47 protein-coding genes and 4 pseudogenes (2 of these 51 running past the window's edge) are annotated in these 57,316 nt (G+C 67.1%); 19 read left to right on the top strand and 32 right to left on the bottom strand.

Annotated elements, in window-relative coordinates:
* The 4 genes from F7Q96_RS02770 to F7Q96_RS02755 all read right to left on the bottom strand — a co-directional run.
* Positions 1-2,223: the 5' portion of an efflux RND transporter permease subunit gene (locus F7Q96_RS02770; RefSeq protein WP_151022017.1), read on the bottom strand. The gene continues 957 nt to the left of window position 1, outside the view; 2,223 of the gene's 3,180 nt are visible here — the first part of the coding sequence; its start codon is at positions 2,221-2,223; the stop codon falls past the left edge of the window.
* 19 nt (positions 2,224-2,242) lie between these two features.
* Entirely contained in the window at positions 2,243-3,733 is a 1,491-nt protein-coding gene (locus F7Q96_RS02765) for an efflux RND transporter periplasmic adaptor subunit (protein WP_151022015.1), read from the bottom strand.
* Positions 3,730-4,914, bottom strand: a complete 1,185-nt coding sequence (locus tag F7Q96_RS02760) for a TolC family protein (protein ID WP_249041642.1) — start codon at positions 4,912-4,914, stop codon at positions 3,730-3,732. Before F7Q96_RS02760 ends, F7Q96_RS02765 begins: the two co-directional genes overlap by 4 nt.
* Positions 4,915-5,160: 246 nt before the next feature.
* A complete protein-coding gene (locus F7Q96_RS02755) occupies positions 5,161-5,544 on the bottom strand; it encodes a hypothetical protein (protein ID WP_151022012.1) in 384 nt (127 codons plus the stop codon).
* A gap of 113 nt (positions 5,545-5,657) precedes the next feature.
* Between F7Q96_RS02755 and F7Q96_RS02750 the strand changes: the two genes are divergently transcribed.
* The 3 genes and pseudogenes from F7Q96_RS02750 to F7Q96_RS02735 form a co-directional block, all read left to right on the top strand.
* Positions 5,658-6,716, top strand: a complete 1,059-nt coding sequence (locus F7Q96_RS02750) for a DMT family transporter (protein WP_151022010.1) — start codon at positions 5,658-5,660, stop codon at positions 6,714-6,716.
* Between the two features lie 358 nt (positions 6,717-7,074).
* Positions 7,075-7,503, top strand: coding sequence for an arsenate reductase (glutaredoxin) (gene arsC / locus F7Q96_RS02740; protein ID WP_282960275.1), 429 nt, complete (start codon positions 7,075-7,077; stop codon positions 7,501-7,503).
* Positions 7,500-7,619 (top strand): annotated as a pseudogene (locus F7Q96_RS02735) (arsenical resistance protein ArsH); the annotation flags it as partial. The gene arsC and the pseudogene F7Q96_RS02735, both read left to right, overlap by 4 nt.
* A gap of 154 nt (positions 7,620-7,773) precedes the next feature.
* Here the strand turns inward: F7Q96_RS02735 and merA are convergent.
* The 5 genes and pseudogenes from merA to merT form a co-directional block, all read right to left on the bottom strand.
* Positions 7,774-9,462: a mercury(II) reductase gene (gene merA / locus F7Q96_RS02730; protein WP_151022006.1), complete on the bottom strand. Its 1,689-nt coding sequence runs from the start codon at positions 9,460-9,462 to the stop codon at positions 7,774-7,776.
* A gap of 40 nt (positions 9,463-9,502) precedes the next feature.
* Positions 9,503-9,790, bottom strand: coding sequence for a MerC family mercury resistance protein (locus F7Q96_RS02725; RefSeq protein WP_425544987.1), 288 nt, complete (start codon positions 9,788-9,790; stop codon positions 9,503-9,505).
* Positions 9,791-9,809: 19 nt separating this feature from the next.
* Positions 9,810-9,863, bottom strand: a pseudogene (locus F7Q96_RS27555) (organomercurial transporter MerC); the annotation flags it as partial.
* An 84-nt stretch (positions 9,864-9,947) separates the two neighbouring features.
* Positions 9,948-10,229 (bottom strand): mercury resistance system periplasmic binding protein MerP, encoded by a 282-nt coding sequence (gene merP, locus F7Q96_RS02720; protein ID WP_151022004.1) that lies wholly within the window; start codon positions 10,227-10,229, stop codon positions 9,948-9,950.
* Between the two features lie 13 nt (positions 10,230-10,242).
* Entirely contained in the window at positions 10,243-10,593 is a 351-nt protein-coding gene (merT, locus tag F7Q96_RS02715) for a mercuric ion transporter MerT (protein ID WP_151022002.1), read from the bottom strand.
* Between the two features lie 71 nt (positions 10,594-10,664).
* Here merT and merR point away from each other — a divergent pair, with 71 nt between their 5' ends.
* The gene (merR, locus tag F7Q96_RS02710; RefSeq protein ID WP_151022000.1) at positions 10,665-11,090 is read left to right on the top strand and encodes an Hg(II)-responsive transcriptional regulator; all 426 of its coding nucleotides are present in this window, start codon (positions 10,665-10,667) and stop codon (positions 11,088-11,090) included.
* A 103-nt stretch (positions 11,091-11,193) separates the two neighbouring features.
* On the opposite strand, the gene tnpC is transcribed toward merR, so the two are convergent.
* The 6 genes from tnpC to F7Q96_RS02680 all read right to left on the bottom strand — a co-directional run bounded on the left by tnpC (position 11,194) and on the right by F7Q96_RS02680 (position 21,417).
* The gene (gene tnpC, locus F7Q96_RS02705) at positions 11,194-11,538 is read right to left on the bottom strand and encodes a Tn3 family transposase post-transcriptional regulator TnpC (RefSeq protein WP_151021999.1); all 345 of its coding nucleotides are present in this window, start codon (positions 11,536-11,538) and stop codon (positions 11,194-11,196) included.
* Complete coding sequence (locus tag F7Q96_RS02700) at positions 11,531-14,530, bottom strand: Tn3 family transposase (protein ID WP_151021997.1); 3,000 nt, start codon at positions 14,528-14,530, stop codon at positions 11,531-11,533. The genes tnpC and F7Q96_RS02700 overlap by 8 nt, the downstream gene beginning before the upstream one ends.
* A gap of 116 nt (positions 14,531-14,646) precedes the next feature.
* On the bottom strand, positions 14,647-15,372 hold the full coding sequence (locus F7Q96_RS02695; protein ID WP_249041641.1) for a Bug family tripartite tricarboxylate transporter substrate binding protein: 726 nt from the start codon (positions 15,370-15,372) through the stop codon (positions 14,647-14,649).
* A gap of 152 nt (positions 15,373-15,524) precedes the next feature.
* Positions 15,525-17,024: an efflux transporter outer membrane subunit gene (locus tag F7Q96_RS02690; RefSeq protein WP_151021996.1), complete on the bottom strand. Its 1,500-nt coding sequence runs from the start codon at positions 17,022-17,024 to the stop codon at positions 15,525-15,527.
* A complete protein-coding gene (locus F7Q96_RS02685; RefSeq protein ID WP_053824620.1) occupies positions 17,021-20,188 on the bottom strand; it encodes an efflux RND transporter permease subunit in 3,168 nt (1,055 codons plus the stop codon). The genes F7Q96_RS02690 and F7Q96_RS02685 overlap by 4 nt, the downstream gene beginning before the upstream one ends.
* Positions 20,189-20,223: 35 nt before the next feature.
* The gene (locus tag F7Q96_RS02680) at positions 20,224-21,417 is read right to left on the bottom strand and encodes an efflux RND transporter periplasmic adaptor subunit (RefSeq protein WP_211923493.1); all 1,194 of its coding nucleotides are present in this window, start codon (positions 21,415-21,417) and stop codon (positions 20,224-20,226) included.
* Between the two features lie 189 nt (positions 21,418-21,606).
* Between F7Q96_RS02680 and F7Q96_RS02675 the strand changes: the two genes are divergently transcribed.
* The gene (locus tag F7Q96_RS02675) at positions 21,607-22,173 is read left to right on the top strand and encodes a TetR/AcrR family transcriptional regulator (protein WP_053823911.1); all 567 of its coding nucleotides are present in this window, start codon (positions 21,607-21,609) and stop codon (positions 22,171-22,173) included.
* Between the two features lie 27 nt (positions 22,174-22,200).
* On the opposite strand, the gene F7Q96_RS02670 is transcribed toward F7Q96_RS02675, so the two are convergent.
* Together F7Q96_RS02670 and F7Q96_RS02665 are read right to left on the bottom strand one after the other, a co-directional pair.
* On the bottom strand, positions 22,201-22,719 hold the full coding sequence (locus F7Q96_RS02670; RefSeq protein ID WP_053823912.1) for a DUF2938 domain-containing protein: 519 nt from the start codon (positions 22,717-22,719) through the stop codon (positions 22,201-22,203).
* Complete coding sequence (locus F7Q96_RS02665) at positions 22,712-23,581, bottom strand: class I SAM-dependent methyltransferase (RefSeq protein ID WP_053824621.1); 870 nt, start codon at positions 23,579-23,581, stop codon at positions 22,712-22,714. The genes F7Q96_RS02670 and F7Q96_RS02665 overlap by 8 nt, the downstream gene beginning before the upstream one ends.
* Before the next feature lie 43 nt (positions 23,582-23,624).
* Here F7Q96_RS02665 and F7Q96_RS02660 point away from each other — a divergent pair, with 43 nt between their 5' ends.
* The gene (locus F7Q96_RS02660) at positions 23,625-24,161 is read left to right on the top strand and encodes a helix-turn-helix domain-containing protein (protein ID WP_226994931.1); all 537 of its coding nucleotides are present in this window, start codon (positions 23,625-23,627) and stop codon (positions 24,159-24,161) included.
* A gap of 6 nt (positions 24,162-24,167) precedes the next feature.
* On the opposite strand, the gene F7Q96_RS02655 is transcribed toward F7Q96_RS02660, so the two are convergent.
* Positions 24,168-25,910, bottom strand: a complete 1,743-nt coding sequence (locus F7Q96_RS02655) for an ATP-binding cassette domain-containing protein (RefSeq protein WP_053823913.1) — start codon at positions 25,908-25,910, stop codon at positions 24,168-24,170.
* A gap of 241 nt (positions 25,911-26,151) precedes the next feature.
* On the opposite strand from F7Q96_RS02655, the gene F7Q96_RS02650 reads away from it, so the two are divergent.
* On the top strand, positions 26,152-27,267 hold the full coding sequence (locus F7Q96_RS02650) for an alkene reductase (RefSeq protein WP_151021994.1): 1,116 nt from the start codon (positions 26,152-26,154) through the stop codon (positions 27,265-27,267).
* Between the two features lie 25 nt (positions 27,268-27,292).
* On the opposite strand, the gene F7Q96_RS02645 is transcribed toward F7Q96_RS02650, so the two are convergent.
* The 4 genes from F7Q96_RS02645 to F7Q96_RS02630 are packed head-to-tail and all read right to left on the bottom strand — an operon-like array spanning position 27,293 to position 32,718.
* Positions 27,293-29,029 (bottom strand): acetyl/propionyl/methylcrotonyl-CoA carboxylase subunit alpha, encoded by a 1,737-nt coding sequence (locus tag F7Q96_RS02645; RefSeq protein WP_053823914.1) that lies wholly within the window; start codon positions 29,027-29,029, stop codon positions 27,293-27,295.
* Between the two features lie 26 nt (positions 29,030-29,055).
* Positions 29,056-30,678: a 5-oxoprolinase subunit PxpB gene (gene pxpB, locus F7Q96_RS02640; RefSeq protein WP_053823915.1), complete on the bottom strand. Its 1,623-nt coding sequence runs from the start codon at positions 30,676-30,678 to the stop codon at positions 29,056-29,058.
* Positions 30,679-30,703: 25 nt separating this feature from the next.
* The gene (locus F7Q96_RS02635) at positions 30,704-31,459 is read right to left on the bottom strand and encodes a LamB/YcsF family protein (RefSeq protein WP_053823916.1); all 756 of its coding nucleotides are present in this window, start codon (positions 31,457-31,459) and stop codon (positions 30,704-30,706) included.
* An 11-nt stretch (positions 31,460-31,470) separates the two neighbouring features.
* Positions 31,471-32,718: an MFS transporter gene (locus F7Q96_RS02630; RefSeq protein WP_151021992.1), complete on the bottom strand. Its 1,248-nt coding sequence runs from the start codon at positions 32,716-32,718 to the stop codon at positions 31,471-31,473.
* 367 nt (positions 32,719-33,085) lie between these two features.
* Between F7Q96_RS02630 and F7Q96_RS02625 the strand changes: the two genes are divergently transcribed.
* The gene (locus tag F7Q96_RS02625; RefSeq protein WP_053823917.1) at positions 33,086-33,754 is read left to right on the top strand and encodes a GntR family transcriptional regulator; all 669 of its coding nucleotides are present in this window, start codon (positions 33,086-33,088) and stop codon (positions 33,752-33,754) included.
* 13 nt (positions 33,755-33,767) lie between these two features.
* Here F7Q96_RS02625 and F7Q96_RS02620 read toward each other — a convergent pair whose 3' ends face one another.
* From F7Q96_RS02620 to F7Q96_RS02605, 4 genes are read right to left on the bottom strand one after another with little or no spacing between them, the layout of a single operon-like run.
* Entirely contained in the window at positions 33,768-34,895 is a 1,128-nt protein-coding gene (locus F7Q96_RS02620) for a VWA domain-containing protein (protein ID WP_053824622.1), read from the bottom strand.
* Positions 34,892-35,956: a DUF58 domain-containing protein gene (locus F7Q96_RS02615; protein WP_053823918.1), complete on the bottom strand. Its 1,065-nt coding sequence runs from the start codon at positions 35,954-35,956 to the stop codon at positions 34,892-34,894. Before F7Q96_RS02615 ends, F7Q96_RS02620 begins: the two co-directional genes overlap by 4 nt.
* Positions 35,934-36,947, bottom strand: coding sequence for an AAA family ATPase (locus tag F7Q96_RS02610; protein ID WP_053823919.1), 1,014 nt, complete (start codon positions 36,945-36,947; stop codon positions 35,934-35,936). The genes F7Q96_RS02615 and F7Q96_RS02610 overlap by 23 nt, the downstream gene beginning before the upstream one ends.
* A 34-nt stretch (positions 36,948-36,981) precedes the next feature.
* Complete coding sequence (locus F7Q96_RS02605) at positions 36,982-37,932, bottom strand: S1C family serine protease (protein WP_053823920.1); 951 nt, start codon at positions 37,930-37,932, stop codon at positions 36,982-36,984.
* Between the two features lie 69 nt (positions 37,933-38,001).
* Between F7Q96_RS02605 and F7Q96_RS02600 the strand changes: the two genes are divergently transcribed.
* Both F7Q96_RS02600 and F7Q96_RS02595 read left to right on the top strand, forming a co-directional pair.
* Positions 38,002-39,081 (top strand): VWA domain-containing protein, encoded by a 1,080-nt coding sequence (locus tag F7Q96_RS02600; protein ID WP_053823921.1) that lies wholly within the window; start codon positions 38,002-38,004, stop codon positions 39,079-39,081.
* Between the two features lie 250 nt (positions 39,082-39,331).
* Entirely contained in the window at positions 39,332-40,858 is a 1,527-nt protein-coding gene (locus F7Q96_RS02595) for a Fic family protein (RefSeq protein WP_053823922.1), read from the top strand.
* Positions 40,859-40,900: 42 nt separating this feature from the next.
* Here the strand turns inward: F7Q96_RS02595 and F7Q96_RS02590 are convergent, their stop codons facing one another.
* Positions 40,901-41,881 carry an SOS response-associated peptidase family protein gene (locus tag F7Q96_RS02590; protein ID WP_053823923.1) on the bottom strand — a complete coding sequence of 327 codons (981 nt, stop codon included), beginning with the start codon at positions 41,879-41,881 and terminating at the stop codon, positions 40,901-40,903.
* Positions 41,882-42,021: 140 nt separating this feature from the next.
* Here F7Q96_RS02590 and F7Q96_RS02585 point away from each other — a divergent pair, with 140 nt between their 5' ends.
* Positions 42,022-43,233 (top strand): putative DNA modification/repair radical SAM protein, encoded by a 1,212-nt coding sequence (locus F7Q96_RS02585; protein ID WP_053823924.1) that lies wholly within the window; start codon positions 42,022-42,024, stop codon positions 43,231-43,233.
* Positions 43,230-44,795, top strand: coding sequence for a UdgX family uracil-DNA binding protein (locus tag F7Q96_RS02580; RefSeq protein ID WP_053823925.1), 1,566 nt, complete (start codon positions 43,230-43,232; stop codon positions 44,793-44,795). The genes F7Q96_RS02585 and F7Q96_RS02580 overlap by 4 nt, the downstream gene beginning before the upstream one ends.
* Here the strand turns inward: F7Q96_RS02580 and F7Q96_RS02575 are convergent.
* The gene (locus F7Q96_RS02575; RefSeq protein ID WP_151021991.1) at positions 44,749-45,651 is read right to left on the bottom strand and encodes a LysR family transcriptional regulator; all 903 of its coding nucleotides are present in this window, start codon (positions 45,649-45,651) and stop codon (positions 44,749-44,751) included. The genes F7Q96_RS02580 and F7Q96_RS02575 overlap by 47 nt on opposite strands.
* Positions 45,652-45,771: 120 nt before the next feature.
* On the opposite strand from F7Q96_RS02575, the gene F7Q96_RS02570 reads away from it, so the two are divergent.
* The 3 genes from F7Q96_RS02570 (at position 45,772) to F7Q96_RS02560 (ending at position 48,834) form a co-directional block, all read left to right on the top strand.
* A complete protein-coding gene (locus F7Q96_RS02570) occupies positions 45,772-46,986 on the top strand; it encodes a CaiB/BaiF CoA transferase family protein (RefSeq protein ID WP_053823926.1) in 1,215 nt (404 codons plus the stop codon).
* Between the two features lie 47 nt (positions 46,987-47,033).
* Positions 47,034-48,032, top strand: coding sequence for a tripartite tricarboxylate transporter substrate binding protein (locus F7Q96_RS02565; protein ID WP_053823927.1), 999 nt, complete (start codon positions 47,034-47,036; stop codon positions 48,030-48,032).
* An 85-nt stretch (positions 48,033-48,117) separates the two neighbouring features.
* Complete coding sequence (locus F7Q96_RS02560; protein WP_151021989.1) at positions 48,118-48,834, top strand: ProQ/FinO family protein; 717 nt, start codon at positions 48,118-48,120, stop codon at positions 48,832-48,834.
* 122 nt (positions 48,835-48,956) lie between these two features.
* Here the strand turns inward: F7Q96_RS02560 and F7Q96_RS02555 are convergent.
* Positions 48,957-49,148, bottom strand: a pseudogene (locus tag F7Q96_RS02555) (ATP-binding protein); the annotation flags it as partial.
* A gap of 143 nt (positions 49,149-49,291) precedes the next feature.
* The gene (locus F7Q96_RS02550) at positions 49,292-50,548 is read right to left on the bottom strand and encodes a phosphatidylserine decarboxylase family protein (RefSeq protein ID WP_053823930.1); all 1,257 of its coding nucleotides are present in this window, start codon (positions 50,546-50,548) and stop codon (positions 49,292-49,294) included.
* A 421-nt stretch (positions 50,549-50,969) separates the two neighbouring features.
* On the opposite strand from F7Q96_RS02550, the gene F7Q96_RS27135 reads away from it, so the two are divergent.
* Positions 50,970-51,767 (top strand): MipA/OmpV family protein, encoded by a 798-nt coding sequence (locus tag F7Q96_RS27135; protein WP_151021988.1) that lies wholly within the window; start codon positions 50,970-50,972, stop codon positions 51,765-51,767.
* Between the two features lie 69 nt (positions 51,768-51,836).
* Here the strand turns inward: F7Q96_RS27135 and F7Q96_RS27130 are convergent.
* A pseudogene (locus tag F7Q96_RS27130) lies at positions 51,837-52,643 on the bottom strand (sensor histidine kinase); the annotation flags it as partial.
* Positions 52,644-53,179: 536 nt separating this feature from the next.
* Positions 53,180-53,845 (bottom strand): response regulator transcription factor, encoded by a 666-nt coding sequence (locus F7Q96_RS02535; RefSeq protein WP_053824623.1) that lies wholly within the window; start codon positions 53,843-53,845, stop codon positions 53,180-53,182.
* Positions 53,846-54,589: 744 nt separating this feature from the next.
* Here F7Q96_RS02535 and F7Q96_RS02525 point away from each other — a divergent pair.
* The 3 genes from F7Q96_RS02525 to F7Q96_RS02515 form a co-directional block, all read left to right on the top strand.
* The gene (locus F7Q96_RS02525) at positions 54,590-56,167 is read left to right on the top strand and encodes a cache domain-containing protein (protein ID WP_082371742.1); all 1,578 of its coding nucleotides are present in this window, start codon (positions 54,590-54,592) and stop codon (positions 56,165-56,167) included.
* Positions 56,133-56,804 carry a response regulator gene (locus tag F7Q96_RS02520; RefSeq protein WP_053823934.1) on the top strand — a complete coding sequence of 224 codons (672 nt, stop codon included), beginning with the start codon at positions 56,133-56,135 and terminating at the stop codon, positions 56,802-56,804. The genes F7Q96_RS02525 and F7Q96_RS02520 overlap by 35 nt, the downstream gene beginning before the upstream one ends.
* Before the next feature lie 288 nt (positions 56,805-57,092).
* Positions 57,093-57,316: the beginning of an aminotransferase class V-fold PLP-dependent enzyme gene (locus F7Q96_RS02515; RefSeq protein ID WP_053823935.1), read on the top strand. 1,228 nt of this gene lie beyond the right edge of the window; the window shows 224 of its 1,452 coding nt (coding positions 1-224); the start codon lies at positions 57,093-57,095; its stop codon lies beyond the right edge, outside the window.

The raw sequence follows: 57,316 nt of genomic DNA, 5'->3' as shown, positions 1-57,316 counted from the left end.
AATACCGTAGCGCGCGAGCTTTTGCCGGTCAAAGTTCACCGACAACACAGGCAAGCCCGTCAGTTGCTCAGCTTTGACATCAGCGGCGCCCGGCACGGATTCGAGCAACGCTTCAGCGCGCTTGCCCAGGCTCTCCAGGGTCTCCATGTCATCGCCAAAAATCTTGAACGCCACGTCGGCACGCACGCCTGACAGGAGTTCATTGAATCGCATCTGGATTGGCTGGGTGAACTCATAGTTGTTCCCAGGAATTTTGGCAACAGCCTGCTCCATTTCCGCAACCAGTGTCTCCTTGCGCTTGCGCGGGTCCGGCCACTCGGATGACGGCTTCATGATGACGAAGTTATCGGCCACACTTGGCGGCACCGGGTCGGTCGCGATCTCGGCCGTCCCGATCTTGGCAAAGACGCGATCCACCTCCGGAAACGCCTTGATGCGCTTTTCCAGCGCCTCCTGCATTTGTATCGCCTGTGACAGGCTGGTGCCCGGAATCCGCAGGGCATGCAGGGCAATGTCCCCTTCGTTCAGGCTGGGAATAAACTCCGAGCCCATCCTTGCCGCCAGCATTCCACTTCCGGCAAGGATGGCGCCGGCGATCCCGAGGGTGAGAACTGGCTTGCCCAATGCGCGATCGAGCTGCCGGGCATAGAAACGCTTGATCGCGGCGTAGGCCCTGCCTTCGCTCTCCTTGATGCTCCCGGTCAGGCACATGGCGATGGCGGCAGGCACGAAAACCACCGACAGAATGATGGCGCCGACGAGCGCCAACACCACCGTGAGCGCCATCGGATGGAACATCTTTCCTTCGACGCCGGACAAGGCAAAGATAGGCAGGTAGACCACCATGATGATGAGCTGCCCGTAGAGAATGGGCTTGCGCGCCTCGCGAGAAGACTTGAACACCAGGGCAAAGCGCTCGTCGCGGGTCAATGGACGCCCCAGTCGGTGCTGCTCGTCCGCGAGGTGCCGGATGCAGTTCTCGACGATGACGATGGCACCGTCGATGATGATGCCGAAATCGAGCGCCCCGAGGCTCATCAGGTTGGCGCTGATGCCGTTGCTCGCCATGCCGGTAATCGTGAACAGCATGGAGAGCGGAATCACCATTGCGGTGATGAGCGCGGCGCGCAGGTTGCCGAGCAGTACGAAGAGCACGGCGATGACGAGCGCGGCCCCCTCAAGCAGATTCTTGCTGACGGTATTGATCGTGCGGTCCACCAGGGTGGTCCGGTCGTACACGGGTTCCGCGACTATGCCGCTGGGCAGGCTGGCATTGATTTCCTGAAGCCGGGCGGCGGCGGCGGACGAAACAGTGCGGCTGTTCTCGCCAATCAGCATGAAGACCGTTCCCAGCACCACTTCCTGACCGTTTTCCGTAGCCGCACCGTTGCGCAGCTCCTGGCCCAGGTGCACCGTGGCGACATCGCCGATGCGAATAGGCGTGCTGCCGCGGGTTTCGATGACGATGGCCGATAGGTCATCCAGCGACGTCACCTGACCGGGCGAGCGAACCAGGTATTGTTCGCCTTGACGTTCGATGTATCCCGCGCCGACGTTGGCGTTGTTCTCCGCGAGTGCACGCGAGACGTCCGAAAGGGTCAGGCCAAATCCGGCCAGCTTTGTCAGGTCAGGGGTCACGTGGAACTGTTTGACAAAGCCACCAACGGAGTTCACCTCGGTGACACCCTTTACCGTGCGCAACTGCGGCCGGATGATCCAGTCCTGGACCTCGCGCAAATCGGTCGGGGTATAGGCGGAACCGTCCTCCTTGTGTGCTCCGGGGCGAGCCTTCACCGTGTACATGAAGATTTCGCCCAGGCCGGTCGCGATCGGCCCCATCGCCGGGGTGACGCCGGCCGGCAGCCGCTCACGGGCCTCGGTTATCCGCTCGTTGACGAGCTGTCTGGCGAAATAGATGTCAGTACCGTCCTTGAAGGTCACGGTCACCTGTGACAGCCCGTAGCGCGAGACCGAGCGCGTGGCCTCAAGACTCGGCAGGCCAGCCATCACCGTCTCAATCGGGAAGGTGATGCGCTGCTCGACCTCTAGTGGTGAATATCCCTCCGCGCGCGTGTTGATCTGCACCTGCACATTGGTGATATCAGGCACCGCGTCGATAGGCAACCTGAAGAGGCTTGCGATGCCGACCAGGACCAGGGCGAGGACGCCCAGCATCACAAGCCAGCGGCGCTGGATGGAGAATTGAAGCAATCTGTCGAACATGGCTGGGACTCCCGTGGCCTCAGTGGTCGTGCGTCGCGCCGGCCTTGCCGAGCTCGGCTTTCACGGTGAAGCTGTTGCCGGCCGCATACTTCTCGCCGGCTGACAGGCCCTCAATCACTTCGACCATCTTCCCGTCACTACGCCCAAGCTCGAGCGGGCGGGCTTCAAGGTATTGCCCGTACCGGCCAAACACGACTTTCCAGTCACGCACCGTCTGGATCGCACTCTTGTCCACCGCGACGGCGACTTCCTGCTCGTCGGTGGTTAGCACAGCATTGACCAGAGTGCCCGGACGCCACGTACCCTCGCGATTGGGAAGGACAATGCGCGCCATGGCCGTGCGCGTCTGCTCGCCGGCGACCGCGCTGACTGCGTCTACCTTCCCCTGCGCCTCGGTCTCGCCGTCGCTCGCCTTGATGACGACAGCCTGGCCGGGGCGCACGGCGGCCATGTTCTTCGGATAGATGGGCAACTCGACCCAGACCGTGGAAGTGTCCGCGACTGACATCAGGACGGTGCCGGCGTCGATGGCCTGGCCCGGCGCTACTGACTTCCCCGTGACCACGCCATCAATGGGGGCGCGCAGCTCGACGCGGGCGACATTGGAGCCGCCGCCGGCGGTCACGCGCATCGCCTCCAGCTTGCGTGCAGCGGCGTTTGCGGAGATCTGGGCTTCGCGATAGGCTTGCCGCGCGGCGAGCACGTCCTGTTCCGGCGAAATGCGCTCGGCAAAGAGCTTTTCTTCCCGCTCGAGTGTTCGCCGATACAGCTCCGCCTTGTCTCGGGCGACGGCGAGCGCGCTACGCAGGTCGCCGACTTCAGGGCTTTCCACAACTGCCAGAATGTCGCCACGCTTGACGTGCGTCCCTTCCCCAACTGGCGCCGCGACCACGGTTCCATTGAACTGCTGCAGCAGCGGGACGAAGCGGTCGCTATTGGGCTTGATCGCGCCGGGCAGCTCAAGGACGGAACGAATGCGGACTGGCCCCGCGGTCAGTACATTGACGCCCGCCTCCTTCAACTGCGCGTCGCCCATCTCGACCCGCGCTTCGACCTGCGCGTATCGCCAGCGCGACGTCTTGCCATTGTGGTCGGCGGACACGGTCACATCGAACGAGTGCGGCTCGACCACGGTCTTGTCGCCACGCAGGTAGTCTCGCTCGGCATGGAAAGCGATGGGCTCGGCCAGCCGGCCCAGGCGTTGCAGCGAGATCGCCGCTTGCGAAGCCTTGGGCGGTAGCGGCTTGCCGTTCTCATACAGATAGAGCCGGAACTGTGGAGGGACGCCTTGCTCGAAGATCGTCACTTCGACCTGGAACGGCCCATCCTCGAGCAGGCGCCCGCCGTGAGGGCCGCGTTTGGCCGTTTCCGCGGTGGGCGCGTCGGAGCCGTGGGAGTCTTGAGCGGATTGAGGCGAGCTGCCAGCATTGCGGTGTCCGAGTTGAAAGCCGGCAAAGGAGCCGACGAGGAGCGTCGCCACAGCCAGTGCGACAGCGGATTTGGTGTTCATGGTTGCGCTCCCGGGTTGGCAGCCGGGCTACCGGCAAATTCAAGGATTTCGTTCTTCAGACGCTCGTACCGCGCGGCGGCGGCGATGTACTGAGCTTCGTTGCGGAAGTGGGCACGCTGCGCGTCCAGTGCTTCCAGGTAGGAAAACTTGCCGAACTCATAGCCTTTCATGACCGCACGGGCCGTTTCACGCGAGGCGGGAAGTACCTCCTCGCGCAGGGTCTTGAGTTCATTGGCCGCCAGCGCGATGCCGTCAGACAGCTCGAGCGCTCTGAGCTGCAACTGGTCACGTGTGGCATTGGCTTCCAGGCGGGCCCGGTCTACCTGCTGGGTTGCCTCATAGATATTTCCCTGGTTCCGGTCAAACAGCGGCAAGGGGATGCCGACGGATAGCATTAATGTATTCCGCGCAGTGGGCTGGCCAAACGTGGGGGCCTGATGAACCCGCTTGACGCCTGCGGCAACCGTGACGTCACCGACCCGGCGAGCACGCTCCAGCTCAAGCCGCGCCTCTTGCTCGCGGATGGCTTGCTGCCGCGCCTGATATTCCGGGCGCTGCGACAAGGCGTTCAAAACGATCTGGCGATTTGGGAACGCTGCCTCCTCGCCAAATGGCCCGCTGACCGTGGTGAAATCCGGCGCATCGGTGCGGGCCCAGAAGCTGGCCAGACGCCTGCGGGGCAGCGCAGTCCGTTGCCTCGCGTCCTGCGCCTCGATGAGAGCGCCTCCTGCATCCGAACCGACTTTCTCCCGCTCGATCGGCGACACCTTGCCCGCATCCACGCGGCGGCCAACTGCACTCCGGAAAGACTCGATGATCTCCAGCTTCTGGCCCGCCAGGCGCTCCAGCGCCTCGGCCTCCTGCAGCGATACGAAGGCGCTGGCAACCATGATGCGCAGCTCGCTGCGCCTGGCCGCCAGGGTAGCGCTGGTCCGGTCCCTGCCTGCCTCGGCCAGGGCGGTACGGGCCCGTCGCTTTCCGCTTACGTCAATGGGCTGAATCAGACGGATCGCCTCAGTGCGGTTGTCGCTGCGCAACTCGTCGCCCTCCAGGGAGAGCTCGGGATTCACGTAGGCCCCGGCCTGGCGAACCGTGCCATCCCAGGCAAGCCGCTCCTTCTCTGCGGCGAGGAGTGAAGGATTCGCTGCCAGCGCGCGGCTTTGCGCGGCTTGCAGCGTCAATGCGGGTTGTGCGGAAACCGAGGCTGCGGGTGCGGCAGCGCCGATGCCGGCATCAGACGGCTGGGCATGCGAAGCGCATGGCAGGAGCGTCAGGAGAAACGCTGCTGCCGTTGCCGCGCGCCGGCCGCGTGGGCACGGAAATGCGACCATGTCGGAACTCGTTAAGCGACAGGAATAGGCCGCCGACGTGGGCAAGCCGCGTCAGCAGATAAGTGGGGGCGGCGCAGGAAGAAGCGCTTGGCGGGGTCAGACTCGGGGCGGCTTGAAGGGAAGACCAGGAGGCTGGTCGGTCGGGGCGTCTGCCGCGGTATGCGATGGCGGTGTCCCCGTGCGCTCCACAATCACCAGGGGCGCATGCCGATGCAGCGTGGCAGGCAGTTGGGCGAAGGCATGCAGTGCGCCATGGGGAATGCCGGAATCGTCGTCATGATCGGGCACGGCAAATTCAGCGGCAAGTTGCTCACCAACGTCTGCCTTGCCATCCAGCCCGGCAGCGCCGTGCGCATGCTCCAGTGCGTGCTCCATTTCGTGGTGGAGCCATGCCGGCGCCGCAGCCAAGGTCGCGCCGCAGTTCAGAACGAACAGCAGCGTGACCAGACGGACGACGAAGCGGGAGACAAGGCGTTGCACGAACCAGCCAGCGGTGCCGCGGGGAGGCCGCTGCACTCGCAATATGGATAACAGGCAAGTATTCTCCGCAAACGCGCGACAATAGGCAACCATTCCCCCATGACATTGCTGACATGTCCGTTCGTTCCGCCGCCCCGGCGCTCGCTGCCGCACTCCTGTTCGGCGCAAGCACGCCGCTGGCCAAGACCCTCATGGGTTCAGTCTCGCCGCTGTTGCTGGCGGGACTGTTGTACCTGGGTAGCGGCCTGGGCCTGGGCGGCTTCCTGCTACTGAGAAAGCTCACGCGGAAGGCCGACAGCCGGACCCCGCCGCAACCGCCGATTCCGCGTCACGAAATTCCGTGGCTTTTGGGAGCGATCCTGGCTGGCGGAGTGGCCGGCCCGGCACTTCTGATGACGGGGCTCGCGGTGACCAGCGCAGCATCCGCCTCGCTCCTGTTGAATGTGGAGGGCGTTTTCACGACGCTCATCGCCTGGATCGTGTTCAAGGAGAACGCCGATCGGCAAATTGTGCTTGGCATGATTGCCATCGTTGCCGGGGGCATTCTCCTTTCCTGGCAACCGGACGCCGCTACCTTGTCCCCAGGTGCGCTGCTCATTGTTGCCGCCTGCGGATGCTGGGCGGTCGACAATAATCTCACCCGGAAGGTGTCATCGAATGACGCTGTCCTCATCGCCTGTCTGAAGGGCCTGGTCGCGGGCGCATGCAATACGGGATTCGCACTGGTTGCAGGCAGCACGCTCCCTGGGGCGTTCCCTTTCGCTTCGGCGATGGTGATCGGCTTTGCCGGCTATGGCGTGAGCCTGGCACTGTTTGTGATCGCGCTTCGTCATCTTGGGACGGCCAGGACAGGCGCCTATTTCTCAGTGGCCCCCTTGTTCGGTTTGGTGATCTCCTTCCTTTTGTGGCCGGAGATACCGAATGTCCTGTTCTGGCTCGCTGCGGCGCTGATGACCCTGGGCGTATGGGTGCATCTCCGGGAGCGTCACGAACATGAGCACACCCATGAGCCAATGGAACACACGCATGCTCATCGCCACGATGAGCATCACCGGCATGAGCATGACTTTCCGTGGGATGGGAAGGAGCCACATGTGCACACCCACTGGCATGCCCCCCTCGTCCACAAGCATCCCCACTACCCGGACATTCATCACAGGCATTCGCACTGACATAGCAGAGACCAACGTCGGCCAATAGGGAAGAAAACACGGAGGGTAGTGTTCGCGGCTATGCCTTGCACCAATTGGTCTCTATTCCTGCACGGCCAGTGCGTGGTGGGCGGGCCCAGCACTCGTCGCGCCACAGATGCAGGTGACCAAGCGGCGACAGCCTTCGTCGCCAGGGCGAAGCGTCTCCAACCGCCGTAGAGTTTGCACGGCGCGCTTGAGCAGCAGGATCCAGTCATCCAGTACTTGATGCTGCACCGACTGCTGGAGCCGCGCGTAGTGCCGCGCGGCCATCCCAACGTCATCGAAGCATCCGGCGACCACCAGGTGGACTAACCTACTCTGACCGGCACCATTTTTTATCCATGTCCGTCACCTCTATCACAACCCTGCGTGTGGCACATCGCGCAACACTCTCGCCATGATTCGCAATGCGGGCATCGAGCCAGCGGTCATCGAGTATCTTGTCACTCCACCGGATCGTGCTACGTTGCAGCGCATGATCCAGGATGCAGGCCTGACTGTGCGCGAGGTCATTCGGGAGAAAGGCACGCCCTATGCGGAGCTTGGCCTGGCCGATCCCTCCCTGACGGATGACCAGCTGCTAGACGCGATCTTGTCCGCCCCCATCCTGATCAATCGCCCGCTTGTGGTCACGGAGCTGGGAGTACGGCTATGCCGCCCGTCGGAGATCGTCCTCGACATCCTGCCCGCGCCGCAGCGAAGCGCGTTCAACAAGGAAGACGGCGAGGTGGTTATCGACGCGCAGGGCCGGAGGGTCAACAAATGAGCGTGGATCTGCCCTATATCGTGCCAGCTGCGCTGGATACTCCGGACCTGTACAAGCTCGAACCGGCACGCGTCAGTGGCCACCCGCCGCGAATTCTGTTGCTTTATGGGTCGCTGCCCGGCATCCCCGCCAGCTGATGCCCCTGGCTCGGTGTTAGCCATCCAAACACACCGCGATGACGCCGCCGCGAAAACCTGGAGGTCGGCGCCGCTGGCGCACGATTCGAATCGCGCGCTTGGCATCTGCCCCGTTCGGAGTCCCCCTTTCTCGTTATCCGGCACAACAGGATAGCTGGCTCACGTCTTTACTGAACGTCTGTGCGGCCAGCTTCAGTCCCTCGACCATCGTCAGGTAAGGAAATAACTGGTCGGCTAGTTCCTGCACGGTCATCCGGGCCCGAATCGCCAGTGCCGCTGTTTGGATCAATTCCCCCGCTTCCGGTGCCACTGCCTGCACGCCGATCAAGCGGTTCGATCCTGCCTCGGCGACCAGCTTGATGAAGCCGCGCGTGTCGAAGTTGGCCAACGCGCGCGGCACGTTGTCCAGCGTCAACAACCGGCTATCGGTCTCGATGCCGTCGTGGTGCGCTTCCGCCTCGCTGTAGCCAACCGTGGCGACCTGTGGGTCGGTGAACACCACCGCCGGCGCGGCGCTCAGATCAAGCGCGGCATCGCCTCCGGTCATATTGATCGCCGCGCGGGTGCCGGCCGCCGCGGCCACGTAAACGAATTGCGGCTGGTCGGTGCAGTCGCCGGCGGCGTAGATGTGCGGCGCCGTGGTGCGCATGGCATGGTCGATGACGATGGCGCCCTGCGCGTTGACCGTCACGCCCGCCGCCTCCAATGCCAGCGCACGCGTGTTGGGCGCGCGGCCGGTGGCGACCAGCAGTTGGTCGGCACGGATTTCGCCGTGACCGGTGGTGAGCACGAATTCGCCATCCGCGTAGGCCACTTGGCTGGCCTGCGTGTGTTCCAGCACCGTGATGTCCTCCTCGGCGCGGAAGGCGGCCGTGACGGCCTCGCCTATCGCCGGGTCCTCGCGAAAGAACAGCGTGCTGCGTGCCAGGATCGTGACCTGGCTGCCGAGCCGGGCGAAGGCCTGCGCCAGCTCCACGGCCACCACCGACGAGCCGATCACGGCCAACCGCTTCGGCAGGGTGTCGCTGGCCAGCGCCTCGTTCGAGGTCCAGTAGGGGGTGCCCTTCAGGCCGGGGATCGGCGGCACGGCCGCGCTCGCGCCAGTGGCGATCAGGCAGCGGTCAAACGCCACCTCGCGCTCGCCGCCTTCGGCCAGCCGCACGCTCAGGGCATGCCCGTTCTGGAAGCGGGCCTCGCCGCGCAGCACCGTGATGGCCGGCGTGCTTGCCAGGATGCCCTCATACTTGGCGTGGCGCAGCTCATCGACACGCCCCTGCTGCTGGGCCAGCAGGCGCTCGCGCAGGATCGCCGGTGGCGTGGCCGGGATGCCCCCGTCGAACGGGCTTTCGCGGCGCAGATGAGCGATGTGGGCCGCGCGGATCATGATCTTGGACGGCACGCAGCCGACATTGACGCAGGTGCCGCCGATGGTGCCGCGCTCGATCAGGGTCACCTGCGCGCCTTGCTCGACGGCCTTGAGCGCCGCCGCCATCGCGGCGCCGCCGCTGCCGATGACGGCGATGCGCAGCGCGCTGCCTTCGCCTGCGGATTTCTCACCGCTGGCCAGCCAGCCCAACGCCTTGTCGAGCAGGCTGCCGCGCTTTTCCGCCGGCGGGGCCGCGGCGAGCATGACCCGGTAGCCGAGGCCGGCCACGGCAGCGGTCAACGAATCCGGCGACGTGCCGGGGTCGGTAGCGATTTGCGCCGTCCCCTTCGGGTAGGACACGAGCGCCGACCGCACGCCCGGCACCTTCTCCAAGGCATCCTTGACGTGGACGGCGCACGAGTCGCATGTCATTCCAGTGATCTTCAAGTGGGTCATACTACAGTTCCTATGTTCACTTCGGCAGCGGCCAACGCGGTCAGCCGCGCTTGGCCGGGGGTTCACAGGCGTCCGGTGCGCCGCAGCGCTTTGCCGGCGAGACGAAGTCCCAGATCGATACCCCGACCATGAAGGCCAGGCCGACATAGAGCAGCGCCTCGCTGCGCCAGCCAACCGTCAAATACGCCGCGGCCAGCACCAGCAGTGGGCCGATCACGCCGAGCGCAGTCCGTTGCCACTGCCGATGGTTGAGCCAGGCGGTCGCATTGGCGAGCAGTGCAATCCCCGGCGAACGCGGGCAGCAAGATGCGAATGAACAGTCCTTCATACTGGCTCAGAAAGCCCAGGCCAATGGCCGCGCCCAAGCTGGCGATAGCAGGAAAACAACTCGCGCACCCCATCGCCGAGACGACGCTGCCGAGGGCACCGCCTTGTTGACCAGGCGCATGATCAGTCCCACGGCGTCGCTCCCTCGCACCCATGGCTTACTGCTTGACGCTGGACGGATAGCCCGCGTTCTCGGTCGCCTTGGTCAGCTTCTGCACGCTGGTCTTGGCATCATCGAAGATGACGACGGCCTCGCGCTTCTCGAAACTCACACTGGTCTTACTGACGCCGTCGACCTTGGAGAGCGCTTTCTTGACCGTGATCGGGCAGGTTTCGCAAGTCATGCCCGGCACAGACAGCGTGACGGTTTGCATGGCGGCCCACGCCGGGGCGACGGCGCCGACCAGGGCCAGGGCGAGGGCGGCAAACAGCTTCTTCATGGCGAACTCCTGATCAGTAGAAAAATGGCATGACGTAGGGAAATCCGAGCGCAACCAGAACCAGCAGGGCGACGGCCCAGAAAATGAGCTTGTAGGTGGCGCGTACCTGCGGGATGGCACAGGCCCCGCCCGGCTTGCAGACTTGCGCGGGGCGGAAAATGCGCCGCCAGCCGAGGAACAGTGCCACCAGCGCCGTGCCGATAAACAGGGGTCGATATGGCTCCAGCGCGGTCAGGTTACCGATCCAGGCCCCACTGAAACCGAGGGCCACCAGAACCAGCGGCCCTAGACAGCACGTGGAGGCTAAAATGGCGGCCAGTCCCCCGGCAAAGAGGGCACTGCGCCCGTGTTGCGGTTTCGACATGCGCTTGATCTTTCGAATCGGGAAGGGATAACGTAAGCTTACTTCCGTAGTTTTGTACGGAGTCAAGCGGGATGGATCGCAGTTTGGAGAATTTGACCATCGGCGCCTTCGCCAAGGCGGCCGAGGTCAATGTGGAAACCATTCGGTTTTACCAGCGCAAGGGGTTGCTGCCGGAGCCGGACAAGCTTTATGGCAGCATCCGCCGCTATGGCGAAGCGGATGTGACGCGCGTGCGGTTCGTGAAAGCGGCCCAACGGCTGGGCTTTACCCTGGACGAGATCGCAGAACTGCTCCGGTTGGAGGATGGCACCCATTGCGAGGAGGCCGGTAGCCTGGCCGAGCGCAAGCTCAACGACGTGCGCGCAAAGCTGGCCGACCTGAGACGCATGGAGGCCGTGCTGTCCGAGCTGGTGTGCGCCTGCCATGCCCGTCAAGGCAACGTATCCTGCCCGCTGATCGCAGCGCTGCAAGGGGGAAAAGCACACCAAAGGGCCTAGTGAACGCGGCTACGCTGCCACGGCTCGTTCCGGCTTCTGTTCTGCTGCTTCGTCGCGGCCGGCCTCACATGCGCCGTCTCGATAGGCAGGCGAGCTGGCCGGGTCAGCCATCGTCGCGGGGGCGAAGCGGCTCCAGCGGGCGCAGCGCTTGCACGGCGCGCTTGAGCAGCAGAATCCAGTCGTCCAGTTCCTCAATGATGGCCTCGGCCTGGTCCACGAGGGTCGGGCCAGTGGGCGAACACGACAACGCGGCACCGTTGATCACGGTGTGCGCCATGCCGTGTAAGCGCAGCAGATCGTCGCGCAAGCCGGCCGGCTCACAGCAACGCGCGCGGATCGCATCGAGTTGGTCCACCACGCGCAGGATGGTGGTCGTGTCGAACGTGTCTCGAAGCGCTTGCAACGCCTCGGCGTCGACCCTGCCGTAAGGGGTATCGGTGTCAGGCATGACGAGGCTTGCGGGCGGAATGGGCGGGAGCGGCAAAGAGGCTGTCGCGAATCCAAGCTTCCGGCACCCGCTCCAGGTTGAGTTTATAGTCGCCGAAGCGTTTGATGTTGCTGGTGAGGTAGGGGCTCAGGAAGCCAATGTCGGCCACGTCGACCTTGATCCCTTCCTTCACCATGGCGCGCAGGGCCTGCATCATGTCCGCCGTGTTCTGCAGAATCACGGCCGAGGCGATCAGGTCGTTGTAGCGCAGGCGCTTCTGCTGTTCGTCGGGGTCGTTTTCGGCCAGCACGTCACCGCCGAACGAGAACCATTTGGCAAAGCCATTGTAGGACTCGATCTTGTTGGTAGTGGCGGTGATCTCCTGGCGGAGTTCGCGGCTGCCAATCCATTCGAGCAGGAACGCCGTGCGCACGACCTTGCCGAGTTCCTGCGCCGCCAGAAACAGGCGGTTGCGGCGGCTTTCCGAGCCGAACCTGCGCAGCAGAAGCGGCGAGGAGATTGTCCCGGCCTGGATCGACAGCGCCACCTGCATCAGGTCCTGCCAGTGGAAGGCGATCAGGTCCCAGTCCACGGTGTCCGAGAACAGCCGGTCGATGTGCTTGTATTTGGTATCGGCATCGGCACGGTAAAGCTTCAGATCCTGCCAGTTGCGGATGCGCGGCATCAGCTTGATGCCCAGCAGATGCGTGAAGGCGAACACCGCGGCCGACTGGCCCTGGGTGTCGGCGTGCACGGTGTCGGCCTCGACGCTCAAGCCGGCCTTGAGCAGACCCTCGATCACGTAGATGGCTTCCCACACGCCGGGCGGAATGAAATGCCGGAACACCGCGATGTAGTTGTCGGCCACGTGCCGGTAGGCCACCGCGCCCATCTTGCGGTAGCGGAAGTGGTAGCCGGCCAGCAGATTATTGTCGTAGAAGTCGTACTGGGTGCCGTCAGCCGCGACGGTCTTGCCATCCCCCCAGTGCTTGGGCAGGTCGAGCCGCAGATACAGCTCGATCAATTCCCGCTGCGCGGTTTCGAGACGCTCCAGGCTCAGATGCCGGCGGTTGACGAACGACATCATGTGCGGCGTGACCCGATCCCCCATATGGCGGGCGGCCTGGGTGGGCCCCAGGTTGCAGCCCATGGCGAAGATGGTCAGCAGGTAGCGTTCGGCCGCATGGCGGATCTTGGGGTCGCTGCCGGAGAGGGGGCCGAAGTGCCGCGTGAAGTGGGTCCAGTGCTCGATGTTGGCCAGCACGTCCAGCAGATTGCGTGTCGGCATGCGCCGGAGCAGCGCCTGTTGCAGGGTGATCGCGCTGGCCGGGATCTCCCTGGCGATCGTCCGCTTGAGCACGGGTTCGCCGTCCTGGCCGATGGTGACGTGCTGGCGCTTGTCGGGAAAACTGGCATCCAGCCTACGCGCCGTGTCGGCCAGCCATTGGCGTAGATGCGCCACAAAGTCCTGCGCGTTGGCCGGCATGTCCAGCTTGGCGCAGTATTCGGGCAGACGCCGTTCGCATTCGCGCCAGGGCAGCAGGTGAGCACGGTAATCAGCAAAGGCATCTGACCCCACCACGCACAAGTCGCCGGAACGCAACTCGTTGACCATATGCGAGAGCACGCACAGTTCCAGGTAGCGCCGGTTGGTGGGGGCGCCCTGGTCGTGGGGGCGGCGCACCAGCTTGCGCCAGCGCTCCGAGGCGAAGCTCACATCGACGTCGGCGGCAATCCATTCGCGATGCAGGGATTCATTGTCCAGCACCACCGCAAGTGCCGCCAGCAGCGTGCGCGACTGGCTGGTCGACTCCCATTCCAGCACCTGCGCCAGGCGCAGCATCACGGAGCGGTGCGCGCGGAAATGCCGCCATAGCAGCGGCAGGTAGTTGTTGCCGCTGAAGGCCCGCACCTCGGCGCAGCTCTCGCGCAGCGGCTCCAGATCGCCGGACGGCGCGAGGAAGCGGCGCACCTGCCGGCCGATCAGCGCGTCGTCCTGGCCGTCGGCGACGATATCGACCACGCCGTCGAGCAAGGTGACCAGCTTCTCCATCTGCGCGCGCTGACGGGACTGGATGCGCTCCATCTCGTCGCGCGCCCGCTTGTGGATGGCGCCCATGCGACGGATGAACATCTCCGCGAGATCGTCGCGGGTACGCACGCGCATATGGTTGAGCAAGGCGACGATCAGCGTGTAGCGCTTTTCAGGCAAGATCTCCCGTAGATTGGCCGCGTCCAGGCTCATGGCCTGGCTGGCCAGCGAGCGCAGCTTCGAGGCTGGCACGCCGGCAATTGCGCGAGAGAAATCGCCAAGACCGTCCAGTAAGGTCAGGTGTTCTATGAGTAGGTTGAGATGCTTGCGTGATGGACGGCGCGCGTGGCGCTTGATGTTGTTGTAGGCGGTCAGGCGGTTGGTGAATTCCCGGGTGAGAAGCCGGTCCAGCCGCTGCCGTTCCTCGTCCGACAAGCGCCTTGCGACGCTTCGAAACAGCGCGGTCTGCGTGCGGGTGTGAATCTGCTCGGCAATGTTGTCCAGGGTGGAGAACGCTGGCAGCTCGACTTGGTGCAGGATCAGCGCATCGATGGTGGCGTTGATGATGTCCACCTGCTGGTCCATCGTTTCCGCGGCTTCGCGCGCGGCGCGGATCGTGACCTCGTTGGCATCGGTGCCAATGTAGGGCTGGACGCCGAGAAATGCGCGTACCGCCGTGTAATGCCGGTACAGCGTGGGGGATAGCTTGCGGTCATAGCCAAATGCGGCATCTGGCGCCAGACCAGCGCTGGCGCGCACGTGGTCAATCACGACGACGGGAATGCTGTCCAGGTTGGGGAAGTAATGCAGTTGCTGGAAGACCTTCAGCAGCACCAGCAAGCCAAGTCGCGGCACTTGTCCACGTGTTGAGCGGGTGGCCCACTCCAGTTCCTCGGCATCCGGCGTGTAACACGCCTGTAGCTCCTTAGTGGAGAAAACCTTCGGGAAACGCGGGTAGGCGGTACGCTCGACGGTGGCCATACAGGATCTCGACAATCTCTGAAGGGCCAGCCAGTCTAGCCGAGGACGATGGCAAAGTTCTAGACCAAAGTTATAACTAAAGGGAATGTTTCTTCTTGTTTATATAACCCAGCGGCTTATGATAGCCGATTGCCCGAATCTTGGCATGACCCCATCTTCGCCTTGCCGGTCTTCAGCGCCGCCATCGCGACCGGCACCGAGCCGAACACCATGTCGACGTTGCCGGCGTAGAGGTCGTTCATCGCGGGGCCGTTGCCCTTGTAGGGAATGTGCAGCAGGTCGATGCCGCCGAGCTTTTCCATCAGCGCGCCCGACACATGCAGCGTGGTGCCATTGCCCGAGGAGCCGTAGGTATAGGCGCCGGGCTTCTGTTTCGCACCTGCCAGCAGCTCCTTGACGTTGTTGAACGGCAGTCCCGTCCTGACCATCAGCACGTTGGCCGCTTCGGCGACCAGCGACACCGGGGCGAGCCCCGTGCGCGGGTCGTAGGGCATCTTGCGGGTCAGCGCCGGCATGATGGTCTGCGCGCCAGCGCTGCCGAGCAGCAGCGTGTAGCCGTCGGGCGTCGCCTTGGCGACCATGTCTGAGCCGATCAGGCCGCCGGCGCCGCCACGGTTCTCCACCACGACGGATTGCCCCATGCCTTGCTGCAGTTCCTTGGCCAGGATGCGGGCGATGGTGTCGTTCGCCCCGCCCGCCGCGAAGGCCACGACCATGCGGATCGGCTTGGACGGGTACTTGTCCGCGGCGACAGCCAGCGATGGCATCGCGCACAATGCGGCGACGGCGAACAAGGTACGGCGGCGAACAGGGTTGCGAACGGGCTTGCGAACGGCGGGCATGGCAGGTTTCTCCTCTTATGGTCGTCCGATGTTACTGGCCCCCTCAGATAAAGAAAATTAAGACTTTATTTGCCGTCTCAAAAGAAAAACTTAAGGCCAGTGCCCGCCCAAAAACCGGGCACGCAACGGCTCGCCCTCAGTCACGCGAAGCCCTATAGTGGGGAACGCTGCCCCACCGTGGACGCTTCCGCCGCGTCCGTCCGCTCGCTCGACCAGCCCCCTCCGAGCGCGCGAAACAGCGCGGCCAGCGCGCTTTGCCGCTGCGCGGCGACGTCGATCAGCGCAGTTTGCGCGGCATAGTGGTTACGCTGTGCCTCCAGGTAGCGCAGATGGTCGTCGACGCCGGCGCGGTAGCGCGCCTCGGACAGCCGCAACGTCTGCTCGCTGGTCTGCGCGACAGCACGGCGGGCGACCTCTTCGCGACGCAGCGTGTCGGTTGCCGCCAGCGCGTCCGAGACTTCGCGGAACGCGGTCTGGATCGTCTTCTCGTAGTTGGCCACCGCGATGTCCTTGCGCACATGGGCAAGATCCAGGTTCGCGAGATTGCGGCCACCGGAGAAGATCGGCAGCGTCAACTGCGGGGCGAACGACCATACCGTCTGGCCCGCGCCGAACAGGTTGGACAGCTCGCCGCTGGCGCTGCCGAACATGCCGGTCAGCGTGATGCGCGGGAAGAACGCCGCGCGTGCCGCGCCGATGTCGGCATGGCGTCCGCGCAGCCGCTGTTCCGCGGCGAGGATGTCCGGCCGGTGAATCAGCAGGTCGGACGGCGTGCCGGGCGCCAGCGTCTGCACCAGCAGCACGTCGTCGCGCGGCGCCGCCGGCAACCGCGCGGCGATGTCCGGCACGCCGACCAGCAGCGCCAGCGCATTGGTGGCCTGGCGAAATTCGCGGTCGGTCCTTTCCAGGTCGGCGCGCGCCTGGTCCGTCAGCCCGCTGGCCTCGTAGAAATCCAGCGCGGTGGCCGTGCCGGCCTGGCGGCGCTGTGCAATCAGCCGCAGCGAGGCTTCGCGGGTCTGCAGCGTCTGCGCGGTCAGCAGATGGCGGCGCTGGGCGCTGTCCCGCGCCAGATACGCCTGGATGACTTCGGCCACCAGACTGATCCGCGCGCTGCGCGCGGCCTCCTCGGTCGCGAAGTATTCCCGCAGCGCGGCTTCGGACAGGTTGCGTACGCGGCCGAACAGGTCGAGCTCGAACGCCGGCACCGCGATGCCGGCCTGCACGGTCTGCTGGACGGAACCCATGCCCGGCTGGCGCAGGTCCTCGGCCACGCGTTGCCGCGTGCCGCCCGCCTCGGCCTGCAGCCCCGGCACGCGGTCGGCACGTTGCACGCGATACATCGCGCGCGCCGCCTCGATGTTCAGCACCGCCTGCCGCAGGTCGCGATTGTTCTCGAGCGCCAGCGCCACCAGCTCGCGCAGCTTGCCGTCGACGATGAAGCTGTCCCATTGCAGCACGGCCGCCGATGAAGGCGCGACCTGCGCATCGCCGGCCGCCATCCCGGCCATCTGCGTCATCTGGCCGGACGCCCATTGCGTGGGCACCGGCGCCGCCGGCCGCTCGTAGACCGGCGCCAACGAGCAACCGGCCAGGGCGGCAGTGGCGCTCAACAGCAGGCACGGCAACGTTGTGCGGGATCGAATCGATTTCATTGCGCGCCCTCCGTCGTCGTGGTCGCAGTCGGCGTTGTCGTTCGTCCGCTGTCCCTTGCATTGTCCCGATACCGCTTGAAGCGGGACAGCACCCAGACAAAGAACACCGGGGCAAACACCACGCCCAGCGTGGTCGCGGTCAGCATGCCGCCGATCACGCCGGTACCGATGGCGCGCTGGCTGGCCGCGCCGGCGCCGGTCGCAATGGCCAGCGGCACGACGCCGAGAATGAATGCCATCGACGTCATCACGATCGGGCGGAACCGCAGCCGCGACGCCTCCAGCGCGGCGTCGATCAGCGGCATGCCCTGCTCGCGCAGCGACTTGGCGAATTCGACGATCAGGATCGCGTTCTTGGCGGCCAGACCGATGATCGTGATCAGCCCGACCTTGAAATAGACGTCGTTCGGCATGCCCAGGGCATTGACCGCCAGCACCGACCCCAGCGCGCCGATCGGCACGATCAGCATCACGGAGGCGGCGATCGCCCAGCTCTCGTAGAGCGCCACCAGCAGCAGGAACACCACCAGGAAGGACAGCGCCAGCAGCAACGGGGCCTGCGCGCCGGCCTGTCGTTCCTGATACGACAGGCCGGTCCATTCGTAGCCGATGCCCGCCGGCAGCCTGGCGGCGATCCGTTCGATCTCGGCCATGGCCTCGCCGGTACTGAAACCGGGCGCGGCGTCGCCCATGATCTTGATCGTCGGGTAGCCGTTGTAGCGCGACACCTGCACCGGGCCGATCTCCCACTCCGGCGTGGCGAACGCGCTCAGAGGCACCTGTTCCCCGCGCACGTTGGGCACATTCAGCGACAGCAGCGCTTCGGGCGTCATGCGGTCGCGCACGTCGGCCTGCACGACGACCCGTTGCAGCCGCCCGACATTGGCGAAGTCGGCCACGGTCGCGGAGCCATAGGCGCTGGAAATCGCGGTGTTGATCGCTTCGAAGCCGACGCCGAGCGCCTCTGCCTTGTCGCGGTCGATATCGAGGCGAAGCTGCGGCGCGTCCTCCAGCCCTTCCATCATCGCGTACGCCAGCACCGGCGAGGCGTTGGCCTCCTTCAGCAGCGTATCGCGCGCCGCCACCAGCGCCGCTCGTCCAAGGCCCGCGCGATCCTGCAGGCGCAGCGCAAAGCCGCTGGCATTGCCCAGCCCTTCGATCGGCGGCGGATCGACCGCCATCACGCGTGCTTCCTTCAGCCCCGCAAACTGGGCGTTGAAGGCGGCCACCTCGTCGCTGGCATGCTGGCCGCTGCCCCGCGTCGACCAGTCCGTCAGCGTCGGAAAGCCCAGCGCCGCGTTCTGGCCGCTGCCCGAGAAGCTGAAGCCCAGCACCATCGTGGTCGACTCCATCGCCTTGCGGCCGAGCAGCCAGCTCTCCAGTTTCTTGACCACGGCCTCGGTGCGCTGGTTGGTCGCGCCCGGGGGCAGCTGCACGTCGACCACGAAGTAGCCCTGATCCTCGATCGGCACGAACGATTCCGGCAGCCGCGTGTACAGCAGCGCCAGCAGCGCCACCACCATGCCGTAGACGATCATGCAGCGGCCGGCGCGGCGCAGCAGCTTCGAGTTCAGCGCGGTGAACCGCTCGGTCAGTCGGCCGAACCGGCGATTGAACCAGCCGAAAAAGCCGCGCTTCTCTTCATGATGGCCTTGCGGGATCGGCTTGAGCAGCGTCGCGCAAAGCGCGGGGGTCAGCGTCAGCGCGAGGAAGCCCGAGAACAGGATCGACACGGCCAGCGACAGCGAGAACTGCCGGTAGATCACGCCGACCGATCCGGCCATGAAGGCCAGCGGGAAGAACACGGCCGCCAGCACCAGCGTGATGCCGATGATGGCGCCCGACACCTGGCTCATTGCCTTGGCGGTCGCCTCGACGGGACCGAGCCCTTCCTCCGCCATGATCCGCTCGACGTTCTCGACCACGACGATGGCGTCGTCGACCAGGATGCCGATCGCCAGCACCATGCCGAACATCGTCATCATGTTGACCGAGAAGCCGATCGCATACATCACCGCCAGCGTGCCGGCCAGGCAGACCGGCACGACGATGGTCGGAATCAGCGTGTAGCGCAGGTTCTGCAGGAACAGCAGCATCACCAGGAACACCAGCACCACCGCTTCGACCAGCGTATGGATGACCTTCTCGATCGCGACCTCGACGAAGCGCGAGGTGTCGTAGGGGACCGAGTACTCGATGTCGTCGGGGAAGGACTTCGACAGTTCGTCGAGCCTGGCGCGGACCGCGCGCGCGGTTTCCAGTGCGTTCGCGCCCGGGCGCAGTTGCACCGCGGCGCCGACCGCGCGCTTGCCGCTGGTCAGCATGTCGAAGTTGTAGTCCTGCAGGCCGACCTCGAGGCGAGCGACGTCGGCGAGCGTCACCTTCGAGCCGTCGGGATTGGCGCGCAGCACGATCGCGCCGAACTCCTCGGTCGTCGTCAGCATGCCCTTGACGGCGATGGTCGCGCTGAGCTCCTGGTCCGCGCTGCCCGGCGGGCTGCCGAAGCTGCCGGCCGGCACCTGCACGTTCTGCGCGGCGATCGCCTCGTTGACATCGGCCACCGACAGCCCGTAGCCGAGCAGCTTCTGCGGGTCGACCCACACGCGCATCGCGGCCTCGGCGCCGAAGAACTGCACCTTGCCGACGCCCGGCACGCGGCGGATCTCGTTGTTGATCCGGCGCGCCGCGTAGTCGGCCAGCGTCACCATATCCTTGCCGGCGTCGTCGCCCTTGAAGTTGATCGAGTAGACCAGCAGGAAGCCCGCGCTGACCTGCTCGGTACGCAGGCCCTGGCGCGTGACCGCGGCCGGCAGCCGCGCCTCGGCCTGCTTGATCCGGTTCTGCACGTCGACCTGGGCCAGATCGGGATCGACGCCGGGCGCGAACGTCACGGTGATTTCCGCGATGCCCGCCGAGCTGCTGGACGAGTCGTAGTACAGCATCCCCTTGGCGCCGTTCAGCTCCTCCTCGATGACGCTGGTCACCGAATCGACCAGCGTAGTGGCGGACGCGCCCGGGTAGACCGCCGAGATCGCGATCTGCGGCGGCGCGACGGTCGGGTATTGCGACACCGGCAACGACGGCATCGCGAGCAGGCCCGCCAGCACGATGAAGATCGCCAGCACCCAGGCGAAGTTGGGGCGATGAATGAAGAATCTTGGCAGCATGATGTCTGTTCAGTGGCGCGGCGCCTGCGCGCCTAGCCTCGTTCCGCCGCAGCAGGGTTCGAGGGCGCCGGCAGGCCGGCTTCCCCGGCCTGCCTGGACGGCGCAGCGGGGGCGATGGTGACCTTCTGCCCCGAGCTCGCCTCGCCGCCGACCACGATGCGGTCGCCCGGCTTGACGCCCTCCAGGATCTGCCACTCGGCGCCCTGCATCGGGCCGGTGCGGACCTGGCGGGTCTCCGCCACGTCGCCCTTGCCGACGACCAGCAGCTGGGCCTTGCCGTCGGGGCTGCGGCGCACCGCCCGCTGCGGCACCAGCATCGCGGCGGGATCGACCGCGTGCGTGACATGCACGCGTACGTACATGCCCGGCAGCAGCAGGCTGTCGGCGTTCGGCAGCTGGCCGCGCAGCGACACCTGGCCGGTGCCGCGCTCGACGGAGATGTCCGAGAACAGCAGCCGCCCTTCGCGCTTCTTGTCGGTGCCTTCGATGGTCACGACGATCGGCACACCGCCTTCCGGCTCCCGCTGCAGCCGGCCCTGCTCCAGCGCCTCGCGCATGCGCAGCACATCGGCCACCGGCTGCTTGAAGTCGACATAGACCGGGTCCAGCTGCTGGATGGTGGCCATCGGCGTGGCCTCGCCCTGCCCGACCAATGCGCCTTCGGTGACCAGCGCGCGGCCGATCCGTCCGGAAATCGGCGCCCGCACCGTCGCGTATTCCAGGTTCAGGCGGGCCGTCTTCACTTCCGCGGCCGCGCTGCGCCGTGCCGCCTGCGCGCTCTTCAGCGTGGCCTGGGCCGCATCGAAATCCTGCCGGCTGACCGCCTCGATCTCGACCAGCGGCGCATAACGGCGCACCACCGCGTCGGCGTCCGCCAGCACCGCCTCCGCGCGCGCGAGCTCGCCCTCGGCGCGCGACAGCGCCGCCTGCAACGGGGCCGGATCGATCTGGAACAGCGGATCGCCGGCCTTGACGTCGCTGCCTTCCTTGAAGTTGCGCCTGAGCACGATCCCGGCGACCCGTGCCCGCACTTCGGCGACACGAACCGGTTCGATGCGGCCCGGCAGCTCGCTGCTGACGGCCATCGGCCGCGGCTGCAATGTCAGCACATCGACCGAGGGCGCCGCCGGGGCGGCCGCCTGTTCCGCATTGCCGCATGCTGCCGTCACGATGACCGCCGCGACCATGGCCAGCGTGCGCCATCCCCGCGTTGGGAAGTGATTCATGTCTACCTTCTTCAATGTTCGGCAAAGGGGCACATGCTACGCTCATTCATCATATGAATCAATAAAGATTCATATGGTATGGGAATTGCCTGTTTTGCCGGATAATCCCCGGGGTGCCAACGCACGGCGTTCGCGCCAGCCCCACACAAAAGTGCTTTTTGAGATACAAAGTATGGATTCCAGCTTGTCATGACGGCCGTCCCCGCATCGAACGAAGACAACAGCCGGCTCCTGGCCGCGCTCGCGCTGGCGCTGGTGGACCAGCCGCGCGGCACGCTGCAGGACCTGGCGAAAGCCGTCGGCATCAGCAAGGCCACGCTGTACCGGTTCTGCCGGACGCGCGACGAACTGATTTCCCGCCTGATCGACCACGGCGTGCGCGTGCTCGCCGAAGTCGTCCAGTGCGCCAAATTGGACGACCCCTCTCCCCTTGACGCACTGCGGCGCCTGAATGCGAACATGATCGAGCAACGCGAGGTGGCGGCGTTCCTGATCTATTACTGGCGGGAGGTCGTGTCCGGCGTCTCGTCGGATTGGCAGACGGACTGGGAGAGCAAGCTGGACGCCTTCTTTCTGCGCGGCCAGCAGCAAGGCATCTTCCGGATCGATATCACCGCGCAGGCGCTGACGGAAATCTGGGCATCGGTGCTGATCGGCCTGCTCGACGGGGAGCGGCGCGGACGGATCGCCCGCGCCGGGCTGGCCGGGCTGGCGGAGCGGGCCTTCCTGCAGGGGGCCGGCGCGGCGGCCGCCTGATTCCGGAATATCCGGACGCTGCGGGCGTCATCCGCCACAGAATCCCGGCAGCAGCCCGCCGACCCACTGCAGGACGTGGCCCGAAGCGTAGAGCCCAAGGCCGAATACCGCATGCGTGACGAGGCTGCGCAAGCGGGCGACGCCGGGCTTGGGCGTGCGGCGGGCCGCGATGCCGGCGCCCATGCCGGGCTGCATCAGCAGGAAGGGAAACACCACGCTGGCGAGCCCGACGATCAGCGCGGGGCCGAGGGTCGGGCGGCACGCCCACTGCGGCCCCCAGATGGCCAGCAACACCGCCGCGAACACGATGCCGGCCACGTAGTGCGCCGTCCAGCCGATCCAACGTTCGGCCGGAATCGCCGGCGCCTGACCGATCGCCTCGTGGCGAAAGCGGCCGCGTGGCATATGGCCCAGCCAACGGCCGACCATGCCGTAGTCCAGCGGCTTCATGCCGAACCAGACCCGTTGAACCAGCGCCCAAAGATCCATCGTCAGCGTTGCGCCGGCGCCGATGGCGACGGCCAGCAGCGGCAGCTTGTCATGCATGGCCGTGCTCCTCGCGCGAGCCCGCAGTGCCCTCGACTATCCAGCACGCCGAGGTAAAGCGGACCTCGCCGCCGTCGACGTAGGGTTCGAAGGCCCGCAGCACCGTCGCGGCGACGGTGTCGCGGACTTTGGCGTCCAGCGTGCCGAACACACGCCCCAGCGGTCCCACGCTGGTCACGTATCGCCGCAGTTCGCTTGCGGGAAAGCTGCATGCCAGATCGACCGCGCGGATGCCGACACCGGTCCAGCCGGCGGCCGCCAGGATGCCGCGAACCTTGTCGGCATCGGCAAACGCGAATTGCCCCGGCCCGTCGGACGCGCGCGCCGGCAGCGCGGGCAGCAACGGCGCGGCGGCTTTCTCCGCGGTCATCATGAAGGGATTCAGATCCGCCCCGCGCCACGCGATGAAGCGCAGTGCGGCACCGTCGCGCGCGGCGCGGCGCAGATTGGCGAAGGCGGCAACCGGATCGTCGAAGAACATCACACCGATCCGCGAGATCACCGTATCGAAGCTCGCCGGCGGGAACGCGTATCGCTGCGCATCCGCGCAGAGGAAGCGCGCCGTGGCGCCCTCCCGCTGGGCGCGATGCCGGGCCGCTTCGATCATCGGCTCCGACAGGTCGATGCCGGTGCACCGTCCGCGCTCGCGCAGCTCGCGCGCGACGGCGAGCGTGGTGGCGCCGGTGCCGCAGCCGACGTCCAGCACCTCGGTGCCGCCGCTGTCGCGGACGGCCTGCACGAGCAGCGCCTCCATCGGCTCGAACATCCGGTCCAGCACGTGCTGCGCCGTTACCCATCCCTGTCCGGCCGCACCGTTCCATAGTGCGGCCTGTTCGTCGTAAGCCTGCCGTTTTCCGTCCATCGTCGGCTCCTCGCAGTTGCATTGATCGTTGCACTGATCGTCCATGCAAGCCATCATGGCACTTCAAGTCAACTTGAAGTCAAGGGCTGCCGACATGGACATTGCTGAAGTGGCGCAACGATCTGGCGTGCCCGCCTCCACGCTGCGCTTCTATGAGGAAAAGGGACTGATCGCGTCGGTCGGCAGGCGCGGACTGCGACGCGTGTTCGAGCCCGCCGTGCTGGACCGGCTGGCACTGATCGCGCTGGGCCGGGCCGCCGGGTTCTCGCTGGATGAGATTTCGCGGATGTTCGCGAGTGACGGCCGCCCACGGATCGACCGCGCGCGGCTTGCCGCCAAGGCCGATGAGCTGGATCGCACGATTCGCCGGCTGACGGCGATGCGTGATGGGCTGCGGCATGCCGCGGTGTGCCCGGCGCCGAGCCACCTCGAGTGTCCGACGTTCCGGCGCATGCTGCGCGCCGCGGCGGCCGGTGCGCTGGGGAGCAGCACAGCGGAAGGTCCGGCGCGCGGGCGGGCCGCCGCCATGCGAACCGGGATCGCTAAACCCCGGACATCCGGGCGCCGGAACGATGCTTGAATCGATTCAATGCGCCCGCCTGGCCAGCACCTCGTCGCGCGGCCCGGCATCGACGACCTTGCCGCCTTCCATCACGACGATCGTGTCGAAGCGCGCGAGCAGGCTCGGCCGATGGACCGAGGCGACGATGCAAGCCGACGGAAAGGCGGCGTGCATGCGGTCGAACACGCGAGCCTCGGCCTGCGGGTCCAGCGCGCTGGTCGGCTCGTCGAGCAGCAGCAGCGAGCTGCCCTGCGCCGCGAGCGCGCCGCGGGCGAGCGCCAGCCGCTGCCGCTGACCGCCCGACAGGTTGCCGCCGCGCTCGTTGATGGCGCTGGCGAGGCCATCGGGAAGGCGGTGCAATACCTCGTCGAACCCGCCCGTATGCACGGCGCCGCCCAGCGCCGCCGCGTCGACCGGCAGGCCGAAGGTCAGATTCTCCTCGACGCTCGCCTCGAATACCTCCGCCTCCTGCGGAATCAGCGTGGCCAGCGTACGCAGCTCGGACCAGCCGACCGTCGCGCCGTCGCGCCGCAATTCCCCGTGCTGCGGATGATAGAGACCGGCCAGCGTCCGCAGCAGCGTGCTCTTGCCCCCGCCGCTCGGGCCGATCAAGGCCACCCGCGCGCCACGCCGCAGCACCAGGTCGATGCCATGCAGTCCACCGCGGGAACCGTCGGCGTAGTGCACGGTGGCGCCGCGCAATTCCAGCGTTTGCCACGGCGCATCGGGCACCACGGCCGGCACCGCCGCGTCGGGATCGCCCGGGGCGTCCCAGATCGGTTCGGCACTGCCGTAGTCGGTATGCATCCGCGCGAAGCTCTGGAAGTTCGCGGCCATCGAACCGACCACCGAGGCGGCCTGCTGCGCGTACTGGTAGATCATGAAGACGGTGCCGAGCGCCACCGCCTGCCCCGGCGAGCGCTCCTGCAGCACGTACATCACCACCAGGATCCAGGTCAGCCCCATGCCGAGCAGGTCCACGGCGAACCACTTGCCTTCGTTGACCATGACCGCACGACGAAGTGGCGCCATCACGGCCGCCATCCTGCGGCCGAGCAACTTGCGCGATGCGGCCTGCAGGCGCAGCCCGATCACCGTGCCGGCGTTGCCGACAAAGTCGAGCAAGGCGGCGGCATAGCGGCGCTCGGCGTCGTTCTCGGCGCGGGCCAGCTGCATCAGCGTGCGGTCGAAGCGCAGGATGATCAGCGCGATCACCACGTAGCCGGTGACGGCGATCAGGCCGCTGGTGCGCGACAGCAGCGTCAGTGCGACCAGCGGACCGACGAAGTTGAAGGCGTTCTGCAGGTAGACGAACTGGTTCTGCGCGAAGTCCGACAGCGCCCGGCTGGATTGCACCACACGGTGCTGCAACTCGCCCGAATGCCGGCCATCGCGCCAGGCCAGCGGCGCCGCGGCGATGCGCGCATAGAGCTGGTCGCCCAGCCGCTCGCGTACGCGCACGCCGACGTTGCGCTCGAGCACGCGGCCCGGGCCGTGCAGCAGCCACGAAAGCAGATAGACGCCGATCAGATAAAGAATCCAGCGGCCGGCCGTGGCGAGGCTGTCCTGCTGCAGCGCGTTGATCGCCTGGGCGGCCAGCCACGGCATCGTCAGCCGCAGCAGCTGCGCGGCGGCCAGCAGCGCCGTGGCGCCGATCAAATGAAGCCGCACGCCGCTCGCATGACGCCACAGCGCGCGATACAGGTCGCGCGCCGCGCCGGCAAGGCCGATGGCCGGTGGTCGGGAGGTGGAGTTCGACTCCGTCATGCAGTCCTCATCGTCTTTCGGTGTCTTCAAGGTTTTCAGATGCGACGCCGCCGGATCGGCGGCCCGGACGAAGGATACCGCCGCGCATTTGCCGAAGCACGGATGACCCTTGACCCCGGCGCAAGAATCATTTGCCGGTCACCGGGTTTTTCCGAACGGATGCGTTGCCGACAATGGCCTCATCGCGGCATCGGCGTGACCCGACGGCCCGCCGATCCGCAACCGCAACCGAGAGGAACCCATGCTGTTTACGCCCTACCGCCTTGGCAAGCTGACCACCGAAAACCGTATCGTGATGCCGCCGATGACGCGCTCGCGCGCCGGCGACGGCGGCGTGGCGACCGACCTGATGGCCGAGTACTACCGGCAGCGCGCCTCGGCCGGACTGATCATTTCCGAAGGCACGCAGATCAGCCAGCAGGGCCAGGGCTACGCGTGGACGCCGGGCATCCACACGCCGGAACAGATGGCCGGCTGGCGCAAGGTCACCGACGCGGTGCACGCCGCCGGCGGCATCATGTTCGCCCAGCTGTGGCACGTCGGCCGCGTGTCGCACACCTCGCTGCAGCCCGGCAACGCGGCCCCGGTGTCGTCATCCGCGCTGGTGGCCGAAGGGGTCAAGGTGTTCATCGACGTGGAAGGCAAGGGTCCGGCCGGCGGCGCCGGCGAGATGGTGCAGCACTCCGCGCCGCGCGCGCTGACGGTCCCCGAGATCCACGGCATCGTTGCCGACTACGCGCAAGCTGCGCGAAACGCGCTGGACGCTGGCTTCGACGGCGTCGAGCTGCACGGGGCCAACGGCTATCTGATCAATCAGTTCATCGATTCGCAGGCCAACGCGCGCACCGACGAATACGGCGGCTCGCTGCACAACCGGCTGCGCTTTCTGAAGGAGGTCGCGCAGGCGGTCACCGATGTCGTCGGCAAGGACCGAATCGGCGTGCGGCTGGCCCCGTTGACCACGCTGCAGGGCGCGGTCGACGACACGCCCGAAGCTACCTATCTGGCCGCAGCCCACGCGCTCGGCAAGATCGGCGTCGCCTATATCCACATCGCCGAAGCCGACTGGGAAGATGCGCCGGTGATGCCGGCCGCGTTCAAGGAGGCGTTGCGCGAGGTCTACCCCGGCACGCTGATCTATTCGGGCAACTACAACAAGGCGCGCGCCGAGGAAGCGCTTGCCAGGGGCTGGGCCGACCTGATCGGGTTTGGCCGCAGCTTTATCGGCAACCCGGACCTGCCCTACCGGCTGCGGCACGACCTGCCGCTCCATCCCGGCAATCGCGCCAGTTACTTCGGCGGCGGTGCCGCCGGCTATACCGACTACCCGGAATACGCGGCGGGCGCCGCTGCCTGAGGCAGCGGCCCTTCACCGCATGCGCTCAGACAATCTCCGCCAGCCGCGCCCCCGCGGCCAGGTAAGTGCCGGCGCCAGCCTGCCACGCGACACGGCCGTCGCGATGCGCGTGGACCTGCATCTCCATCTTCATCGCTTCCATCACGGCGATCAGATCGCCTTGCTTGACCTCGTCGCCGAGCGCGACCTTCCACGCCTGCACGGTGCCGGCAATCGGCGACGGCAGCTCGGCCGGGTTGGCGGCGGTCGGTACGGGATCGGCGGGGTCCGTCGCGCCGCCGGTTCCCGGCGCGTCGGCCAGGCCACGCAGCAGTTGCGCGGGCAAGCCCAGCACCATGCGGCGGCCGTCGACCTCGATCGCCGTACGCAGCAAGCTGTCGTCCTGCCGCGGTTCGGCACGCGCGGCTGCCGCCAGCGGCTCGGCAAAGTCGGACTCGATCCAGCGCGTGTGGACGTTGAAGCCGCCCGTGCCGACGAAATCGGCGTGATCGATCACGGCACGATGGAATGGCAGCACCGATGCCACGCCCTCGATGCGGAATTCGCGCAGTGCACGGCGGGCACGCGCCAGCGCCTGTTCCCGCGTGGCGCCGGTCACGATCAGCTTGGCCATCAGCGAATCGAACGTCCCCGGCACCACCGAACCGGCCTGCACGCCGGAATCGACGCGCACGCCCGGGCCCGACGGCGCGTCGAAGCGCCGCACCGGCCCGGGCGTGGGCAGGAAACCGCGGCCCACGTCCTCGGCATTGATGCGGAACTCGATCGCATGGCCGAGCGGTGCGGGGGTTTCGGCGATCGACAGCGGCAGGCCATCGGCCACGCGCAACTGCTCGACCACCAGGTCGACGCCGGTGGTCTGCTCGGTGACAGGATGCTCGACCTGCAGCCGCGTGTTGACCTCGAGGAACGAGATCGCGCCGCTGGCGCTGAGCAGGAATTCCACCGTGCCGGCGCTGGTGTATTCCGCGGCCGCGCAGATGTCGCGCGCCGCGGCGTGGATGCGCGCGCGTTGTTCATCGCTGAGGAACGGCGCCGGGGCCTCTTCGACGAGCTTCTGGTTCCGGCGTTGCAGCGAGCAGTCCCGCGTGCCCAGCACGACCACATTGCCATGCCGATCGGCGAGGACCTGTGCCTCGATATGGCGGGGCTTGTCGAGGAACTGCTCGACGAAACACTCTCCGCGGCCGAAAGCGGTGACCGCCTCCCGGACGGCCGAAGCATAGAGTTCCTCGACTTCATCCATGCGCCAGGCGATCTTCATGCCGCGGCCACCGCCGCCGAACGCGGCCTTGATGATGATCGGCAAGCCATGCTGCTCGGCAAACGCCAGTACCTCGTTGGCGTCGGCGACCGGCTCGGGCGTACCGGCGACCAGTGGCGCGCCCACGCGCAGCGCGATCTTGCGCGCTTCGACCTTGTCGCCGAGCCGCGCGATCGTGGCCGGCGACGGACCGATCCACGTCAGGCCGGCCTCGATGACGGCCCGCGCAAACGCCTCGCTTTCGGACAGGAAGCCGTAGCCGGGATGGACGGCATCGGCACCGCTGCGGCGGGCGATGTCGAGCAGCTTGTCGATGTTCAGATAGGTGTCGGCGGGACGGTCGCCATTCAGGCCGTAAGCCTCGTCGGCCAGGCGCGCGTGCATCGCATCGATATCGGCGTTGGCATACACCGCCACGGAGCCGACACCGTAGTCGGCGCAGGCGCGGATGATGCGGACGGCGATCTCTCCACGGTTGGCAATCAGGACTTTCTTCATCGCGAATTTGGATAAAAGGCGCCGGCTCAGTCGGCAGACGGTTGCAGTTCTTCGAACGGGCCGATCGGGTTGAAGCGCAGCCATGCACCGACCGGGATCTGGCCGGCACGGTCCAGATGGTGAGGCGCGACGGCGCCGATCACCGGGTAGCCGCCGGTCAGCGGATGGTCCGCCAGGAACAGGATGGGCTGGCCGCTGGGCGGCACCTGCAACGCCCCGAGCACGGTGCCCTCGCTCGGCAGTTCGCCGGTGATGGCGCGTTCGAGCGGCACCTCGCCGGCCAGCCGCAGGCCGACGCGATTGGACTGGGGCGTGACTTGCCAGCGTTGCATTCGTAGCCGCTCGACCGACTCGGGCGTAAACCAGTCGGTGCGCGGTCCCAGTACCACGTCAAGGACCACGTCGCGTTCGACTGTCGGCAGATCGGCGGCGCGTTCCTCCGGCATGCCGACCACGGCGCCCGGCGGAGCGGGCAGGACACCCAGCAGATCGCCGACGGCCAACGGCGCGGGGCCGATGCCGGCCAGCGTGTCGGTCGCGCAGCTGCCGAGCACCGGCGCCACGGCAAAGCCGCCGCGCGCTGCCACATAGCAGCGGGCGCCGGCGACGGGCTGGCCGACGCTCAAGGTGTCGCCATCGGCAAGCGCCACGGCCCGATGCGTCGATACGCGCCACTGGCGGCCATCGGCCGCGCGCACGATCAGCGGCGCATCGGCGCCGGTCACGGCCAGCACGGTGTCGCCCTGGCTCTGCAACTGCAGGCCGCCGCCGACGGTTTCGAGCGCGGCACCGTCGCTGCGATTGCCGACCAGACGGTTCGCCATCCGCAGTGCGGCCCGGTCGAGCGCGCCGGAGACCGACACGCCCTGCCCGGCCTGGCCGTGGCGGCCAAGGTCCTGCAATACGGTCTGCAAGCCGGTGCCCTTTACCTTCAGCGCCGCGGTACAGGCGGCAGCGCTCTGCGGGCGACGCACGCCGGCCACCGGCGCTCCCGCATCGTGCGCGGACATCATGCGGCTCCGTGTGACCTCGTCCACCGTCGCGATATCGACAAAGCGCACGCGATACCCGGGCTGCAGCAGCGCCGGCGGCTCGCGCTCCAGATCCCACATCGCCAACGGCGTGGTACCGATGATCTGCCAGCCGCCGGGGCTGGCCTTCGGATAGACGCCGCTGAAGGTGCCGGCCAGACCCACGGCCCCGGCCGGAATCCGCGTGCGCGGCGTACGGCGCCGCGGCACGTCGAGGGAGGGATGGCCGCCGCTGAGGTAAGCGAAGCCGGGCGCGAAGCCGGTAAACGCCACCGTATATTCGCTGCCGGTATGACGGCGCACGACCTCGTCGGTGGCGATGCCTAGCAGCTGCGCCACCTCGGCCAGGTCCTCGCCGTCATAGCGGACCGGGATCTCGATCAGCGTATCGCTGCGCTCGACACGCTGCGACAGATCGCGCGCGGCGATCGCACGGACCAGCGCGCCGGCGTTGGTGACCCAGGGGCGGTAGTACAGGAGAATCGTGCGGGCGGCCGGCACGAGCTCGATCACCCCGTGAAGGGATTCGCGCTGCAGGGACGCCAGCAAAGCCAGCGTCTGGTCCAGATCGGCCAGCTCGACCAGCAGCGCATTCGAGGAAACGGGCAGGAAACGCAAGATGACCTCCAGATCCGGCCCGCGCTCAGGCGAAGGCGCGGACGTTCACGCCCTCGCGTTCCAGCGCGTCGCGCACGGCGCGTGCCATCTCCAGCGCGCCCTCGCTGTCGCCATGCACGCAGATCGACTGCGCTTCGACGCCGGCCACGCTGCCATCGATGGCGACCACCGTGCCTTCCCGCACCAGGCGCAACATCCGCTGTGCGACCTCGCCGGCGTCGTGCAGCACCGCGCCCGGTTCCCGGCGGGAGACCAACGTGCCCTGCGGCGTATAGGCGCGATCGGCGAAGGCCTCGGCGACGACGCGCAGGCCGGCATCGCGCGCCCAGCCCACCAGCGGCGAGCCGGCCAGCGCGACCAGCACCAGTTCGGGGTCGACCGCGCGGATGGCTGCGATCACGTCGCGCGCCTGGCGTTCGTCGCTGGCGATGGTGTTGTACAGCGCGCCATGCGGCTTGACGTAGCGCACCGTCGTGCCGACCGTCGCCGCCATGCCGGCCAGCGCGCTGATCTGATAGATGACGTCGGCAATCAGGTCTTCGCTCGCCACGTCCATGTTGCGGCGGCCGAAGCCCTGCAGGTCCGGATACGAGACATGCGCGCCCACCGCGACACCGCGCGCCGCGGCGGCCTTCAGCGTGCGCAGGATGCCGGCGGGATCGCCGGCGTGGAAGCCGCAGGCCACGTTGGCGCTGCTGACGATGTCGAGCATCGCGGCATCGCTGCCCATGCGCCAGGCGCCGAAGCTCTCGCCGAGATCGCTGTTCAGGTCGATTTGCATGGCGTCGGACCTCAATGCGCGGGCTCGGCTTCGCCGACCAGTTCGCGCCCTTGCGTCTCGGGCAGCAGCAGGCAGGCGACGACGACCAGCCCATAGGCGCCGGCCGCCAGATAACCGATCGCGACGCCGAGCGACATCGTCGCGCCCATATGTCCGATCAGCGCCGGGAACACGGAGCCGACCGCACGCCCGAAGTTGTAGCAGAAGCCTTGTCCGGAACCGCGGATATGGCTCGGATAGAGCTCCGTCAGGTAGGCGCCCATGCCGGAGAAGATGCCCGACAGGAAGAAGCCCAGCGGAAAGCCCAGCACCAGCATCGCCGCATCGGTAATCGGCAGCTGCGTGTAGCAGATCACCAGGATGGCCGCGCTGACCGCGAACAGCATGAAGCATCGCCGGCGCCCGAGATGGTCGGACAGCCAGGCGCTGGTCAGGTAGCCGGCGAAGGAGCCGGCAATCAGCACCATCAGATAGCCGCTGGTGTTCAGCACCGACAGGTTGCGCTCCATCTTCAGGTAGGTCGGCAGCCAGGTCGTCACCGAGTAGTAGGCGCCCTGCATGCCGGTGGCCAGCAGGCTCGCCAGCACGGTCACGCGCAGCACGCCCGGCTTGAAGATCAGCATGAAGTTGTTGCTCTGTCCGGTGGCGGCGAGCTTCGCCTTGGTCTCGCGATAGACCTCGGGCTCGCTGATATTGCGGCGGATATAGAGGATGAAGACGGCCGGCAGCACACCGATCCAGAACAGCACGCGCCAGGCATATTGCTGCTCGAACATCGCGTAGACCGCCCAGAACGCGATGGCCGACAGGCCCCAGCCGATCGCCCAGCTGCTCTGCACCAGGCCGACCGCCTTGCCGCGATGGCGCGCGCGGATCATCTCGGCGATCAGCACCGAGCCGACCGACCATTCGCCGCCAAACCCGAGGCCCTGCAGCATGCGGGTCACGAACAGCTGCTCGGGCGACTGCGTGAAGCCGCTGAGGAACGTGAAGAAGCTGAACCACAGCACGGTCAGCTGCAGCACGCGCACGCGGCCGTACTTGTCGGCCAGGATGCCGGCCAGCCAGCCGCCGATCGCGGAACTGATCAGCGCGCCGGTCGCGATATAGCCGGCCTGTGCCTTGGTCATGCCCCACACCAGGATGAAGGTGGGAATCATGAACGTGTAGATCATGTAGTCGAAGGCATCGACCCCATAGCCGACGAAGGCGGCAAAGAGCGTCTTGCGCTCTTCCTGCGTAGTTTCTTTAAGCCACATGGTTGCGCTCACTCGGGATAACGGCAAAACGTGGGATGCTCGCCGCGCTGTCTTCACGACCCTGCTGCGACGACGTCGAGGCAGTGAGCGGACCATCGAAACAGGCGCCCCTTCACCGCAGCGCTGTTTAGCAAGGCACATGCCATGTTGATGTATATGCACGTATCACTCAACTACCGTAGCGAGATTGTTCAACAATCATTCATCAGGATCGATTCTGGTATACACCTAGCCGCACGCAGACTTGGGGCAATGCACCAATCGAGCGCATTTTGTTGAACAAGGTGGGGTAACATCCCGCGAACCGGGCACGCCCGCGACAGCGCCTCGATTACCCCGGCCAAACTCGCCGTCCCTTGCCGCCAACATGACAACCAGTTCCGACGTAAAAAACCTGGCCGAGCGGGTCACCGAACAGATTCGCCAGCGCATCCTGCATGGCGACTTCGCGCCGGGGCAGCGGCTGTCCGAAGCCGCGCTCAGTGAAAGCCTGCAGATCTCCCGCAACACGCTGCGCGAGACGTTCCGCGTGCTGACCAAGGAAGGCCTGCTCAAGCACGAGCCCAATCGCGGCGTCGCCGTTGCCATTCCCAGCATCGCGGCGATCATCGATATCTACCGCGTCCGCCGCCTGATCGAATGCCAGGCGATCGCGCAGGCCTACCCCAGCCATCCGGCGCGCAAGCACATGCGGCACGCGGTGGAAACAGGATTGCAATGCCGCGACCGCGGCGACTGGCAGGGGGCGGGTACCGCCAACATGGAGTTCCACATGGCCATCGTGGAACTGGCCGACAGCGAGCGGCTGAACGTGATGTTCTCCCACCTGCTGGCCGAGCTGCGGCTGGCGTTCGGCATGCTGCAGGATCCGGAATTCCTGCACGGGCCCTATGTCGAGATGAACCAGCACATCCTGCAGCTGTTCGAGTCGGGCAAGCTGGCCGAATGCGCGACGGCGCTGAACGACTATCTGGTGCAGTCCGAGCGCATCGTGCTGTCGGCCTGCGCCCGGCACCCGATCTTCAAGGGCCGCTGAGCGGCGGCCGCCGCTACATCACGCGCCCAAACCACCACAGCGACAGCAGCGCCGCGCCGCCGGCCAGCACCGCACCGAGCGCGGCGAACAGCGCGGTGATCTCCGCCTGCTCGGTCTTGCCGAGTGTCAGCTTCGCGTTGATCGCCCGATAGACCTGCTTCAGCCTGGCGGCGTCCTCGAGGCGGAAGTATTCGGCGCCGGTGATATTGGCAACCTCCTTCAGTACCGCCTCGTCCAGCTTGACGCGCGCCGACCAGCCGTCGGCGGACAGCACGACGCCCTGCGTCGTGCCCACGCCCACGGTATAGACGCGCACGCCGTAGGTGGCCGCCAGCTCGGCGGCCTGCACCGCGGCCGGACCGGCGTTGCTTTCGCCGTCGGAGAACACGACGATCGCGCCGGCGGCATAGGAGCCCGGGCCGCCGGCGCCCTCGGGATCGGCGGAGCCTTGCGCCCCGCCTCCCTGGCCCGGTCCCTGCGCCAAGCCGGGCGCGCTGAACTGGCTGGCCGGTGGCCCTGGCTTTTTCAGCGGCGAGGCGTCGCCTTCCATCAGGCGCGCGGCATCCTCGGTTGCCTGCGGCCGCAGCGCCGTCAGTGCGATCAGCAGCCCGTTGCCCAGCGCGGTGCCGCCCTGCGGCTGCAGCCGGTCGATCGCCGTGGCCACGTCCTGCTTGCGCCGGCTCGGGGCCTGCGCCACGGCGGACGTGCCCGCCATCGCCACCAGTCCCACGCCGACGCCCGCCGGCTTCGCGTCGAGCAGCCCCTTGGCGGCCTGTTGGGCCGCGCGCAGCCGGCTCGGGGGCACGTCCTTCGCCCGCATGCTGCCCGACAGATCGATGACCAGCATCACGGTCTCGATGCGCGACGGCAGCACCATCAGCGCATGCGGGCGGGAGATCGCGACGATCAATGCCGTCAAGGCCAGCAGGATCAGCAAGGGGGACACGTGCCGGCGCCATCCCGCGACACTGCGGTTGGCGAAGCCGACGGTCTTCAGCGCCGGATAGTGGACCGCCGCGCGCCGGCGGCGCCCGTCCAGCCACAGGTAGGCCAGCGCCAGCACGGGAACCAGCGCGAGCAACCACAGCATCCGCGGCCACAGGAAGCTGATGGCGGGCAGCCGGCTGATCGCCTCGCTCACGCCGTCCATGCGGCCCCCTGCTTCGATCCTTGCCCCGTTTCCTGCGCTTTCCCTTTCGCTGCCGGCTTCGCCGTCCCCTTCGCGGTGCCCTGCCGATGACGGCGCTGCCGCGAAAAGTCCAGCAGCGCCAGGTCCAGGCGCGCGTCGGTCGACAGCGTCAGGCAATCGACGCCGGCGCGCGCAAAGCCCAGCCGCAGTTCTTCCTCGCGCGCCTGCGCGGCAGCCAGGAAGCGCTTGCGGAAGGCGGGGTCGTGGGTGTCGACGAACATCTGCTCGCCGGTCTCGGCGTCCTGCAGCACCAGCAAACCCAGATCGGGCAAGGCCTGCTCCAGTGGATCGACCAGCCGCACCGCGATGACCTCATGACGCCGCGCCAGCATCGCCAGCGAGGCCTGCCAGCCCGGCTCGCTGATGAAATCCGAGACGACGAACAGCACCGATCGGCGCCGGGCCACCGCCCGCGCATGGTCGAGCAGGCCGCGCAGCCGGGTATGGCCGGGCGAGGCGGCCGGCGTCGCGTGCATGCGGTCGAGCAGATGCAGCAGCTGCCGGCGGCCGGCGCGCGCCGGCACCACCGACGCCGTCACGTCGGTCGCCCCGTTGTAGAGCACCGCGCCGACGCGGTTGCCATAGCGCGTCAGCAGCAGCGCCATCACGGTGGTGAAGTCGCTCAGCAGGTCGCGCTTGCGCACATCACCTGAGCCGAACTCGACGGACCCGCTCAGATCGAGCAGAAACCAGACCGCGATCTCGCGATCTTCCTGAAACATGCGCACGTGCGGCGTCTGCAGCCGCGCGGTCACGTTCCAGTCGATGTGGCGAACGTCGTCGCCGGCCTGGTATTCGCGCAGATCGGCCAGGTCCAGCCCGAACCCGCGAAACAGGGTCCGGTAGTCGCCCTGCAGCATGCCGTCGAGGCGGCGCACGACGGTCCATTCCATGCGGCGCAACAGCGCATCGGTGCGGCCGGCACCGACGCCGCGCGGCGCACCCCGCGCGGTGGCCTTGTCGGAGGCGGCGTCCGGGCCGGACCGGCGTCTAGCGCGCAGCCGCCCGAACATGGGATTCCAGCGGACGTTCGGGGACCGGCATCGCCTGCACGATGCGGCCGATCAACGCATCGGCGGTGACGCCGTCGGACATGGCCTCGTAGGACAGCGACAGCCGGTGGCGCAGCACGTCCGGCACCAGATCGATGACGTCTTCCGGCACCGCATAGTGCCGGCCGCGCAGCAGCGCCAGCGCGCGTGCGCCTTCGATCAGCCCGATGGTGGCGCGCGGACTGGCGCCGAAGGTCACGTAGCGGTCCAGATCGTCGAGCCCGTAGCTGGCCGGCCTGCGCGTGGCCGACACCACGCGCACCGCGTACTGGATCAGCCCCGGATCGACATAGATGGTGCGGCATTCCTGCTGCAGCTCGGCCAGCTGCTCGGGCGTGGCGATCGGGCTCACGTCGATCCGCGGCCCGGTGACGCGATTGACGATCACGACCTCCTCGTCCTCGCTGGGATAGCCGACCAGCACCTTCATCATGAAGCGGTCGACCTGCGCCTCCGGCAGCGGATAGGTGCCCTCGGTCTCGATCGGGTTCTGCGTGGCCATGACCAGGAAGGGCATCGGCACGCGGTGGGTTTCGCCGGCGATGGTCACCTGCTTTTCCTGCATCACCTCGAGCAAGGCGCTCTGCACCTTGGCCGGCGCTCGGTTGATCTCGTCGGCCAGCAGCAGGTTGGCGAAGACCGGCCCGCGCACCGTGGAGAACTGGCCGGTACCCTGGTGATACATGCGCGTGCCGACCAGATCGGCGGGCAGCAGGTCTGGCGTGAACTGGATTCGCTTGAACGTTCCGCGCATCGTTCTGGCCAGCGTGTTGACGGTCAGCGTCTTCGCCAGCCCGGGCACGCCTTCCACCAGCAGATGGCCGCCGGCAAGAATGGCCACCAGCACCCGTTCGAGAAAGTGGTCCTGCCCCACCACCACGCGTTTGACCTCGTACAGCAGCCGCTCCATCAGGTTGGCGGTCTCGATCGCGTCCCGGGCTTGGTCGTTCATGGGCCTCTCGCTCTGGTCTGGAAGGTCTGGAAGGCTAGAAGGGCGAAGCGCCGACGGACCCGCCCGCGCTTTCGATCGTGATGGCAAAGCCGATGCCAAGGAAATTGCCGCTCTGGTTGGGATTGAGGATGGCGGTGACGATACCGACCACCTCGCCCCTCATGTTGACCAGCGGCCCGCCCGAATTGCCGGGATTGGCGGCGGCGTCGAACTGGATCAGCTTGTCCAGCTGCTTCTTCTCGTCGGGGGACACGAACTGGCGATCGAGCCCGGACACCACGCCGGCCGTCACCGACGGGCCGATGCCGAACGGAAAGCCGACCGCGACCACTTCGCTGCCCGGCGCCAGTTCGCGGCTGGAGCCGAGCGTCGCCGGCGGCAGGTCGTCGGGAATCGATCTGGGCTGCAGGATCGCCAGGTCCTTTTCCGGCACGGCCTGCAGCACGGTGGCCTCGGCCGTATGCCCGTCGTGGAAGCGGACCTCGACGCGGCGGGCGCCGGCCACCACGTGGAAGTTGGTCAGGATGACGCCGCTTTCGGTGACGACCACGCCCGTGCCGATGTGCCGGCCGTCGGGCAAGGCTTCCGGCCCGCCCTTTTCTGCGTGGGGGCCGGGGGTGGCGGGCGTGCCCGGTGATTTGCCCCTGGCGGTTTCGTCGCGGGGCGGGCGTCTGGAAGGGGCGGAGGATTCGGGCGGCTTGGCGGACCGATCGCGCCCCCCCTTGTCCGCGCGCGATTTTTCCGCGGGCGCTTCGGCGGCGGGATAGCTGCGGACCTCGACGACCGACTGGCGGATCGCCTCGGCGGCGCGCGCGGCGCGCGACGGCAGATCCTTGTTGTGCAGCGTGTGGAGCACCGCGGAATCGATGTCGGACTGCGTCAACGTCCGCTGTTTCGGCTGCAGCAGCCAGGCGGAACCGACGCCCGCTGCAAAGACGAGTGCGATCGCCGCCAAGGCTGTTCCGTAGATCGTCACCCGTTTCATCGCTGCCTCGAGTTCACGCGTCGGAAACTACAGTACCATCGTTCTTAACCACGCGCCAAGGAGCAGGGCATGCAGTTTCTCTGGCCTCAAATGCTCTGGCTGCTGCTCGTGCTTCCCGTGCTGGCAGCGGCTTACTTCTACGTGCTTGCCCGGCGCAGAAAGGCCGCCCTGCTGTACGCCAGTCTTGTGCTGCCGCGCGCCGCGCTCGGTCCCAGGCAATGGCTTCGGCGCCACCTCCCTCCCCTGCTCTTCCTGCTGTCGCTGGGCACCGCGCTGCTCGCCTGCGCGCGCCCGAGCGCGACCATCACGCTGCCAGCGGACACCATCACGCTGGTGCTCGCGATGGACGTCTCGCGCAGCATGGAGGCGACCGACGTCGCGCCAACCCGCCTGAGCGCGGCCCAGCAGGCAGCCACCAATCTCGTCACCGGGCTGCCCGCCAACGTCCGGCTCGGCATCGTGTCGTTCGCGGCGACGGCCTCGGTGGTGCTCAGCCCGACCGACAACCGGCAGGAGATGCTCGAGGCGATCGAGCGCTTCCAGCTCCAGCGCGGCACCGCGACCGGAAGCGGCCTGATCGAAGCGCTTGCCGTGCTGTTCCCGGACGATGGCATCGACCTGGAGTCCGTGCTGTTCGGCAGCGCATCGAAGCTGATGGAGAGCCAGGGCCGATCGCTGGACGAATCGGCGGCCGCCGAGGCCGCCCGCCATCGCGACAAGCGCGCCAGGCGCGGCGAGCGGCCGGCGGCGGAGCCCGGCTCCTATCGGCACGGCGCGGTGATATTGCTCAGCGATGGCCGCCGCACCACCGGCCCCGATCCGGTCATCGCGGCCCGCATGGCCGCCGAGCGCGGCGTGCGCGTCTATACGGTCGGCTTTGGCTCGCAGGATGGCGGAGCCGCCAGCGGTTCGACCATGTCTTACTACATGCAGCTCGACGAACCGGCCTTGCGCGCGGTGGCAAAGATCACCGGCGGCGAATATTTCCACGCGGGCTCCGAGGCCGACCTGAGCCAGGTCTATCGCCAGCTCAGCACGCGGTTTGCGCTGGAGCGCAGGGAGACCGAAATCGGCGCGCTGTTTGCCGGGGGCGCGGTGCTGCTGCTGGTGGCGGCGAGCGTGCTGTCGGTGCTGTGGTTCCGGCGCTGAAGCCTGGGTCGTGTAGACGAAATGGTAAGACTCGGGACCTTTTGTAGATGAATTGGTAAAGGGAGTAGAGAAATTGGTAAGTTGGCACGGCACCGTCCCATCAGGTCTTGTCAAGCCCGATACCTTCGAGGGCACGACGCCCCATAGATGAAACGGTAAGTCCGAGGGCAAAAAATAGATATTCTGGTAAGTCCAGTAGAAGGTTTGGTAAGCTGCCGCGAGCAAACCGCCCAAAGTTGCATCGCAAAATATGGCACTTACATCACTCGGTTACATGGCGCTGGTCCAGAAGTTCGATCTGCGCGTGCCGCCGCTACGCTCGACGTACGAGCTGGCCGACAAGACAGGCGTGTTGACTCGGCACACTGGCCCCGATGGCACCACTCGTGTGATTTACCCGCGAAACAGGTACCGCGGCGGCGACTCGATCGTCGATCACCTTCTCTTTGCGCTGAAGAAGGAACAGTTGGACCTGACTGTCCTGGCGGCACTGTTCGAGCACCCGGAGGCCATCGAGGCCGTGCAGGAATGGCTCCGAGCCGCGCCCACGTCGCGCTATGCCCGATTGAGCGGTTTCTACGCCAAATGGTTGGCTGGAGCCCAGTTCGACTACAACGTGCCTTCCGGCGCGCCCCGCATTCCGGCGCTCGACGAACGCGCGTATATCACCGGCCCCGTCAAGAACGATACCCAGTTCGGCGTCCAGAACAACCATCTCGGACCGCCTGCATTCTGTCCGGTGGTGCGACGCACCGACGAACTCGCGGCCTGGATCGCGTCTGACCTGCCAGACAAGGTCGCCGCGGCGATTGAGCGCCTTGAGCCAGAGGTGCTGGCCCGGGCCGTCGACTATCTGTATCTCGCCGAAACCCGTTCGACATACTCGATCGAGAGAGAGGTGCCCGATAACCAGCGCGTGGCGAAATTCCGTCGATTGCTTCAGTTTGCCGGCGCACCTGGACCTTTGACCGAGGACCAGCTATGCGAATGGCAAAACGAAATCATCTCGGGCCCGCGTAGCGAGTATTCGTATCGCGACAGGCAAAACTGGCTTTCGCGCGGTGGCCGCATGCGGAATATGGCGGACTATATTCCTCCGAATCCCGAGCAACTTGACGCAATGATGGAAGGCATTTCGCAGGTGGCCAGCCTGATTCAGACAGGGACTGTCCATCCCATCGTTGTGGCTGCCTGCGCATCTTTCGGCTTCGTGTTCGCTCACCCCTTCTACGATGGCAATGGGCGTCTGCACCGCTTCCTGATCCATCACCTGCTCCGGCAGGCCGGGGTCACCCCGGAAGGCGTCGTCCTGCCCATATCTGCACGCATGCTCAAGGAGATCGACACCTATGCCGGCTTGCTGAAGGCGTACTCGGCACCGCGCACCGCACTGCTCAATTACGCATTGGACGCCGACAGCGACACGATTCTGATCAAGTCGCCTCAACCGTATTGGCTGTATGCGTCGTTCGACGCGACTGCGTTGTGCGAGTTTGTGTTCAGGTGTATCGAGCAATGCGTCGAGCACGATCTGGCGCAGGAAATCCAATACCTGCGAGCCTACGACGCCAGTCTAGAGCGCATAGAAGGCTGGCTTGATCTGCCACAGTCGCGGCTTTCCAACCTGATCGATCTCATCGTGCAGAACCACGGAGAATTGTCGAAGCGAAAGCGCAAGCTATTCGAAGACCTGACCCACGATGAAGTCGAACGGATAGAAAGCATCGTCCGGGACGAGTTCGACGAATACCTCAACACCTTCGGGCAGTCAGGCTGATACGCACCATCCCCGTCGGCCATGCGGCCACGGCGCTCCCCGCTAAGCCGCTAGCCGATACTCGAAGAACGGCCGTTCGCGGTCGTCCAGGATCGCGTACAGCGCGGCCAGATTGGCGGGGTCGGGGTTGAGCCAGGCGTCGACGTGTTGCGGCCTGATCGGAATGACGCAACGGTCGTGGCCGGCCGCGGCGACTTCGGGCGGCGGCTCGTCGGTGATCGCCGCAAACGAATAAAGGTCCGGTTCGCCGGCCTCGCCCTTGTGTCGCGACCACAGGCAGGCGATCAGCAGATCCTGCGGCGGATCGGGACGGAACTCCAGCACGACGCTCTGCTCCTTCTCGTCCGGGCCGAGTTCGCGGTGCTCGAGCCGATGCCGGGCTACGTGTTCATGAAAGGCGCGGATCGGCAGGATGCCGTGGCGGTAGCCGAACAGCTGTCGCCAAGCCGTCTCGAGATTGTCGCGGCGGGCGTTGTACGTGCCGGGCTTCTTTCTTTCCATCGACACGTCCCAGCCGGCCAGCCGGCAGCGGTAGCGCATCGGCACGATCGTGCGCCGCCCGTCCACCTCGATCATCACCGGCGCGTAATAGCCCGGGAAGATCATCGCGTCCTCGGGGGTCGGCGTGACGCGTTGCAGGTCCGCCAGGTTCTGCTGCAGCCGGGCGATCTTGTCGGCGGCGATGCGCTGCTCGTTCTCTGCCTTGCGGGTAGGCCGCCCGGCAAGCGCGCGCTCGGCCTCCGCCAGGCGGGCCCGCTGGCGGAAGAGCTCCGCTTCCAGCGCGTTGGCCAGTTCGCGGTCGCCGGCGGCGATCAGCGCGGCGAGCTCGCGCTCCGCGGCGTCCCCGTCCTCCGCCGAGCCGGCGTGCGCGAACGCGACGCGCATCGCCTTGGGCAGCTTCTGCCATTCCTGCTCCTTGCGCTTCTGCCAGAACAGCTCGAAAAACTGGCGGAGGCTCATCACCGCGCCGTACTCGCGGGTGAACTTCCTGAAGTCGGCCTTGATCTGCGCGGCGTAGCACATCGGACTCTCCCTTTGGGGTCCACGGATGACGCCATCGTGGCAGGCATTGGCAGTGGCGGACATCGGGATCGAGCCGGGGTTGGCCCACGGCAGCCCAATCGCGCCTATAATACTGTATATTCATACAGTATGACCTCCCGATGGAACTGCTCACCAAGCTGGAGATCCTGGCGGACGCGGCCAAATACGACGCCTCCTGCGCCAGCAGCGGCGCGCCGAAACGGGATTCGCTGGGCAAGGGCGGGCTGGGCGCCAGTACCGGGGCCGGCATCTGCCACAGCTTCACGCCCGATGGGCGCTGTGTTTCGCTGCTCAAGATCCTGCTGACCAACTTCTGCCAGTACGACTGCCAGTACTGCGTCAACCGGCGCTCGAGCAACGTCCCGCGGGCCCGCTTTTCGCCGCGCGAGGTCGTCGATCTGACGCTGGACTTCTACCGGCGCAACTATATCGACGGGCTGTTCCTCAGCTCCGGCATCATCCGCAGCGCCGACTACACGATGGAGCAGCTGGTCCAGGTGGCGCGCTCGCTGCGCGAGGAACACCGGTTCCGTGGCTATATCCACCTGAAGACGATTCCGGACGCCGATTCCCGGCTGATCTCGCAGGCCGGCCAGTATGCCGACCGGCTCAGCGTCAACATCGAGCTGCCCACCGACGGCGGCCTGCAGCGGCTGGCGCCGGAGAAGAATGCGCATACGATCAAGCGCGCCATGGGGTCGATCCGCCTTGCCCAGGAAGAGGCGGAGAGCGACAAGTCCGCGCCGGGCCGCGCACCGGCCGGCCAAAGCACGCAGATGATCGTCGGCGCGGACGACGCGGACGACCGCACGATCCTGCAGACCGCGCAGACGCTTTATGGCGCCTACAAGCTGAAGCGCGTGTATTACTCGGCGTTCAGCCCGATTCCCGACAGTCCCTCCGGCCTTCCCGCGCAGGCGCCGCCGCTGCTGCGCGAGCATCGCCTGTATCAGGCGGACTTCCTGATGCGCGGCTACGGCTTTCAGGCCGAGGAGCTGTTCCAGTCTGCCGGCGACCTGCCGCTCGACATCGACCCGAAGCTGGCCTGGGCGCTGGCGCATCGCGAGTCGTTTCCGGTCGACCTGAACCGTGCGCCGCAGGCCTTGATCGCACGCGTGCCCGGCATCGGCATGCGCAATGCGAAGCGGCTGGTGGAACTGCGCCGCTCACGGGCGATCCGCTATCAGGACCTGGTGCGATTGCGCTGCGCGATGGACAAGATCAAACCGTTCATCGTGGTGCAGGACTACCGGCCGGCGCAGGCGGACCGGCCGTCGGAGCAGTTGCGGCGGGCGCTGGCCGCGCCGCCGGTGCAGTTGGCGCTGCTATGAGCGGCGCCAGCTCGCCGGTACTGGTGGTCGACGGCGGCTACGCGGGCTGGCGTGCGCAGGCCTTGCGCGCGCTGGCGGCCGGTTGGCCCCCGGAGGCCGTCACCTGGGCGGAACGGGGTTCGGCTGCCTGCACCGGCACGGCACAGCTGATGCTGCTCGATGCCGGCCCCGCGCCGATGGCCGGTGATGACCTGCCATCCGCGGAGTGCCAGCAGGCCGTCGGCGCCGCCCCGATGGTCCGTGTGTCGAAGGCGTTGGCCGCCCTGCTGCAGCAGGCCGCGCGCCACCGCTCGCCGCAACGCTGGGCCTTCCTCTATCGGGTGCTGTGGCGATGGTGCCAGGGCGATCGCGCGGCGGCCTCGCCCGCCGACGAAGACGGTGCGCGGCTGCACGCGATGGCCAAATCGGTGCGGCGCGCCCACCACGACATGATTGCCTACGTGCGGTTTCATCGACGCAGCAGTGGCGGGAGCCCGGAATACCTCGCCTGGTACGAGCCCGAGCACGACGTGCTGGCCGACGCCGCCGACCACTTCGCGCGCCGCATGGGCGGTTCGTCGTGGTGGATCGGCACGCCCCAGGGCGCGGCGCTGTGGGACGGCCATACGCTGCAGGTGTCCGCGACACCGGCCGGTGCGATCTCGGATGCGGTGCCCGGCATCGATGTCCAGGCGCTGCGCGCAGGCGCGGCCGCCGACGACATCGAGCCGCTGTGGCTGGCCTATTACCGCAGCATTTTCAATCCGGCCCGCCTGAACGAAGCCGCGCTCGAGCAGCACATGCCGGTGCGCTTCTGGAAGGGGCTGCCCGAGGGCCGGCTGATACCGGCGATGATCGCCGACGCCCGCAACGGCGCACGCCGCGTCGCACAGGCTGGCGCGGTCGGCACGATGAGGGGCAAGCCGGTCGCGGTGAATCCCGAGGATGCGCAGCCGCTGCGCCCGGCGCCCTCTTCGCTGGACCAATGCCGCCGCTGCGAGCTGTGGCGCCATGCGACCCAGGCCGTGCCGGGCCACGGTCCGCAGACGGCCCGCATCATGCTGGTCGGCGAGCAACCGGGCGATCAGGAAGATCTCGCCGGGCGCGCCTTCGTCGGGCCGGCGGGCAAGGTGCTGGACGAGGCGATGCGCCGGGCCGGCGTGCCGCCCGACTCCGTCTACGTGACCAATGCGGTCAAGCATTTCAAGTGGATCGCGCGCGGCAAACGGCGCCTGCACAAGACGCCGGCCCAGCGCGAGGTCCAGGCCTGCGCCCATTGGCTCGAAGAGGAACGGGCACGGGTGCGGCCCGCGGTCATCGTCACGTTGGGCGCCACCGCGCTGGGCGCGATCCTGGGCGCAACGGCCAGCCTGCGCGACTACCTGAACGCGCCGGCGCGGCTTGGCGACGCTTGGCTGGTCGCCACCTGGCACCCGTCCTATGCGTTGCGGGTCGATGACGCCGGCAAGCGCGAGGACATCGTCTCGGCGATCGCCCAGGCCATCGCGAAAGGCCGCGAACTCGCCACCGCGGCCGCTACTGCGCCATCGCCGCCATCGCCTTCTCCCGCAGAAACGCAATGAGCGTCGTCACGGCGCGAGTCTGGTACCGGGCCGGCATATACAGCAGATACATCGTGGTCCGCAGGAAGGCCAGCTCCCGCGGCGGCAGCGGCAGCTGAACCAGGGTCCCGGCCGCCAGATCGGTGGCCACCATGTACTGCGGCACCAGGCCCACGCCGATCCCCTGCAGAATCGCATCGCGCAGGAAGAAGAAGTTGGCCGACATCAGCCGGGGCCGGATATGCGGCCGAGCGCCGGCCGTTCCCCACAGTCCGGCCAGTTGCAGACGCTCGCCGGTCAACTCGGAGGTGATCAGCGGCAGGTCGCGCAGTGGCTCGAGCGAGCCCGGCATGCCGACCTCGCGGGCCAGCTCGGGCGTCGCGCAGGCGACATACTCGATGTCGCCGAGGCTGTGCGCCACCGCATTGGTCGGCGTCTCGCCCATCACGCGGATGGAAAAGTCCACCGCGCCCTTGATCAGGTCCTCGATGTCGTTGTCGAAGATCACGTTCAGCGTGATGGCCGGATACATCCGCATGAACTCGATGAACCAGGCCGACATCGTGTGCTGGCCAAAGCCGCTCGGCACGGCAAGTCGCACCGTGCCGCTGAGCCGCTTGCCCAGGCTCTGCACGGACTCGCGTGCCGCCAACAGCTCGTGCCGGATCGCGCGGCCGTGTTCGTAGAGTTGCCGGCCGAGTTCGGTCGGCTCGAGCTGGCGGGTGCTGCGCCTGAGCAGTTCCGCGCCCAGCTGCCGCTCGAAGTGATTGAGGCGCTTGCTGACATTGGCCCGGCTCATGCCCAGTTGCCGGGCGGCCCGGCTCAGGTTGCCGGCGTCGATGATGTCTACCAGCAGCGACAGCGCGCTCAAATCCATTGTCAACTCCGAGTTGTCATCTATGTTGATTGGTCGTTGCAATTGTCAAACTTTATCAACATATAGACAATCTGCGCTGACCAATTTCACCGGATCGTCCCCGCGGAGGGGACGCTGACCATGCATCACGAAAACAATGCCGCAGCGCTGCCGCTGGCCGGCGTGCGGGTCCTGGACCTGTCGCGCGTGCTGGCGGGGCCGATGTGCGCGATGGCGCTGGCCGACCTCGGCGCCGACGTCATCAAGGTCGAACACCCGGCCCGTGGCGATGACACCCGCGACTGGGGCCTGCGCATCGGCACGCGCAACACGTCGTACTTCAACAGCGCCAACCGCAACAAGCGCTCGATCACGCTGGACCTGCAAAGCGAAGCCGGCTTGAAGCTGGCCCGGGAGCTGGCGGCGCGCAGCGACGTCGTGATCCAGAACTTCAAGGTCGGCGGCGCCGAAAAGCTGGGCCTGGGCTACGAACAACTGGCCGAGCTCAATCCCCGCCTGGTGTACTGCTCGATCTCCGGCTACGCCCGCTTCACGCCCGAGGCCGAACGGCCCGGCTATGACCTGGTCGTGCAGGGCGAGGCCGGCGTGATGGCGACCAACGGCGAAGCCGGCCAGGGTCCGCTGAAGTTCGGCGTGGCCGCGGTCGACATGTTCACCGGCATGTATTCGGCGCAAGCGATCCTGGCGGCGCTGTATGCGCGCCAGTCGAGCGGACGCGGCCGCCATGTGCAGATGGCCCTGTACGACTGCGGCCTGATGATCACGTCGTACTACGGCATGGAAGCCCTGCTGCAGGGCGGGGATCCGGCCAAGTTCGGCAATGCGCATCCGTCGATCGTGCCCTATGGCGTGTTCGACGCCGCCGATGGCCCGCTGGTGATCACCGTCGGCAACAACGGCCAATTCCAGCGATTCTGTCGCGACGTGATCGATCGCCCCGAATGGGCCGACGACGAGCGCTTCGCCACCAACACCGCGCGCTCGCAGCATCGCGACACGCTGCTGCCGCAGCTGCGCGAAGCGCTGCGGCAATTCACGCGGGCCGAACTGCTGCAGCGCCTGACCGCTGCGCAGATCCCCTGCGGCGAGGTGCTCGGAATGTTCGAAGCGCTGCAGTCCGAGCGCACCGCCCAGGCCGGCCTGCTGCATCGCTACGAGGACAGCGAGGCGGGTGTCCAGTCGGTGCTGGCGCCGCCGTACGCCATCGACGGCCAGCGCATGCCGGTGCGGATGCCGCCGCCGCATATGGGCGAACACACCGAGCAGGTGTTCAAGGAACTGCTGCAGCTCGACGACGACGCGATCGCGGATCTGCGGTCGCGCGGCGTCATCTGAGCCATCGAATTTCCCAATCGACGCTCTCAACAGACGGAGACAACAGAATGACCAAGCTGACCCTCAGCCGCCGCCAGATGCTCAAGGCCGGGGCCGCCGCCTCGATGGCCGCAATGATGCCCGCCGCGTTCGCGCGCAACGGCTGGCCGGACAAGATCATCAAGATGGTCGTGGCCTTCCCCGCCGGCGGCCCGACGGACACCGCCGCGCGCATCGTGGCGCAGAAGCTGTCCGAACGGCTGGGTCAGCAGGTCATCATCGAGAACAAGCCCGGCGCGTCCGGTTCGATCGGCACCGCCAGCTTCATCAAGAGCGCGCCCGATGGCTACAACCTGTCGATGTTCGGCATGCCGGCGCTGCTGGCTCCGCTGATGTACAACAACAGCGCGTACGACGTGAAGAAGGACTTCCAGTCGGTTGCAACCGTCTACGTGCTGCCGATGGCCATCGTCATCAACCCGAACGTGGTGCCGGGCGTCGAGACACTGGCGGACCTGATCCGCTTTGCCAAGGCCAGCAAGACGCCGCTGAACTACACCAGCTCGGGCACCGGCAGCTTCGGCCATCTGGCCATGGAGCAGCTGAAGGACCTGGGCGGCTTCGACATGATGCACGTGCCCTACCGCGGCAGCGCGCCGGCCGTCGCCGATCTGCTCGGCGGCCAGGTCGGCACCATGTTCGCCGACGTCGTGGCCGCGCTGCCGCATATCCGGGCCGGCAAGCTCAAGGCGATCGCGCTGAGCTCGCCCAATGCCAAGGTGCTGCTGCCCGGCGTGAAGACGGTATCCGAGCAGGGCTTCCGCGGCTTCGACTTCGATTCGTGGGGCGGCCTGATCGCGCCGCTCCATACGCCGCAAGCGATCGTCGACCGCATCGCCAGCGAAACGCGCGAGATCCTGTCCAACGACAAGGAACTGCAGCAGAAGCTGGTGACGGCCGGCGCCATTGCGTCGTTCCAGGACGGCAAGCAGATGCAGGCGCGGCTGAACAAGGACTACGACCGCTGGAGCGCCATCGTCAAGGCGAAGGGCATCAGCGCGACGTAATCGAGGCCCCTGCCCGGCGCCGGATGGCTTCGCGCTGATAGAATCGCTCCGAACTCGCTATCCGGACTTGCTGTCCGAACCGTAAATGGGCTTTGAAAAACTCGCCGCACTGAAAGCGGAACTTGCCAGGCAACGGGAGGCCTCGCGCCGTCCCGCCGAACGACGATCCGACGCACGCCGCCCCGCGAAGGAGGCGACGGCCCAGCAGGGCAAGGACACGTCGCGCGGCGACGGACAACATCGGCCGGGCAAGGCGCCGGCGCGCGACAAGGCCGTACATGGCGGGACCAAGGCCGGCGGAACCAGGCCTGCCGGCGCCGGCGCCGGCGCCAGCGCCAAGCCGCCGCGCAAAGCGCATCGGGAACCGGCAGCCGCCCGGCGCACCGAAGAGCCGGTCGATCCGACCGTGCGCAATATCTGGAAACTGCAGAAGCAGTTCCCGCTCGCCTTCCCCAAGGCGCCGGCAGCCAAGCTGCCGTTGAAGATCGGCGTCTACGACGATCTGCTGCCGCACGCCGCGGCCTTGCAGATGACCGAGCAGGAACTGCGCGACGCCTTGAAGCAATGGTGCCGCGGCAGCCGCTACTGGGCGTGCCTGGTCGAAGGCGCGCCGCGGGTCGACCTGGCCGGCGCGGAAGCCGGCCAGGTGTCGGCGCGCGATGCCGCTCGCGCGCGGCATCTGGAGCAGCTGCGCAGCCGGCGAGCGAAGCCATCCACCCCGGCGCCTGCCCAGGCTTCGCCAGCGGACGCCGCAGATGGCACGCCGCCGGTCGCCGACAGCGAACGGACAGACCCTGCCTGACAGCGACGGTTGCCGTATCGCATCGACGTTTGCGGCAGCCACCACTGTTCATCCGCTCGATTCACGGGCGCAGCCGGCCACCGCAAGCCTTCCCCTCGGTTCACCGCCAATCCGGGAAGCGGTCACGCGGCCGGCAGCGGAAACGCCAGCTCCAGCACCGTCAGCCCCGGCCGGCTCGAAACCGTCGCCCGCCCATCGTGCAGCCGCATGATGGAGTCGACGATGGCCAGGCCCAGCCCGGTGGACTGCGCCGAATTGCTGCGCGCGGGATCGCCACGGTAAAACCGCCCGAAGATATGCGCCAGCCGTTCGGGCACTGCCCGCCTTTGCAAGCGCGGGCGGGCCGGCGACATCGGCGCACGCAACGTCTATCTGGACGGCGCCCATCAGGGCCGCGTCGATCCGTTCACGGACGGCGCGCGCGCGGGAACCCGCGATGTGTTTACCGACGGCGCCGCTACCGCGCCGTCGCCAGATGGGCATTGACCTTGACGATCGGCGGGTCGTCGATGCGCGTCGGGTCCCAGACGATCTCGTCGACCTTGCCCGGCTCGAACAGCATGCAGATCGTCGATCCGCCGTACTGGAAGCAGCCGAGTTCCTCGCCCTTGCTGACCCGCTGGCCCGGCACCACCTCGACCCTGCATGACGACACCTCGCCCATGCCGATGAACACGCAGGCAATCTGCCCGACGGCCGGGTCGTCTGCCTCGACGACGATCACCGCGCGGGCCGCCATCGCGCTGGTATAGCCCTGCGAATCGTTCAGGCCCTCGGGATCGGGACCCTGCGCCTCGGCGCACGAGTAGTAGGTGCCGGCCAGGTTGTACGCCTTGACGATGGTGCCGCCGACGGGCGCGTGCCAGCGATGATAGCTGTAGGCATTGAGGAAGGCCTGGTAGACCGTGCCGCCGACGAAGCGGCGCGCCAGGTCTTCCTCGTGCGCGCCCACCATGTCGCGCAGCGAGTACGGCTGCGATTTGATCCAGAAGTCGTCCGCCAGCCTGACATCGCGGCGCAGCGCATAGGGTTTCGCCTCGCACGGGCTGACGATGATCCTGGGGTCGTCCGGGGCCTCCACCGGCCTGGCGCCCTCACGGAAACGGCGCGTGAAGAAGTCGTTCCAGGACAGAAAGCCCCAGTACGGCAGCTCGCGATGCGTGACGAACTGCGAGAGCCCGATCTTGGCGTCCGCCTCGGCACTGAACCAGCCATCGGGCGATCCGCTATTCAGATGCGCCCGCGAGTGCGGCCCGCCGAGGAACGCCGACCACGCGGTCAGCACGCGCCGGATCTGCTTGTTGAACACCGGGTGCCGGAACACCGCGTAGCCCGACGGCATGCACATCGGCCAGTCGAACACGGCATTGAGCGGGCACACCACCAGGCTGCTGTCGCTGAACGGCGGCGCGTACGACATCAGATAGTCGACCACCAGCATCAACTCGTCGATGTCGCGATAACCGAGCGCGTAGCCCGCATCGCTCGCCTCGCCGATCGCGCGCGTCAGGCCCATGCGCAGCGTGGCGTCGTCGCGCAGCAGCGTGTGCAATGCGCGCACCGCTTCGGATCGCGGGCCGCCGCCAGCGCTCTCCCTGGCTTGCCGGCATAGCCGCAGCCGGAATTCGGCCACGGCGGATTCGTCGGCGGGAAGCCAGTTGCCGAGGCGCTTGCGCTCGCTGACAGGGGAAGAAGGCGCGTTCCGTGATGGCATGGCGTCGCAACGCCGCGGTCGATTCCTGTCCCGCGGCCAAGGTCATGGTGATGCCGATCAGTATGCGCAGCCGGACCTGCGCGTGTCATCGGTGCGCGTCTGACATGGGCAGTGCCTCGCCGGCAGCGGCGCCGTCGCTAATAACTTCTTAAACCGGCATCGGCACGATTCGCACCGGGGGACGCCAGCCCTTGGCGGCCCCGGCAACAGCAAGGTGTCCCGTGCCGATTCCCATGCTTCCTCCCCGCTCCGCCACGACTGCGCCCGCGGCGCCGGCTGGCTCGCCTGCGTCCGCCATCGACGGCCCATGCCTGTGCCTGCGGTGCCGGGCACTGGCGCTCGCGCGTGCCCGCGTGGAGCAGGCGCAGCCGATCGCCCGCCCTGCTGACCTCCCGATCCACCCTCGCCTTACCCATCCAGAATGAACCGAACCAGATCTCGTCGCCGCGCGACACCCATTCGCTTTCCGGCCGCTGTGGCGGCCATTGCCTTGCTGGCCAGCCTGTGGACGCCACAGGGCTGGGCGCAAGTTGCCGATGCCGCGCTGCAGCCCGGCGAATCGCAGTGGGGCCTCGGGGTCGGCGCCGCGGCCCGGCGCAAGCCCTATCGCGATATCGGCACCGACTACAGCGTGATTCCGGTGCTGTCGTACGAGAACCGGTGGGTGCACGTGTTCGGCCTCACTGCGGACCTGAAGCTGCCTTCGCTGGGCCCGGTCTCGTTCCGGCTGCGCACGCGCTACGGCCTGAGCGACGGCTATGAGGCCTCGGACTCCGGGGCGCTGGAAGGCATGGCCGACCGCAACGCCAGGCTGTGGTTCGGCGGCGCGGCGATCTGGCACAACCCCATTGCCAATGTCTCGGCCGAATGGCTCGGCTCGGCCGATGGCAACCGGGCCACGCTGCAGGTCAGCCGCGGCTTCCAATATGGCAATTTCCGGCTGACGCCGCATGTCTCGGCGCAATGGCTCAGCAGCCAGAACGTCGACTACTACTACGGCGTCAGGGCGTCGGAGGCGCGCATCGGCCGGCCGCAATATCAGGGCGATTCAACCGTCAACTTCACCGCGGGCTTGCGCGTGGATTACCGCCTGGCGCGCCATCACGGGCTGTTCCTGGACGTCAGCGCCACGCGGCTGGGTTCGGGAATCAAGGACAGCCCGATCGTCGACCGCTCCAACACGACCACCGTGCAGGTTGGCTACCTGTACCGGTTCTGAGCCGCCGGGGAACGACACCGCAGCCGATGCCGATGGCGGCATCGGCTCGGCCGGCGTGAAGACCACCCGTACGCGAAAGCCCCGGCCGTCCAGGCCGGGGCCCGTCTCGATGCTCGCCCCGTGCGATTGCGCAATGGTGGCGACCAGCGACAGGCCGATGCCGCTGCCGCGGACACGATTGCCGCTGGCGCGGTGGAAGCGCCGGAAGATCGCCTGCCGTTCGGCGGCCGGCACGCCCGGTCCATCGTCCGCGACCTCCAGATAGACCGCACCGCCTGCGTCGCCATTCGCGGTCCCGCAGGCGACATGGATCCGGCCACCCGGCGACGTATAGCGCAGCGCGTTGTCGACGAGGTTGCGCAGCAGGATGCCGATCTCGTCGACATTGCACGCGATGCGGCCGCCTCCGGTCTCCACCGACAGCTTGCGCGCCTGCAGTTCGGCCTGCACCTCGAACTCGCTGGCGACATGCAGCACCAGATTGCCGAGGTCGGCCGGTTCGTGCGGCGCCTGGCCACAAGCATTGAGGCGGGCCAGATCGAGCAATTGTTCCGCCAGCCGCGTGGTCCGCTTGGCCGTGGCCAGCAGCTTTTCCAGCGCGGTGTCCTTCTCCTTGCCGCCGGGTGCGCGCATGGCGACCTCCACCTGCGCCTGCAGCGCGGACAACGGCGTGCGCAATTCGTGCGCGGCATCCCCGATGAAGCGCCGCTCGCTCTCCACTGCCTGATCGAGCTGCGCCAGCACACGGTTGAACGACTGCACCAGCGGCTGCAGTTCGGTCGGCAAGGACGTCGATGGGAGCGGTGTCAGGTCGAACGTCGTGCGATCGCGCACCAGCCGCTCGAGCACCGCGACCGGCTTCAGCGATCGGCGCATCGTGTGCCACAACAGCACGCCGACCAGCGCCAGCAGCACGCTGTTGGCAATCAGCGCGTGCATCGTGGCCTCGCGTACCTCGGCATCGATGATCGCATGCGGAATCCCCACCTGCGCCTGCATGGTGCCGGTGCTGTCGGAGATGGCATAGACCCGCCAGCGTTCGCCGTCGATGACACGCGTGGCAAACCCGTCGACGAAGTCCGGCTTCAGCGCGGCCGCCGGCGAAGTGGCCTGGGCACGCGGCCGCGGACTCTGCACGGTCAGCAGCTTGCGCTGCGACCAGATCTGGATCACCAGATCGAACTCGGGCGAACCGTCGTCGTCGCGGACCTCGCGCCCCGGCCCGACCAGATTGAACGCCTTCTTGTTGGCCGGCAGCGCGCGGACGATGCGGGCGGCGAAGGCCTGCAGCTTGTCGTCCCAGATACTGGAGCGGCTGTGCTGCAGATACACCATCAGCGCCGCCAGCGACACGACCCAGCACAGCACGATGACGCCGACCATCACGGCGAGCAGCCGCCCCTGCAGCGACCTCATGCGCCGGACTCCCCGATCATGTAGCCATGGCCGTGCACCGTGGTGATCAAGCCCTCGCCCAGCTTGCGGCGCAACTGATGGATGAACACCGCGATGGTATTGCTCTCGATCGCGCTGGCATTGCCGTATACCACGCGCTCCAGGTGTTCCCGCGTGATCACGCGGCCCGGGCGCTCCAGCAGCGCCAGCAGTGTCCGGTATTCCTGCGCGCTCAGCGGAACCCGGGCGCCCGCCCGGGTGACCACGCGGCGGCTGCGATCGAGTTCGATGTCCCCCCAGCTGAATACGGGAACCACCCGGCCCTGGCTGCGCCGGATCACCGCGCGCACGCGCGCCCATAACTCGTCGACCTGGAATGGCTTGACCAGATAGTCGTCGGCGCCGGCATCCAGCCCCTCGATCCGCTCGCTCAGCTGGCCGCGCGCCGTCAGCATCAGCACCGGCGTGACGTCGTAGCCAGCGCGCATGGCCCGCAGTACGGTCAGCCCGGACTCGCCCGGCAGGCCGATATCGAGCAGGACCGCCGAATAGGCATGGTCGACCAGCGCGGCGCGGGCCGCGGCCGCGCAATCCGCATGGTCGATCCGCCAGCCGTTCTGCCGGGCGCCATCGCAGATGACCTCGGCCAGCATGGCATCGTCTTCGACCAGCAGCAAATCGATGGCGCTTGTCATCGGAAAGCGTATCCAGAGTGGAATGGAGAGCCGCGGGCACGGGAGGATGCCAGCGCGACATTAAGCGTTGATTAAGACGGAAGATCGTTGCAGCGGGAGCAACATTCGTTCCCCGCGGCCTGGGCCTCGGATCACGGGGAAGGCCTTGACCACATGCCGCAGCAGCCTGTCGGCCACCGGCGACAGCAGCCGGCCCGCCTGACCACGTGGATGCGGCCGTTGTTCAGGATCGGGCTGGCGACCGGCAGCGACACCAGCTGCTTGAACTGCGGCCCCTTCAGCGGCACCGAACGCGGCGTCAGGATATAGCACGGCGGTCTCCGGCCTGCGCGTGCCCCCCCTTTGACCCGCATGTCTGCATTGTTCTTCGTGCCTACCCGCATTGACATTTCGGATCGACGCGCGATCCCTTGCGGGCCGCGCATTCGCTTGTGCGGCAAGGCCTGGCCGGTACTGGCCAGCGGCTTGCCTTTTGCCACAAAACGTCATAGCTTTCGTCATGCCAATCGACCGAACAGTCCTGCTTCGTCGATCGGCGCGAGGGGTCGAGAATCAGCCTGACAAGGCGCGGACACTGAATTCGTGCAGCGGGCCGATTCGATAAATCGAACTGGGAGGAATCGATTTGTTCGGCGGCGTCGGCATTTGCTCGGCGCCGCCTCGGTGTTTCGTCGGCGGCCATCCACACGGCTTGCCGAATCCGAATACGACCGGCTCTTGGGCGCCCCCTCGATGATCCATTTGCCCCCACGTGTGCAAAGCCTGACGATCCGCATGCGGACGGTCGCGCTGTTCGCGGCCCTGATGCTGGTGGTTTTCGTGCTGGTGACCTGGGCTGTCTCGTACCAGATGGTCAGCCATTCGCGGCAGGACCGCCAGCAGGTGCAGGCCGTCTATGTGGCCAGCAAGGAAAAGGAGCTGCGCCACTACGTCGAACTCGGGCATGCCACGCTGGTCCGCATCGCCCACGGCAGCGGCGAGGAGGCGGACCTGCAGCAGCAGGCGCTGGCCGCCCTGTCCCGCATGCACTTCGGCAACGACGGCTACTTCTTCGTCTACGACCGCCTCGGCAATGTGCTGCTGAACCCGGGCAGCATGGGAATCGACGGCGTCGATTTCTGCGATCCGGCCGATACCGGCAGCGACCAGGCGATGTTGCTGATCAACAAGGCGCGCGCCGGCGGCGGCATTGTTCGATACAACTGGATCAAGCCCTCCTCGCGCACCGAAGCGCCGAAGATGTCCTATGTGCGTGCCGCCGACCAATGGGGCTGGATCCTCGGCGCCGGCCTCTATATGGACGACATCGAGCGGGAGCTGGCGGCCTTCGACGCCAATGCCGCCCGCACGCTGCGCGATACGCAGATCCGGATCAGCGCCTTCGCGCTCGGCTCCATCATGCTGATCAGCCTGGGCGGCCTTGCCCTGAATCTGCACAACTCGCGGATCTCCGGCGAGAAGCTGCGCCGGCTGGCTCGGCGCGTGGTCAGCTCGCAGGAGGAGGAACGCGCCCGCGTCGCGCGCGAGCTGCACGACGGCGTGGTGCAGGTGCTGGTGTCGTCCAAGTACCTGCTGGAGACCGCACAGGTCCACCTGGAGCAGGAACAGGGATCGGACCGGACATCCGCCGCGCCGCCCGCACGCCGCCACGCGCCGCAGGAACTGCTGGCGCAGGGCCTGGGCCGTCTGCAGGAGGCCCTGGTCGAGATCCGCCGCGTGTCGCACGGCCTGCATCCGGCGCTGCTGAGCGACCTGGGTCTGGCCGCCGCGCTGCGCATGCTGGTCGAACAGTTGCGGCCGCAGTGTCCCGTCGACCTGCGCTTCGCGGAGCACGGTGCGATACCGGCGCTGTCCGAGGCACAGGCCACGGCGCTGTTCCGCGTTGCACAGGAGGCGCTGAACAATGCGCTGTCCCACGCCCATGCCGGCTGGGTGCAGATCGCACTTACCGGAAGCGAGCGCCATGTCGAGCTGACGATCGAGGACAACGGCCGCGGTTTCGATCTGAAAAAGGTGCGTGCCGACCGCCAGCGCGGCATCGGCCTGCGCAATATGCGCGAGCGCATCGAAAGCCTGGAAGGCAGCGGCTTCGCCATCCATACCGGGCCCGACGGCACGCGCGTCGAGGTACGGCTGGCGCTGCGCGCGCCCGAGCCCGAGACCGACATCCGCGCCGACAGCCGCGCCGACATCCGCGCCGACATCCGCGCCGACAGCCGCGCCGACAGCCGGCCCGACGTTCCGGCCACCGTCCCCCTGCAAGGAGCCCTGCTGCATGACCTCGAACCTGCGTGTGCTGCTCGTCGATGACCATCCGTTCGTGCTGGACGGCGTCCGCCTGCGTCTGGAGGCCACCGGCGAAATGACGGTGGTCGGCGAGGCGTCCAACGTGGAGGACGCCATCGCGGTGGCCGAGCAGCGGCGTCCCGATCTGGTTGTATCGGACATTCACATGCCGGACGCCAACGGCCTGCAGCTCGCCACGCGGTTTGCCGAGCGGTTTCCGTCGATACGCGTCGTCGCGCTGTCGATGCACAAGGATCCGGAGTATGTGCGCCGCGCCTTCGCGCTCGGCATCGCGGCCTATGTCCTGAAGGAAGCGCCGGCACACGAGCTGGTGACCGCGATCCGCACGGTCGCCGCGGGCGGCACCTATCTCAATACCGAACTGCAGGCGTATCTGCGGACCGACGAGCCGCCCCCGTCATCGCGGCGGACGCTGACGCCCAAGGAAGCCACGGTGCTGAAGCTGGTGGCCGAGGGCTATTCCAACAAGGAAATCGCCGAGCGGCTCGGCACCTCGGTGCGGACGGTGGAGACGCATCGCCTGCATGTCCGTCGCAAGCTGCAGGTCGGCGGACGCGCGGAGCTCGTCAAGTACGCGGTTCACTTCTCCGATCTGCATGCGGTCGGATTGGCCGACGAGGCACTCGCGACGGACTGCTGACCGTCATCCCTCTGCTGGGGCGCCATCCCCGCGATGGTGCCCCCGCGCCGCGCGAGCGCACTGCCCGGGCGCACGTCGCAAGCGCGCCTCGCTTGCGCATTGCCCTTCTGCGTGCCTGAACGCCGTGCTCTCGGTATTACTGCGTAGGGGAAAGTCGTCCTGATGCCGGGACCGCAGTTTGCATAGACTTTTTTCGGACAGGCGCCATGCGTTCGAATGTTCGAGTGTTCGAATACGCGATGCGCCGATCGTTGGACCGAGATCGTTGGACCGAAACGGGAGAGCACCATGGACGAGCTGAAGCAAACGCAGAGACCGGCAGTCGCGACGCAATGGCAGGCGGAGGACCTGGCGACGTGGACGCCGAAGCGCCGTGAATTTCTTCGGATGCTGGCCTACGGCGCCGGCTCGCTGGCCCTGGGGCCGCTGATCGGCGCCTGCTCCGACGACGCATCGGCGCAGGCATCGGACCTGCGCTCGCGGCTGACGCAGGACGAAGCGTTCTGGGCGCA

Source organism: Cupriavidus gilardii (assembly GCF_008801915.1).
Classification (GTDB): Bacteria; Pseudomonadota; Gammaproteobacteria; order Burkholderiales; family Burkholderiaceae; genus Cupriavidus; species Cupriavidus gilardii.
This window is presented reverse-complemented; position numbering and strand designations above follow the sequence as displayed.

Bases quoted from the DNA above. Each gene is read 5' to 3' on its own strand.
- F7Q96_RS02765 (WP_151022015.1), bottom strand. From the start codon at position 3,733: ATGAACACCAAATCCGCTGTCGCACTGGCTGTGGCGACGCTCCTCGTC.
- F7Q96_RS02750 (WP_151022010.1), top strand. From the start codon at position 5,658: ATGTCCGTTCGTTCCGCCGCCCCGGCGCTCGCTGCCGCACTCCTGTTC.
- merA (WP_151022006.1), bottom strand. From the start codon at position 9,462: ATGACCCACTTGAAGATCACTGGAATGACATGCGACTCGTGCGCCGTC.
- F7Q96_RS02725 (WP_425544987.1), bottom strand. From the start codon at position 9,790: ATGAAGGACTGTTCATTCGCATCTTGCTGCCCGCGTTCGCCGGGGATT.
- merP (WP_151022004.1), bottom strand. From the start codon at position 10,229: ATGAAGAAGCTGTTTGCCGCCCTCGCCCTGGCCCTGGTCGGCGCCGTC.
- merT (WP_151022002.1), bottom strand. From the start codon at position 10,593: ATGTCGAAACCGCAACACGGGCGCAGTGCCCTCTTTGCCGGGGGACTG.
- merR (WP_151022000.1), top strand. From the start codon at position 10,665: ATGGATCGCAGTTTGGAGAATTTGACCATCGGCGCCTTCGCCAAGGCG.
- tnpC (WP_151021999.1), bottom strand. From the start codon at position 11,538: ATGCCTGACACCGATACCCCTTACGGCAGGGTCGACGCCGAGGCGTTG.
- F7Q96_RS02700 (WP_151021997.1), bottom strand. From the start codon at position 14,530: ATGGCCACCGTCGAGCGTACCGCCTACCCGCGTTTCCCGAAGGTTTTC.
- F7Q96_RS02695 (WP_249041641.1), bottom strand. From the start codon at position 15,372: ATGCCCGCCGTTCGCAAGCCCGTTCGCAACCCTGTTCGCCGCCGTACC.
- F7Q96_RS02690 (WP_151021996.1), bottom strand. From the start codon at position 17,024: ATGAAATCGATTCGATCCCGCACAACGTTGCCGTGCCTGCTGTTGAGC.
- F7Q96_RS02680 (WP_211923493.1), bottom strand. From the start codon at position 21,417: ATGAATCACTTCCCAACGCGGGGATGGCGCACGCTGGCCATGGTCGCG.
- F7Q96_RS02675 (WP_053823911.1), top strand. From the start codon at position 21,607: ATGACGGCCGTCCCCGCATCGAACGAAGACAACAGCCGGCTCCTGGCC.
- F7Q96_RS02670 (WP_053823912.1), bottom strand. From the start codon at position 22,719: ATGCATGACAAGCTGCCGCTGCTGGCCGTCGCCATCGGCGCCGGCGCA.
- F7Q96_RS02665 (WP_053824621.1), bottom strand. From the start codon at position 23,581: ATGGACGGAAAACGGCAGGCTTACGACGAACAGGCCGCACTATGGAAC.
- F7Q96_RS02660 (WP_226994931.1), top strand. From the start codon at position 23,625: ATGCAAGCCATCATGGCACTTCAAGTCAACTTGAAGTCAAGGGCTGCC.
- F7Q96_RS02655 (WP_053823913.1), bottom strand. From the start codon at position 25,910: ATGACGGAGTCGAACTCCACCTCCCGACCACCGGCCATCGGCCTTGCC.
- F7Q96_RS02650 (WP_151021994.1), top strand. From the start codon at position 26,152: ATGCTGTTTACGCCCTACCGCCTTGGCAAGCTGACCACCGAAAACCGT.
- F7Q96_RS02645 (WP_053823914.1), bottom strand. From the start codon at position 29,029: ATGAAGAAAGTCCTGATTGCCAACCGTGGAGAGATCGCCGTCCGCATC.
- F7Q96_RS02635 (WP_053823916.1), bottom strand. From the start codon at position 31,459: ATGCAAATCGACCTGAACAGCGATCTCGGCGAGAGCTTCGGCGCCTGG.
- F7Q96_RS02630 (WP_151021992.1), bottom strand. From the start codon at position 32,718: ATGTGGCTTAAAGAAACTACGCAGGAAGAGCGCAAGACGCTCTTTGCC.
- F7Q96_RS02625 (WP_053823917.1), top strand. From the start codon at position 33,086: ATGACAACCAGTTCCGACGTAAAAAACCTGGCCGAGCGGGTCACCGAA.
- F7Q96_RS02615 (WP_053823918.1), bottom strand. From the start codon at position 35,956: ATGTTCGGGCGGCTGCGCGCTAGACGCCGGTCCGGCCCGGACGCCGCC.
- F7Q96_RS02610 (WP_053823919.1), bottom strand. From the start codon at position 36,947: ATGAACGACCAAGCCCGGGACGCGATCGAGACCGCCAACCTGATGGAG.
- F7Q96_RS02605 (WP_053823920.1), bottom strand. From the start codon at position 37,932: ATGAAACGGGTGACGATCTACGGAACAGCCTTGGCGGCGATCGCACTC.
- F7Q96_RS02600 (WP_053823921.1), top strand. From the start codon at position 38,002: ATGCAGTTTCTCTGGCCTCAAATGCTCTGGCTGCTGCTCGTGCTTCCC.
- F7Q96_RS02595 (WP_053823922.1), top strand. From the start codon at position 39,332: ATGGCACTTACATCACTCGGTTACATGGCGCTGGTCCAGAAGTTCGAT.
- F7Q96_RS02590 (WP_053823923.1), bottom strand. From the start codon at position 41,881: ATGTGCTACGCCGCGCAGATCAAGGCCGACTTCAGGAAGTTCACCCGC.
- F7Q96_RS02585 (WP_053823924.1), top strand. From the start codon at position 42,022: ATGGAACTGCTCACCAAGCTGGAGATCCTGGCGGACGCGGCCAAATAC.
- F7Q96_RS02580 (WP_053823925.1), top strand. From the start codon at position 43,230: ATGAGCGGCGCCAGCTCGCCGGTACTGGTGGTCGACGGCGGCTACGCG.
- F7Q96_RS02575 (WP_151021991.1), bottom strand. From the start codon at position 45,651: ATGGATTTGAGCGCGCTGTCGCTGCTGGTAGACATCATCGACGCCGGC.
- F7Q96_RS02570 (WP_053823926.1), top strand. From the start codon at position 45,772: ATGCATCACGAAAACAATGCCGCAGCGCTGCCGCTGGCCGGCGTGCGG.
- F7Q96_RS02565 (WP_053823927.1), top strand. From the start codon at position 47,034: ATGACCAAGCTGACCCTCAGCCGCCGCCAGATGCTCAAGGCCGGGGCC.
- F7Q96_RS02560 (WP_151021989.1), top strand. From the start codon at position 48,118: ATGGGCTTTGAAAAACTCGCCGCACTGAAAGCGGAACTTGCCAGGCAA.
- F7Q96_RS02550 (WP_053823930.1), bottom strand. From the start codon at position 50,548: ATGCCATCACGGAACGCGCCTTCTTCCCCTGTCAGCGAGCGCAAGCGC.
- F7Q96_RS27135 (WP_151021988.1), top strand. From the start codon at position 50,970: ATGAACCGAACCAGATCTCGTCGCCGCGCGACACCCATTCGCTTTCCG.
- F7Q96_RS02525 (WP_082371742.1), top strand. From the start codon at position 54,590: ATGATCCATTTGCCCCCACGTGTGCAAAGCCTGACGATCCGCATGCGG.
- F7Q96_RS02520 (WP_053823934.1), top strand. From the start codon at position 56,133: ATGACCTCGAACCTGCGTGTGCTGCTCGTCGATGACCATCCGTTCGTG.